The sequence below is a fragment of the Aeromicrobium sp. YIM 150415 genome (assembly GCF_016918125.1).
Classification (GTDB): domain Bacteria; phylum Actinomycetota; class Actinomycetes; order Propionibacteriales; family Nocardioidaceae; genus Aeromicrobium; species Aeromicrobium piscarium.
This window is the reverse complement of record NZ_JAERWM010000036.1, coordinates 1-44,532: the sequence shown is the minus strand read 5'-3', so window position 1 is coordinate 44,532 and position 44,532 is coordinate 1. Positions and strand designations below refer to the sequence as shown.

Here is a 44,532-nt window from a genome sequence, read left to right as displayed (position 1 = left end):
AACGCCCAGGACAGCCTGAACGCACGTCCCCGACCTACCCTTGACCTCGACACCCCAGCCACCCGGCTGAACAGGCTCCTCACCCAGGCAGCCTGACCACCCGTTGCTTCGACCACTAGAACCAGCCGGCCTCGGGTGCGTGCTAGCTCACCGCTCGCGGGGATGCGGCGGCCCTGGGGCGTCAGCCGATCGGGTCGAGGACCTCGTGATCGGACACCGTCGCTGCCAGGCGAGCACGATGGTGAGCGTCGTCGCCGATCAGATGCTCGATGGCCGTGAGCCGGCTGGTGTAGTGACCGACGCTGTACTCGGCGGTCACGCCGATGCCGCCGTGCAGCTGGATCGCCTCCTGGCCGACGTGGCGACCGGCCCGGCCGATCTGGAGCGCCGCCTGCGCGGCGGCTGCCTCGACATCGACCTCGGCGCCCTCGGCCGCGGCGTCGAGGACCATCGTCGCCCACGCGGCGGTGCTGCGCGCCAGCTCGAGCGCCGTGTACATGTCGGCCGCGCGGAAGGTGAGCGCCTGGAAGGTGTTGAGCGTGACGCCGAACTGCTTGCGGGTCTTGAGGTAGCCCACCGTGGTCTGCAGCGCCGTCTCCATCGCGCCCACGGCCTCGTGGGCGTAGGCGATCCGAGCGGCATCGAGCGCCCGGCCCAGCAACATGGACTGGTCGGTGCTCACATCGCCGAGCGGCGTCGCCGGCGTGCCGTCGAAGGTCACCCGGGCGGCGCGCAGTCCGTCATGGGTCGTGTAACCGGCGCGGTCGAGCCCGGTGGCGTCGCCGTCGACCACGAACAGGCCGGTACCTGCCTCGGTCGCCGCGCTCACCACCAGGACATCCGCGCGGGCGCCCCACGGGACCGGCTCCTTGACGCCCGAGAGCATCCAGGTGTCACCGGAGCGTGCCGCGGTCACGGCCGCCGGGGACGCGTTCCAGCGACGTCCGGCCTCGAACCAGGCGAGGATCGGCAGACTGGTGCCCTCGGCGAGCGGCGTGAGCAGGTCGGCGGCCTGGGCCTCGTCGGCTGCCGCGGCGATGAGACCGCCCGCGAGCACGACCGACTCGACGAAGGGCTCGGGCGCGAGCACGCGACCGAGTTCTTCGGCCACGAGAGAGACCTCGACGGGCCCGGCGCCCATGCCGCCGAGCTTCTCGTCGAAGGGCAGCCCGAGGATGCCCATCTCGGCCAGCTTGCGCCAGGTGCCCTCGCCGTAGCCCGGATCGGCCTTGACGACCTCCCGACGGGTCTCGGAGGAGTCGTAGGCCTTGGCGATGAGCCCGCGGACGGCGCTCTGCAGGGCCTCTTGTTCGGAATCGATGCTGAAGTCCATGTCAGCTCACAGTCCTAGGATCGTGCCGGCGATGATGGTGCGTTGCACCTCATTGGACCCCCCGTAGATGGAGGTCTTGCGGTAGTTCAGATAGGTCGGGGTCGCGAGCCGCGCCCACTCGGGCACGGTGCTGTCGTCGCCCGCACCCGAGGAGATCGACGCCGGACCGGCGACATCGACCGCGAGCTCCGTCACGGCCTGCTGCAGGACCGAGCCCTGCAGCTTGAGGATCGAGGAGGCCGGATCGGGCTTGCCATCGGCGGAGTTGCCGGCCACGCGCAGCGCCGTCAGCTCCAAGGCGAGCAGCTCGTTCTCCAGGTCGGCGATGCGCCCGGCGAATGCGGGATCCTCGAGCAGCCCGAGGCCGATCGCGTGCTCCTTGACCGTCGCGAGGTTGCGCTTGGTGGCGCCCACCGAGGCGATGCCGGTGCGCTCGTTGCCGAGCAGGAACTTGGCGTACGTCCAGCCCTTGTTCTCCTCGCCGACCAGGTTCTCGGCCGGCACGCGGACGTTCTCGAAGAAGACCTCGTTGACCTCGTGCCCGCCGTCGAGCAGCTCGATCGGCCGGACGGTGAGGCCTGGGGTGGTCATGTCGATGAGCAGGAAGCTGATGCCCTGCTGCTTCTTGGGGGCCTCGGGGTTGGTGCGCACCAGGGTGAAGATCCAGTCGCCGTACTGGCCGAGGGTGGTCCACGTCTTCTGGCCGTTGACGACGTACTCGTCACCGTCGCGGACCGCGACGGTGCGCAGTGAGGCGAGGTCGGAGCCGGCGTCGGGTTCGGAGAAGCCCTGCGACCACCAGATGTCGAGGCTGGCCGTGGCGGGAAGGAAGCGCTCCTTCTGCTCCTGCGAGCCGAAGGCGGCGATGACCGGACCCACCATGTTGGTGTTGAAGGTCAGCGGAGCCGGGACGCAGGCGAGAGCCATCTCCTCGTGCCAGAGGTGACGCTGGAGCTGAGTCCAGTCCTTGCCGCCCCATTCGGCGGGCCAGTGGGGCACGGCGAGTCCGGCATCGTTGAGGATGCGCTGGCTCTCGACCATCTGCTCCTTGGACAACTCCCGGCGGGCGCGAACGGTCTCGCGGATTTCCTCGGGGATCTGAGTCGTGAAGAACTCTCGGAGCTCCCCGGCGAACTTCTCGTCCTCGGGCGACAACTGCAATCTCATGACGGTGCTCCCTCGCGGCTGGGCGCTGACTACCTACTGAACGGTAGCCGATGGTTCTGGCACGCGGAAGCTGGGTCGTTCGCGAGGATCAGCGCGGTCGCCGACGCGGTCGCGGACCACCGCCGGGCACGATCTGCTTCGGTCGCCGCCCCTTGTCGCGGAACGGCCCGACCAGGCGCGGCCCGGCCAGCCGACGCTCCAGCCGCCGGGTCTCGCGGGCCAGCGGCTGCGCCAGGTACTCGCCGAAGATCACACCCGCGGCCAGCGCCACGGCGATCGCCGTCGCGGTGATCCCCTGGAAGATGCCCGAGAGGTTGTTCTCCGCCAGCTGCGAGAGCGCACGGTAGATCGTCAGACCGGGCAGCAGCGGCACGATCGCCGAGACCACCACGACCAGGGCGGGGACGCGGCACCAGCGAGCGACGGGATAGCTGACGATGCCGATGAGGATCGCCGCGACCGCCGCGATGAAGGCGCGGTCGACATCGGCGTTGACGCCGGCCACGAAGATCGACGCGCCGACCCCGGCGATCAGGCCGATCGGCAGCAGCGTGCGCCATGGCGCGTGGGTCGAATGGGCGAAGGTCATCGCCGCGATGGCGCCGCCGAAGGTCACCGCCAGCAGCTGAGACAGCGGGGGCAGCGATGTCTGATTGGAGATGTCGACGCCCAGCCAGCCGCCGGCCATGATCCCGCCGCTCACCCCGACGATGATGCCTGCCGTCGACAGCATCACCTCGAAGATGCGCGCACCTGCCGTGAGGTAGTACCCGGTCAGAGCGTCCTGGATGGCGCCGATGAAGCCGAGCCCCGCGAGCAGCACGACGATATTGGCCGAGATCACGAGCGAGGGGTTGACGGGCACGTGCAGTGCGGCAGTACCGACCGCGAGCAGGGACGCGCAGAGACCTCCCGCGATCTGCACGTAGAAGTCCGGGAGCCGGAAGCGCGCCAGCCGCCAGCGCATCAGCTCGATGAGCCAGGCCGCGACGGTCGCGATCAGGGCCACGATCCAGTCGCCGCCGATCATGAACGCGACTCCGGCGCTCAGCAGGCCGCCGCTCGCGAGCACCGACCAACGGGGGCGGGTGTGCCCGCGGGTGGAGATGGTGGCGATCTCACGACGCGCCTCGTCCAGGTCGACCTCGTCGGCGAGCAGGCGCCGGACGAGGTGGTCGACATCGGTGAGGTCCTCGAAGTCGGTCTCCCGGTGGTTGACGTTGCGACGCAGCGCGAGGGGAACATCGTCGATGTTCTCCTGATGCATCACCGTGAGCATCACATAGGTGACATCCACGTAGGTACCGCGGAGCCCGAAATGGTGGCAGATCGACGACATCGTGGCCTGGACATCGGCCGTTCCCGCGCCATTGGCCAGGAGGGTCTCGCCGACGCGGAGCGCGAGGTCCATGATGCGCAGAGTCCGCCTCGGTGTGTCCACGGCTCCCATTGTGGCGGCGTCGGCTACGTTCGACAGGCGGGGTCGGGCCGGCGAGCCGGGTTCGGGCCGCATGCCGGGAAGAACCACCGGTTCACTTCGAAAGGACGCCCGCGTGCTCGACTGGATCATGCTGGTGCCGGCCGTCATCGTGGCGGCGGCCCTGCTGGTGCTCCCCGGAGCGACCCTCGCGGCCGCCCTGGGCGTGCGTGGCTTCGGCATCCTCGCGGCGGGCGTGCCGATCAGCGTGACCGTCGTCGCCGGATCCGCCATCGTGGCGCCGTGGGTGGGCCTGCGGTGGGGCCTGCTGCCGGTCGTGCTGACGTGGGCCGTCCTGCTCCTGATCGCAGGGGCGCTCTATCGCCTCGTGCGCCGTCTGCGCGCCTTCGAACGTCCACCCGCGTGGCGAGGGCGTCCGGTCTCACCGTGGCCGAGCCTGGTCGCCTGGGTCCTCGGATCGCTCTACATGACCTATCTGGTGGCGCGCATCCCCGGCACGCCCTCGGCCTTCTCGATCCGTTTCGACAACGCCTTCCACCTCGGCGCGACGCGCTACGCCATGGAGACCGGCAATGCCTCGGCCTTCCACGTCTCCGGCTTCGCGAGCCTCGACGGCGTCGCCAGCCTGTACCCGGCCGCGTGGCACGGCTTCTTGTCGTTGGTCGCCCAGACCACCGGGGTGAGCCTGCCCGAGGCCTCGAACGCGATGATGATCGCGGTCGCCACGGTCGGCTGGGTGAGCGGCTGCATCTTCCTCGGGCTCGTCGTCAGCCGGCACCGGATCCTGGCAGCCGTCGGAGGCGCGGCGCTCGCCTGCTGCTTCCATACCTTCCCGTTCCTGCTGCTCAACTACGGCACGCTGTACCCGAACTTCCTCGGGGTCTCGCTGCTGCCGGCGATGCTGGGGCTCACCGCCGTCCTCCTTCGCGTGCGCGGGGTCCAGCCCGAGGTCACACGTGGCACCGCTTTCCTCGTGCTGGGCGCCTCGTTGCCCGGGCTCCTGCTGGCGCACCCCAACACCGCCCTCGTGTGGGCGCTCCTGACCGTCGTCCTCGCGTCCGTCTCGGTCTTCGAGTGGGCGGTCCGGTCCTCGCAGCGGGGTCGTGCGCTGGTGACCGCCACGGTCGTGACCCTCGTGTTGGTCGCTGTCACCGCGACGGCGTGGTCCGTGATGCGGCCGCCGCGCGACGAGTCGCCGTGGTCGCCCTATCGCGAACTGCCGGGCGCGGCGTGGGAGCTGGCCACCAATTCGCAGGTGTTCAGCCCGATCCCCGTCTCGGTGTCGGTGGCGATCATCGTGGGGCTCGTGCTGCTCGTGCTCAAGCGGCGGTTCGCCTTCGTCGCGGTCTGGGTCGTCATCGGGGCGCTGTTCGTGATCACCGTGGGAGCACCCGCCGGCGACCTCCGCTGGTTCGTCTCCGGTGTCTTCTTCCAGGACAACCTGCGCGTGGTGGCTGTCACCGCCGTGAGCGCGATGGTTCCGGCGATCCTCGGCTTCGTCGCGCTGGCGCGCTGGTGGATGGCCGCGATCACCTGGCTGGCCCGCCGGGTGGGGATGTCCTCGGCCCGCGGGCGTGCGAGGCTGGCGCGGGTGACGCTCGCGATCGTCGTGCTCCTCGGTGTCCTGGTCGCCTACCAGCGGGCCGTCAACCCGGCGCTGCACTGGGCCCGAAACGCCTACACGATCACCTCCGACTCGTATCTGGTGAATGCCGACGAGTGGGCGATGATCCAGCGCATCCCGGATCTGGTGCCCGACGATGCCCTGCTGATCGGCGAACCGCGCTCGGGCACCCCGTTCGTCTACGCGCTCACCGGGGTCAGGGTCGCCCCGGCGTATATGTACGTGATCGCCAATGACGACGAGGAGACCATCCGCACCCAGCTCAACCGCGCTGATTCCAGTCCGCGGGTGCGCGAGCAGGTGTGCGATGCGGTCGAGGATCTCGGTGGCGAGGTCTATGTCCTGAGCTTCCACCACCCCGACGAGTACCCGAGGATGTACCGCGGACTCAACGGCCTCGCCCCGCCGACGGTGCAGGAGGTCGCCCGCGAGGGCGATGTCACCCTCGAGCGGGTCACGATCTGTGAGCAGTGAGCGTGAGAGCGGTACGGTGTCAACCCTTCCGGGGCAGCGGAGGTACGTCGTCAACCTCATCGAGGGGCGATGAGGTTGACGGTCTACCGCCGCCGGCGCGGAAGAGGTCGACGACCCACCGCCACCCGGCCGGGACGGTCATGCGGCTGCCGGGTGCCCCGGTCCATTAGGCTCGTGCTGAGATGACAGACCTGGCATTCCCGCGCACGCTGGTGATCGTCCCCGCCTGGAACGAGCAGGACAATATCGGTGGCACGGTGCGCGAGATCCTCACGGCGACGCCCGACTTCGACGTCGTCGTCGTCGACGACGGATCCACCGACCACACGGCGCGCGAGGCGCGCGAGGCCGGGGCGGTCGTGCTCCAGCTGCCCTTCAATCTCGGCGTCGGCGGTGCCATGCGCACGGGCTTTCGCTACGCCGAACGCCACGACTACGACCGCGCGATCCAGGTCGACGCGGACGGGCAGCACGATCCGGCCGATATCGTGCGGGTGCTCGAGGGGTTGAACGAGGCCGATATCTCGATCGGGGCGCGGTTCGCCGATCGCGGCGGCTACACGGTCCGGGGCCCTCGACGCTGGGCGATGATCCTGCTCGCCTGGGTCCTGTCCCGGCTCGCGCGCACCCGGCTCACCGACGTCACCTCCGGCTTCCGGGCGGCCAACCGGCGCGCGATCCGGCAATACGTCACCTACTACCCGGCCGAGTACCTCGGCGACACGATCGACTCGCTCGTCGCGGCCCTCGGGGCCGGACTGACGGTGACCCAGGTGCCCGTGGAGATGCGGCAGCGGCGTCACGGCAATCCCAGCCAGCATCCGATCGGGGCGATGATCTATCTGCTGCGCTCGGTCTTCGCGCTGGTGTTCGCGATGCTGCGACAGCCGGTGGGCGCTCGCGAGGAGACCCTCTGATGCTCATCGCCATCACCGCACTCACGGTGCTGTTCATCGTCGCGGTCGTCACGATGCTGCTCCGGCGGCAGCTGCAGGAGAAGTACGCGGTCCTCTGGATCGTCATCGGTGTCGCCATGCTGATCCTGGAGCTCGTGCCGGGTCTGCTCGGCTGGCTCTCCTCGATCGCCGGCGTGCAAGTGCCGTCGAACCTGCTCTTCGCGATGGGCATCGCGATGCTGCTCGGCGTCTGTCTCCACCTCTCGTGGGAGCTCTCGCGGGCCGAGGACGAGATCCGCCGGGTCGCCGAGGAGGTCACTCTGCTGCGGGCCGAGTTCGAGCGCCGCACCGAGGTCGTCGCACCGACCGATGACGCGGAGGCGGAGCCCGATGACGAGTGAGGCGACCTGGTCGGTGGTCTCGGTCTTCGGCCCGGACCGCTCCCTGCTGACCCATCTCGACGCGATCGCGGCGCAGACCGTCCGCGTGGTCGTGGTCGACGACGGCACGCCCGCGCCCGATGCCGAGGTCTTCGCCGCGCTCGAGGAACGAGACGACGTCGACCTCCTCCGTCAGCCGCGCAATGCGGGGATCGCGGCGGCGCTGAACCGCGGCATCCAGGCCGCCTTCGACGGCGGCGCCGATCGGGTCGTGACCTTCGATCAGGACTCGTTGCCGTCGGCGGACTTCGTCGCCGGGCTGTCGGACGAGTTCGACCGGGCGACCGCACGTGGGGTGATCGACCCTGCCTTCGTCGTGCCGGAGTTCTGGGCGACGATCCGTCAGGTGAGCCGGACGGCCGAGGACGGCACGCTCATCGCCATTCGCACCATCCAGTCCGGCATGCTGCTTCCACGCTCCACCTGGGAGCGCATCGGCGCGATGCGCGAGGAGTTCTTCATCGACCTCGTCGACGAGGAGCTGGAGCTGCGGGCGCTGAGCGCCGGACTGGCGCCCATCGCCGCCCCCGGGGTGGCCTTGCACCACCATCTCGGCGCCGCGTATCGCCGGCCGTTGCTGTCGGGAGGCTTCCGCGGGTCGCCGCTGCCGCCGATCATCACGCTGAGCACGCCCTTCCGGTACTACTACCGGGTCCGGAACCGGCGCGTCGTCAACCGCATGTACGGGCGGCGGTTTCCTGCCCGGCTCGCGGCTGAGACCTTTATGGAGATCCTGCACCTCGTCGAGGTGCTGCGTTACGCGCGTCCCCGCGGTCCGGTGTGGGCCGCGGCCCGACGCGGCTGGCGCGACGGTCGCAAGGGGTCGGCGATGGGACGTGTCCCCGCTGAGCTCGAACCCGGTCTGCGAGACGTGCGCTGGGCCCTCGAACCGGTGGACCGCGGCTGACCCCCATGGGCGGTGACTGAGCGTCCTTCCTCCGTCGGGGGCGGTGAGTCAGCGTCCATCCGTCCGAGCGACATGGACGCTGAGCAACCGCCCCGATCGGGGAACGGACGCTGACTCACCGACCCGTGGCGGGAGAGGTCATGCCCTGCGCGATGGCGTGCGGTCGGCGAGCAGCCGCCGCGCCGGGACGACGATCGCGACCATGATGACCAGCTCGGCGGCGACCATACCTCCCGCGATGACCTCCATGGCGCTCATCGCCGCCCCGGCGAGCATCACCGAGAGCCCGACGAGCGAGGACGCGCACGTCACGACGAAGACATAGCGGTACCGTCCGTGCGGGATCATGACGTTGCGGATGAACGGTGTCGTGAACGAGATGGCGAAGAAGGCGGCGCCGAACAGGGCCGACGCCGTCCAGGTCGCCGCATTGTCCGCGCCCATGACGATCGAGCTCGCCCACGGTCCCAGCGCGGCCAGCCCGATGCCTCCGGCCACCCCGAGCGCGCCGTGCGCCACGATGGCCAGTCGGTGCCGGGCTCGTGGATCATCCGCATCGGGCTCCAGGACCCAGCCCTGGAAGGCATTGCCGAAGGCGACGACGGCGATCAGCCCGAAGCGGTACATCGTGTTCGCGGACGCGAAGCTGTCGGCCGCGGAGGTCGCCAGACTGCCGGTCGCGATCGGTGTGGGCGTCGAGCCGTAGCTGTTGGAGACCGTGTCGATGGCCGCCGTCGGCACCTGCCGACGCAGCGCTATGCGGATCTCGGCGGCATCGAGGTGCCCCAGGTCGTGGTCGCGCATGGTCACCCGGGCGTGCCAGCCGAAGGCGACGACACAGCTGAGGGCCAGCACCACCGCGTACCAGGCGATCTCACCGGTCAGGAAGATGAGCGCCGCACCGACGGCGGCGGCGCCGAGCCGGGGCAGCACGTCGTAGACCGTCAGCAGGCCTGGCTGACCGGCGCCGATGCAGAACCATGCCGGAGTGAAACCGGCCGCCGCGGTCGCCACGGCGATGGCGGCCGCGGCGAGGCGATAGTCGGGGGTCGCCACCCACCAGGCCACGAGCGCCGATACCGGGAGGACGACCGCCGCCGCGACGGCCCGCGTCACCAGGCTCTCGAGGAGGATGCGCGCGCGATCCGTCGGGTCGGGATGCTGGGCGATCCGGACCGGTCCGACGATGCCCCAGCCGAAGGTCAGGACGATCATGCCGATCAGGCCGACGCTCTGCCCGGCGGCGAAGCTCGCCCATCCGCCGGCGCCCGTCGCACGGGTGATGACGGGGATGATCAGGAGCGGCGCGAGGGCCGCGAGAACGGGACCACCGGTGAAAGCCGCTAGCCTCGTGGTGATCGACCGTCCCATGATCGAGGAGTCTACGGTGGGGCATCGCAGCGAGAGGGGAACCATGGGTGAGCGGGCGGCGGAGCGGATTCGCGTGAGCGTGTGCCTGGCCACCTACAACGGTGCGGCCTACCTCGATGAGCAGCTGGACTCGATCCTCGCGCAGTTGGGCGATGCCGACGAGGTCGTCGTGGTCGACGACGGAAGCACGGACGGCACGCTGGAACTGCTCGCACAGCGCGATGACCCCCGCATCGAGGTCCGGCGGACCGAACGCAATCTCGGCTATGTCGGCGCCTTCGGACAGGCGATGGGCTCCGCGCGCGGTGAGTACCTCGTGTTGAGCGACCAGGACGATGTGTGGCCCCCCGGGCGTGTCGAGGCGCTCGTGGCGGGGCTGGCCGATGCCGAGGTCGCGGTGGGCAATGTCGTGGACCTCGATGGGCGACAGCCGCTGCCGTCGCCTGTGCGCCGGCGTCCCTGGCTGTTGCGGTCGCGCACGTCCCGTCAGCACGGGCGGAATCTGCTGCGCATCTGGGTCGGCGTGATCCCCTACTTCGGTTCGGCGATGGCGCTGCGACGCGAGGCACTGGACCGGGTGCTGCCGTTGCCTTCCTATCTGTCGGAGTCCCATGATCTGTGGATCGCGACGGTCGCCAATGTCGACGGCTCGATCCGCCATCTCGACGATGTCGTGGTGTGGCGCCGCCTCCACGAGACGAACGCCTCGACCTCCCGGCCGCGCTCGATCGTCCCGGTGCTGCGGGCCCGGCTCATGCTCCTCCGCCTCGCACTCGAGGCCCGTCGCCGGCGGTAGGCCATCAACCTCACCTCGTCCGTGGGGGTAGGCCATCAACCTCACCTCGTCCGTGGCGGTAGGCCATCAACCTCACCTCGTCCGTGGGGGTAGGCCATCAACCTCACCAGGTCGGCATGGGGTTGATGCTCTACCGCCACCGGAGTGATCACTGCCGTTCGGAGCATCACACCGGGCGCTGGGGACAGGCAGCGGAGGTAGGCCCTAAACCCCATCGGGGAGCGATAACGTTGAGGGCGCACCGCTCTCGGAGCGGAAGGGTTGCTGACTTACCGCCACCGGGGTCGGGGCGATCGTCGGTCAGGGGCCCGCCAGGTGGGTGATCGCCGAGGCGATGCCGGCACGGTCGCGCCTGAGCAGCGCTCCCGGCAGCACCGTCGCCGCGTGCAGTCGCGAAAAGATCCGGATCCTGGCCGCCCGCGCGGTGCGTCTCCAGCCGTGCTCGACGGCCAGGCGATGAGCGAGGCGGTAGTAGCGTCGCTCATCGCGGAACCGCGATCCGCCGGTGAGCGCGGCCATCGAGGCGCTGCCCTCATGGCGTCGGTAGACGAAGGCCTGCTCGGGGACGTAGACGAGGGACCCCCCGGCGAAGGCGATGTCCATCAGCAGGGCGAGGTCCTGGATCACCGGGAACCCGTCGCGGAACTCATGCCGTCGCAGGGTCTCGGTGCGGAAGGTCAGCGAAGGCCAGTAGAGCCAGTTGCCGCGGATCAGGCTCGTCGCGAGATCCTGGCCGGCGAGCACCGTCTCCCCGCGTGGCGCAAGCAGCTGCCGCTTGACCCGGTCGACCAGGGGCAACGAGGGAGCACCGTGCTCATCGATCACGCGGACCCCGGGCTGCACCGCGTCGACCCCCGGATGTCGCTCGATCGCCCCCTTGACGATGCGCACGAAGCCGGGGTCGAGGAGGTCGTCGCTGCCGGGGATGCAGACATAGTCGGCGCTCGCCCGCTGTGCCGCCTGCGCGAAGTTGGCCGTGATCCCGATGTTCTCCTCGTGGCGGACGTAGGTGATCCGCGGATCGTCGCGGTAGCGCTCGTAGGCCGTGAGGTCCGGGTAATGGTCGTCGAGGATCGTCAGCGTCCAGTCGTCGTCATCCTGCGCCAGCACCGAGTCCACGGTGAGCGCGAGCAGGTCCGGGTCGCCCCAGTAGGGCACGACGATGTCGACGGCAGCCACAGTCCGCACCCTAGCCCCTCCACGGGCACCGTCCTCGCGATGGCGCACGGGCGGGACCGACGCCGATGCGTTGTGGTGGCTATGGCGACCGCGATGCATCGGTGTCGGTTCGCCGAAGCGCCACCACGGCGAGGCGTGGAGACCTATCCTGGCGACGGCGAAAGGAGCGGACATGAGCGTCGACTGGACCACCGACCTGCTCGGGGAGCCGTACGAACGGCACGTCATCGAACTCGGCGACGACCCCGACGGCGAGGGCACGATCACCGCCACCCTGGTGCGGCGGGCTTTCACGGGTTCGCCGCGTGCCGCGGTGATCTACGTGCACGGCTTCACCGACTACTTCTTCCAGACCGCGATGGCCGAGTTCTACGCCGATCGCGGCGTCGCTTTTTACTCGCTCGACCTGCGCAAGTGCGGCCGCTCCCTGCGCGACGGGCACACCGCGCACTATGTCTCCGATCTCGCCTACTACGACGCCGAGCTCGACGAGTCGCTGCGGATCGTCCGCGAGGAGACGGGTCTCCCGGTCTATCTCGCCGCGCATTCGACCGGTGGGCTCATCGTCCCGCTGTGGCTGCATCGGATGCGCCGCGGCACCGGCAGCGGCGACACCGGTATCGCCGGGATCATGCTCAACAGCCCGTGGTTCGATCTGCAGGGTGCGCCGTGGATGCGCGGCGTGGGCACCCAGGCGATCCGGCTCGCCGCGCGAGTGCGCCCCGGTCTCGTCCTCAAGCTGCCCGAAGCGGAGGCCTACGGGTCGAGCCTGCACACCTCGCGCGGCGGCGAGTGGGACTACGAGTTGGCCTGGAAGCCCCTCGGCGGGTTCCCGGTGACCGTCGGCTGGCTCAGCGCGGTCCGGCGCGGCCAGGCTCGACTGCACCGTGGCCTCGATATCGGGGTGCCGTCCCTCGTCCTGCGCTCGGATCGCTCGCGCATCGTGAGCCGGTACAGCGAGGAGGTCGAGACCGCGGACGCCGTTCTCGACGTGCGCCAGATCGCCCGCTGGGCCGGTTGCCTTGGCGATGAGGTCACCTCGGTGCCGATTCCCGGAGCCCGTCACGATGTCTTCCTCTCTCGCAAGGAGGCCCGTGACCACGCCTACGAGGTCCTCGGCGACTGGCTCGACCGCCACCTGCCCTGAACCGACCTCGGTCCGCGCCGGGCGTGTTCCCGGCGACGGTTAGGCTCGTGGCGTGGACGCACCCCTGGCTCTGTACCGCCGCTACCGGCCCGAGACGTTCGCCGAGGTCATCGGCCAAGATCACGTCACCGACCCCCTGCGGCACGCCCTCGCGGCCAATCGGGTCAACCACGCCTATCTGTTCTCCGGGCCGCGCGGGTGCGGCAAGACCACCAGCGCGCGCATCCTGGCGAGGGCGCTCAACTGCGAGCAGGCACCGATCGCCGACCCGTGCGGGGAGTGCCAGAGCTGCCGTGACCTCGCGCGCGGGGGGCCGGGCAGCGTCGACGTCATCGAGATCGACGCCGCGAGCCACGGCGGCGTCGACGATGCTCGCGACCTGCGCGAGCGCGCGTTCTTCGCGCCCGTCAACAGCCGGTACAAGGTGTACATCATCGACGAGGCCCACATGGTCTCGCCGCAGGGCTTCAACGCGTTGCTCAAGCTGGTCGAGGAGCCGCCGCCCCATCTGAAGTTCATCTTCGCCACCACCGAGCCGGACAAGGTCATCGGGACGATCCGGTCGCGGACCCATCACTACCCGTTCCGCTTGGTCCCGCCCAAGCAGCTCGGCGAGTATCTGATGCAGCTGTGCGCCGCCGAGGGCGTGACCCTCGATCCGCGGGCCCTTCCGCTGGTGGTGCGCGCGGGCGCGGGCTCCGTGCGCGACACCCTGAGCGTGCTCGACCAGCTGCTCGGCGGCGCGGGCCCCGAGGGGGTCACCTATGAGCTGGCCGTCCAGTTGCTCGGCTACACCCCGGACTCGCTGCTCGACGAAGCCGTCTCAGCCTTCGCCGCCCGCGACGGCGGCACGGTGTTCTCGGTGGTCGACAAGGTCATCGAGTCCGGCCAGGATCCCCGTCGCTTCGCGGAGGATCTGTTGCAGCGGCTGCGCGATCTGGTGATCCTGGCGGCCGTCCCCACCGCGATCGAGTCCGGGCTGCTCGATGTCCCCGGCGATCGCGGCGAGCGACTCGCGCAGCAGGCCTCGGGCTTCGGGCCGTCCGAGCTGACGCGTGCCGCCGATATCGTCAGCACGGCACTCGTGGACTTCCGGGGCGCGACCGCCCCGCGGCTGATGTTGGAGCTGATGTGCGCCCGGATCCTCGTGCCGGGCGCCGACAACTCGGTCGAGGGATTCCAGGCACGACTCGAGCGGATCGAGCGACGCCTGTCCGGCGGCGGCACCGCCCCGGCACCCGATCACGCTCCCGCCCCGGCTCGTCCGGCCCCGGCTCCCGCCCCCGCGCAGTCCTCCTCCGCCGGTGGCGGTAGTCCATCAACCCCATCCGTCCCCGATAACGTTGCTGAGGCACCGCCGGCGTCTCCAGCCGCCTCGCCAGCGGAGGCCCCGGTCGAGGGCGGTGCGTGGTCAACGTCATCGGCTCCCAGTGAGGTTGCTGACGTACCGCCAGCCTCATGGGCTGGGTCGGTCGGCGAGGCTCCGGCAAGTGGCGGTAGCCCGTCAACCCCATCCGTCCCCGATAACGTTGCTGACGTACCGCCAGCGTCCCCGGCCCCCTCACCAGCCGAGTCGCCGGTAAGTGGCGGTAGTCCTTCAACCCCATCGGATCCCGATAACGTTGCTGAGGTACCGCCGACCGCGCCAGCCGCCACCGAGCCGGAACCGACGCCGGAGCCCGGCCCGACGCCGACCCCAGGCCCGACGCCGGAGCCCGGCCCGACGCCGGAACCCGAGTCGGCTCCCGGCGCCCTCTCGATCGCCGATGTCCGGCGGTTGTGGCCGCAGATCCTCGATCGCATCCAGAACCTGCGCCGGTTCACGTGGGTCATGCTCAGCCAGAACGCCCAGGTCACCGGCGTCGACGGCTCGACCCTGACGATCGCCCTCGTCAATGCCGGAGCCCGCGACTCCTTCATGAACAGCGGCTCGGACCGCATCGTCGCTCAGGCGCTCGTCGACGTCCTCGGGGTCGACTGGCGGATCGAGGCCATCGTCGATCCCTCCGCGCAGCCCGGTCCGGGAGGCGGCGGTTCGGCGCCGAGCGCGCCGGCGGCGCAGCAGCAGACACCCCCGTCGCCCGCCACCTCGGCAGTGCCGGAATCGGTCCGCGAGGCGCTGCGCAGTGGACCGGCGCCGCGGAAGGCGGCCGAGGACCCCGATGCCGGTGTCGATCCTGATGATCCGATCCTCGACGGCAGCTCCGCCGATGCCGAGGCGCTGCTCGCCGAGCATCTCGGCGCGCAGGTCATCGACGACACGCCACCCTCGTGAGCACGGTCGTCGAGCGTGAGCGCCTCTCGCTCGACGACTCGCCCACACAGCTGCTCCGCCGACTGCGCGGGCGGCCCCGGATCGTGGCGCTCATCGGCTCGGGATGGTCGGCCGGCGAGGCGGTGATCTCCGCCGATCCGGTCCGCGAACTGCACGACTGGGACGCCATCGACCTCGCCCCCTCGCTCGATCCTCACTTCGGTGGCGGATGGATCGGCTCGTGGGGCTACCGATTGGCCGGAGACCTCGAAGACCTTCCCGGGTCGCCGCCACGGCCGGTGCCTCAACCAGCCCTGCGCGTGGGTTTCTACGATGTGGTCGCCCGGCGTGTCGAGGGACAGTGGTGGCTCGAATGGCTCGCCGGAACACCCCGACACCGGATCGATGCCCTGCGCGAGTCGCTGGCGTCCCCGTCGGAGGTGCGCGCGTCGAGCTTGGAGCCGCTGCGCCTCTCACCCGGTGTGGAGATGCACGCGGATGCCGTGCGCCGGACCATCGAGCACATCGAGGCCGGCGACATCTTCCAGGCGAATGTGTGCGGCCGGTTCGAGACCCGCCTGCACGGCGATGCGCTCGACGCCTTCTGCCACGGGGTCGAGCAGCTGAGCCCTGCCTACGCGGCCTTCGTCGCGGACGACCAGGGCGCGATCGCCAGCTGGTCGCCGGAACTGTTCCTGCGACGTGAGGGGGAACGCGTGCAGACGTCCCCCATCAAGGGCACCGCTCCACTCGACGCCGATCCCGCGCGACTGACCGGGTCGTCGAAGGATCGCGCGGAGAATGTCATGATCGTCGACCTCATGCGCAACGATCTGGGACGCGTGGCCCGGCCCGGCAGCGTAGAGGTGCCGGCGCTGACCCGCCTCGAGCGCCACGCTGTCTGGCACCTGGTCTCGGACGTCACGGCTCAGGTGTCCGCTCCGGACTCCGCCCTGCTGCGGGCGACTTTCCCGCCGGGGTCGGTGACGGGCGCTCCCAAGATCCGTGCCATGCAGCTCCTCGCCGCCGAACTCGAGACCACCGGCCGCGAGGCGTACACGGGAGCGATGGGCTATGTGAGTCCTGGCCGGGGCATGGAGCTCAATGTCACGATCCGGACGTTGGAGGTGGCGGCCGACGGCCGGGCCTGGATCGGTGCCGGCGGCGGCATCGTCGCGGCGAGCGATCCGATGGCCGAGGTCGCGGAGTGTTTCGACAAGGTCGCGCCGATCGCCGCGGCCTTCGGCGCCGCCCTGGTGGACCGCCCGGGCCACCACGGCACCTCGCCTGCCCTCGTCGAGCCTCCGTCGACGGCCGATTCCTCGCGTGGAGTGTTCACCACCGTCCTGGTGGAGGACGGCCGGCCCGCGCGGTTGGCCGAGCATGTCGCCCGCCTGGCCGCGAGCGGTCGTGAGCTCTACGGCATCGACGCCGGGACCGAGATACGTCGCGCCGCCCTCGCCGCCTCATCGGTGGCGACGGGCAGGCAGAGGCTTCGCGTCGAGCTCCATCCGGACGGGCGTGTGGACACCATGATCGCTCCGCTGGATCCAGCGCCGGAGTCGTGGGCCCTCGATGTGCATCGCCTGCCGGGAGGCCTCGGCGCCCACAAGTGGGTCGACCGCGGCGCTCTTCCCGATCATGCCGCTCTGCTCGTCGACGCCAACGACGAGGTGCTGGAGACCGACCGCGCCTCATTCTTCGCGGTATTCGACGACGGCGTACACACGCCACCGCTGGACGGCCGCATCCTGCCGGGCACAGCTCGCGAGGCCGTGATCGAGGCCGCGCACCGGCATGGTCTGCCGGTCCGGGAGCGCTCGATGCGGCTCGCCGAGCTCGGCCAGGCATCCGAGGCTTTCGCGGTCAATGCGCTGCGCGGCATCGTCCCGGTCTCGTCGCTCGGTGGCGTCGCTCGGTGGCCGGTGCCGGGTCCGGTGACGCGGCGCTTGCGCGGGCCGGAACCGGAACCTCCGCCCGTCGCGCGGGTCGAGGATGTCCGGCTGCTGGTCGTCGACAACGAGGACTCGTTCGTGTTCAACCTGGTGCAGTACGCCCGTGAGCTGGGGGCCGAGGCATCGGTGGTGCGCTCGACCGTACCGCTACCGGATCTCGCGGACTTCACGCACCTGCTCGTCTCTCCAGGACCGGGCGCGCCGGTGGACGCGGGCACCAGCAGGGCCGCGGTCGAGTCCGCGGTGGCGGCGGGTGTCCCGGTGCTCGGGGTCTGCCTCGGCCATCAGGTGATCGGCGAGTTCCTCGGCGGGACCGTGCGACGCGCCGACCCCGTCCACGGGCATCCCGCGCTCGTCCACCACGAGGGAGCCGGGGTTCTCGCCGGGTTGCCGACACCCTTCGCTGCCGCGCGCTATCACTCCCTCGTCGTCGACGATCTGCCTGAAGAGGTGGAGATCACCGCGCGCACGGCGAGCGGGATCGTCATGGGTCTACGCCACGCCGGGCTCGGAGTCGAGGGGGTGCAGTTCCATCCCGAGTCCATCCTGACGAGCCACGGCCACGCGATGCTCGCGTCTTGGATTAATTCCTGATAATCTATCGCAGATATCACGATTAGGTGGGATCGAGGAGTCGAACATGTCGCGCACGCCATTCACGCCCTATGACGGTTTCCAGGGGCAGGTGCGCGAGGCGATGGCCGATTCCGTCCCCGCGTGGCCGGAGTCCACGCCGCCATCGCCTTCGCGACCCAACGTCGTGGTCATGCTGGCGGACGATCTCGGTTTCTCCGATATCGGCTGTTACGGCAGTGAGATCCCCACGCCCCACCTGGATGCCTTCGCGGATGAGGGCATCCGGTACTCCAACTTCCGTGTGACCCCTCTGTGCTCGCCGACGCGAGCCGCACTCCTCACCGGGTTGAACGCGCACCAGGCCGGCGTGGCCTTCCCGACCCACGTCGATCCGGGATTCCCCGGTTATGCCTCGGAACTGCTCGATGACCACCCGACGATGGCTGAGGTCTTCGCAGACAACGGTTACTCGACATTGATGGTCGGAAAATGGCACCTGTGCCGCGAGGAGGATCTCGGCGAAACGGGGGATCGCTCCTCGTGGCCGCTGCAGCGGGGCTTCGACCAGTACTACGGGTTCTTGGAGGCGTTGACCAACTTCCACCAGCCGCATCGGATGATCGAGGGCAACTCGGTGGTCGATGTCGACGAGTACCCGGACGACTACTACTTGACCGATGACCTGACCGATCGTGCCGAGCGCATGATCAAAGAGGTTCGCGGCGCCGATCCGGACAAGCCCTTCTTCCTGTACTTCGCCCACGGTGCGGTGCACGCTCCCCATCAGGCGAAACGCGAGGACATCGAGCGTCACCGTGGTCGCTATGACGAGGGCTGGGACGTGTTGCGTCAGCGTCGGCTGGACCGGCAGATCGAGCAGGGCATCGTCCCCCCGGGCACAACGCTGCCACCGCGCAACGGCGAGGCCGGACACGCGGTCCCGGCGTGGGATTCGCTCAGCCAGCGCGAGAAGCAGGTCTTTGCTCGGTACATGGAGGTCTACGCCGCCATGGTCGACAATATGGACCAGAGCGTCGGCCGCCTGCGCCGGCTGCTGAAGGACCTGGGCGAGCTCGAGAACACCATCTTCATCTTCGCCAGTGACAACGGCGCCGCGCGTCTGACCGACAAGCCCGGGGCGGCTCTAGGGCCCGGTGCGACGACGACCGACACCGGCACGCCGAGCTACTTCGGCTACGTGCAGTCCGCGGAAGACATCAGCTCGGTGGACGATCCCCGCTTGGAGGACCTCGACACGCTGGGCAGCGCCACCTCCTGGCCCCACTATCCGAGGGGGTGGGCCATGCTCGGCAACACCCCCTTCCGGCTCTACAAGTTCAGTACCCTGCGCGGAGGCCAGCAGTCCCCGCTCATCGTCTCCTGGCCGCAACGGTTCGCGTCCCGGGGTTCGGTCGTCCGCGGCCAGTACACCCACGTCACCGATGTGCTGCCGACACTGGTGGACCTGATCGACCTGAAGGTTCCGGACCGTGGACATGAATGGGCCGGGGTCAGCTTCGGTGAGACCGTCGACGACGGTGAGGTACCCAGTCGCCATCGAGAGCAGTACACCGAGTGCGTCGGCAATCGGTCCTTCTATCGGGACGGCTGGGAAGCGTCGACCGTCCGCAAGCCGATGGTTCCCTTCGACCAGGATCCCTGGGAGCTGTTCGGCCCCGATGACGTCACGCAGAGTCGCGATCTCTCACCGGAGCACCCGGACAAGCTACGCGAACTCATCGGGGGCTTCGACGAAGCCGCCTGGGACAACCAGGTGTATCCCCTCGACGAGGGATCAGGTGTCAAGTTCCTCCTGCGCCGGCCCAGCGAGCCTCCACGCCCGGTGCGGATCCTTCCGGGCACGCCCACGCTGGAGCGGCATCACTCCAGTTCGCTGATCGCCGCCGCGCAGTGGGCGGTACGGATCGAGTGGCGCCCTGACCCTCTGGCCGAGGGCGTCCTCGTCTCCCACGGTGAGCAGAGCGGCGGGTACCTTCTCGCGATCGAGGAGGGCCGGGTCCGGCTGTACATCAACGACTACGGACGCGAGGACGTCATCACCGGGCGGGAGGTGCCGTCGACGAGTCCTCTGCTCCTGGAGGTCGAGACCACGCCGCAGCGGCGCTGGACCATGTCGGTCGTCGCGGGTGGAGAGCATCTGCTCGATGCCGATGATCTGCCGGCCTTCAAGGGGTTTCTGCCCTTCGACGGCATCGACGTGGGCATCTGCCGGCGCTCGCCGGTCTCATGGGATTTGTACCGGCGACGAGGCACCTTCCCCTTCACCGGCGAGCTCGTCAGCGTGACCTATGAGCCGGGCGAGCTGACCGAGGCCGATCGGCTCGAGAGGATCGAGGCCGCCCGCCGGCAGTGGAGCGAGACGCAGTGAGTCGGCTCGACGGTGCCCCGGCCCCTCTCACGCGGCGGAGCCGGGCGGCGCTCAGCGATCGTGTGTCGTTCTCGTGAACCGTTTCAGGATGCCCAGCCGTCGTCGAGGTCGGTGAAGACCTCGGGGGTGATCGTCTTGGCCAGTAGCAGCGGCGACTCCCCGGAGGTGTCGATCACGTCGTCGTAGCGACCCCAGCCCAGTGCTGAGCGTCCTGGTTCGCGGCTCGTGTAGAGGAAGTAGGCGCTGAGACCGATCTGTGTGGCGGTCTCCGTGGGGTGCGTCGCGACATTCGTCACGAAGTGGCGGCGATCCGCATCGGCGACTCTGCTGGCATAGAAGGCGGCGATCTCCGCCCGGCCCGTGAGGGTTCCGCTCGGAATCGTCAACGTGCCATCAGGAGCGAACAGCGCCGCGATCCGTTCGGCATCTCCTGCGTCTACGGTCACGGCATAGGTCGCAGCCATGGATCGCGCGAGGTCGTGGCGCTCGAGCCGGTCGATCCGGGTGAGCAGGTCATCGGTCATCGTCGTGCCTTCCGTTCCCAGGGTGTGCTCCGTAGCAGCTCATCGACGCTGATACCGGCCATCAGTGCGGCTCGGCAGCGATTCACCGCCGCGGGCATGTTCCAGCCGACCACCCCGGTGACTTCGTGCCCACGCGTCGCGAGACGCAGCCAGCGTCCCGTCTCAGGGTCCTCGACTGCCGAGAGGAGGCTAGAACCGGCGTCGATGTGACCGAGGATCTGGAGTTTGACATCGTATTGGTCGCTCCAGACATAGGGCAGTTCCGTCAGCTCAGGACGGGTCTCGCCGCGGCGGCGGGCGAGGATGCCCCGAGCCGCCACGGCTGCGGTATCGCCGGCATTGGTCCAGTGCTCGAGGCGTCGATGGCCGCCAGGCACGTATTCGATGCGCGCGACATCGCCGATGGCGTGGATGCGCTCATCGATCGTGCGGCAGCTCGCGTCGGTGTCCACGCCATCACCGCCTTCCAGCCCGCTGCCGTCGAGCCAGTCCGTCACCGGGACGGCCCCGATCGCCACCACCAGCACGTCGACGATCTCTTCGGTCCCGTCGGAGAGGTTTAACGTGATGGTTCCGTCAGCGTGTTTGACAGCAGACTCGGTGGTGACGTCGAAGCGAAAGTGCACGCCGTGACCGCGATGGAGATCGGTGACGGCTCGGCCGAGGTCGTGGCTTCCCAGGCGTGCGAGGGCGTGGGGGGCGGCATCGATGACCAGGACCTCGCGACTCAGTGCCTGGGCCGTCGCCGCGATCTCGAGGCCCAACACGCCCCCGCCGATGACGCCCACGCGTGCGCAGCGGTGCACGGCCTCGCGCAGCGCCAGCGCGTCGTCCCATGTGCGCAGGTAGTGGGGATCGACTGCGTCGAGTGCCGGCAGGCGCCGAGGGGTGGAGCCGGTGGCGATGACGAGGTCGTCATAGGGGACCACCTCGCCTGTCTCGAGCTCGATGGATCGCCCGGGCCGATCGAGACGTCGAGCCCGCCGACCGGCCACGATCCGCACGCCGAGGGCCTCGAGTTCCTCCGTGGACGTCAAATCGGGACGGGGAGCGCTCTCGTCGAGCAGAACGCTCTTCGACAGGGGCGGCCGGTCGTAGGCGATCGCCTGCTCGGCGCTCACGATCGTGATGGGGTCTTCGTCGCCCGCACGACGAAGACGTTCGGCGAGGCGGAGGGACGAGACGCCGCCGCCGACGATCACCGTTTGCGTGCTCACGGATCCTCCTGATGGGTGGTTGTGCTGTGCATCACCTTAGATGCTACGTTTCATTATCAGCAATAGGGGATTGCCGACGGTGTAGCTGGGGTCGACGGGATCCTGGAGCCCCGGATTTCGAGAAAGCCAACACCGAAACTTGACGTTGATTGAATCTAGGCGAATGATATGCATATCTTGTGACCGGGGTCACGAGGTGTAGGTCACGGCACGGGATGCCGACAACAAACGGAGACGACATGATCGCTACGCGTACCACCAAGAGATCCAAGCGCCTGTTCGCGACGCTGGCTGCCGCCGGCATCGTCACGCTCAGCGCCTGCGCTGAGCAAGGAGAAGGCGGCGGATCCGCTGGCGGCGAGGGGGTTGACCCCGGCACCTCCAAGGAGGACTACATCGCCGCCTTCGAATCCGTCGATCCGATCACGATCCGCACGCAGTCGCCCGCGCCGAAGGGATCGGTCACCGGCAAGAACGTCGAGGACTATCTAGCGGCCGTCGAGGAGTGGTCGGGTGGCAAGATCACCTTCGACATCGCCTACTCCAATGCGATCGCCGCGCCGGGCGATACCGATGACGCCCTGAACGACGGACGACTGGACCTCGCCCAGGTGCTTCCGATCTACGAACCCTCCGAGTATCCGGCCACGGCCTCGCTCATCGAGGCCGGCTTCATCTCCGCACAGACGCCGGTCGTCGGCGCCCTGCAGTCGAATGCCTGGCCCAACGAGGTCGCCTTCTCGACCCCCGAGATCATGCAGGAGTGGGAGGACCACGGGATGGTCCCCCTCGTGCCGATCTATAACTCGGGCTCGAATGGCCTCTTCTGCCGTGAGGAGCGCAACGACCTGCAGGCCATCAACGGCGCCACGGTGGGTTCGGGCGGCAGCGCGCAGAGCCGCCAGGTCGAGGCTCTCGGCGGATCGCCGGCCTCGATTCCCTACACCGAGCTCTACGAGAGCCTCGAGCGCGGTGTGGTGAGCTGCACCGTCTCGAGCCCCACCGTCACGGTGCTCGGCGGGTTCTTGGAGCAGGCCCCGCACGTCGTCATCGACGATGAGGCCGGTTTCGCGCTCGCGCCCGGTGGCATGGCCTTCAGCCAGATGACGTGGGATGAACTGCCACTCGTCGCCCAGCAGCTGTTCTGGGACAAGCTCGATATCTTCATCGGTCAGAACATCCAGGGGAAGATCTGGCCCAACAATGTCGAGGCCGCCCAGGCGGTGGCCTCCGCCGGTGGCGAGTTCACCGACTTCTCCGAGGATGCCCGGGCCGCCGTGCAGGGTGTCAACGACGAGATGCTCGAGGAGCTGCGTTCCTCATCGGCCTTCTCCGATGGCGATGCTTTCGTCGACAGCCTCGATGAGGCGTCGAACCGCTGGCTCGACATCGTCACGGAGGAGCTCGGCTACGCCGACGAGGCCGACTACAACGATTTCGATGACTGGTACAGCGAAGACGCCATCGACATCACCCCGTTCACCGACAAGCTGATCGACGAGGTCTTCGCCGAGCACCGCCCCTCGTGATGATGTTCCCCTCACGAAACACACGTCGCTGTGAAAGGAGATGTGATGTCGGCTTCATCGCCCACCCGGCGCCGGCTGCGGCCTGAGCTGTTCCTCGAGGTGCCGGTGGTCATCGTCACCTTCGTGATGATGTTGCACATCACCGCCAATGCGCTGCTGCGGGCGTTCGCCAATCGACCGTTGGCGAACACCCTGGAGATCACGCAGTACTGGTACCTGCCGATCGTCGCCTTCCTCGGTTTCATCGCGGCACAGCATCGCGGTCAACATGTCGCGGCAGACCTGGTCTACCAGTTGCTGCCGCCCGTGACGAAGCGTTTCGTGCTGGGGATCTCGTTCCTGGTGGTAGCGGTGGTCAGTGTCGGATTCGCCTGGTTCGGTCTGCAGGAGGCGCTGCATTCCTTCGATATCCGAAGGACGGCCGGAGTCAGCGACCTCCCCGCCTGGCCGCCCTACTTCCTCGTTCCCCTGGCTTTCGGCTCGTTGTCCATCCAGTTCACCTACGCCGGACTGAGGGCGCTCCGCTACGGCGAGGGCGTCGATGATCCGGCGGAAGCCGACGTGGCCGAACCCACTCTCTCCGTCGATGGAGGCCGATGATGACGGTCGATTCCAGTCCTCGTGCTGATCAAGGGGGAGTGCCGACAGCGCCCCTCCCGGAAGCCGCTCAAAGCCAGCGCAAGTCGTGGGTGACCTTCTGGATCACCATGACACTGCTGGTCGGCAGCACCGTGGGCCTGTTCCTGCCGTTGGTGCCCGAGGCGCTCGGCGGACTGGCCTGCGTGATGATGTTGTGCCTGATCTTCCTGCGTGTGCCGGTGGCGATGGCCATGCTCATCCCCGCTCTGTTCGGGATGTACGCACTGCGCGGACTCCCGCTCGTGCAGAGCACGATGACCACGATGCCCTACGACCGTGTCGCCAACTGGTCGCTGAGCGTGGTCCCGATGTTCATCCTCATGGGTCTGCTGCTCTGGCGTGCGGGACTCACGGAGAGCATCTACACCGCCGGCCGCAACTGGGTCGGCTGGATGCCCGGAGGCCTGGCGGTCGGGACGAACCTCGCGGGAGCCGGGCTGGCCTCGGTCAGCGGCTCGACCATCGGCACTACCTTCGCCCTGGCCCGCATCGGCATCCCCGAGATGCTGAAGGCGGGATACGACAAGCGCTTGGCCGTGGGGTCGGTGATCGCGGCGGGCCTTCCGGGTCAGTTGATCCCGCCCAGCCTGCTGCTCGTCATCTACGCCGGTATTGCTGAAGTACCCGTTGGTCCTCAGCTGCTGGCGGGTGTCGGCCCGGGCATCCTCGTAGCGGCCCTCTTCTCGATCATGATCATCATCTTCGCGACCCGCTGGGCCCGGACCGATCAGCTCAGCGCCGAAGCCAAGGCGGCTGTCACCTGGCCGCAGCGTTTCGACAGCCTCGTGCGGATCTGGCCCGTGCCGGTGCTCATCGGCGTGATCATCTTCGGCATGTTCAGCGGTGTCTTCACCGCGACGGAGGCGGGAGCCGTGGCGGCCCTCCTCTCGCTGGTGGTGACGGTGGTCTGGCGCTTTCGCGGTCAGCCGCTGCGGGCTGTGGCGGATGCCGCCGTCGGCACGGTGAGCAGTGTCGGTGCGATCTTCTTCATGTTGATCGGCGTGGAGGTCCTCGCCCGGATGTTCACCTTGACCGGTCTCAGCGATGGTTTCGCCGAGGTCGTGCAGGGCATGAACCTCAACCGGGTGACCTTCCTGATGTTGATGATGGTCGTCTACATCATCCTGGGCACCTTCATGGAGCCGCTGCCGATGATGATGCTCACCATCCCGATCCTCATCCCGACACTGCATGCCCTCGACATCTCGCTGCTCTGGTATGGCGTCTTCGCGGTGTTCATGGCTGAGCTGTCGATCATCACCCCGCCCGTCGGCATCTTGTCCTTCATCATTCACTCCATCACGAAGGACCCCGAAGTGAATCAGGGGCAGCGGATCACCTTGAACGATGTCTTCATCGCCGCCATGTGGTTCATGCCCATGGCTGTGATCGTGACGATGGTGTTGATCTTCTTCCCAGAGATCAGCACATGGCTACCCGAATTCGCCGCCTCGGGCAACCGATGAACCGAAGGACTCTCCATGACTGACACGACACACCGCGGGTGCCCGGTCACCCACACCGACTACACCGGGACCACGCCCATCTACGAGCACTACGCGCTGCTCAATGACGATCGTGAGCGTGAACGCTTCCTGTTCAACGACTCGACCGAGCGCGGCTTCTACATGCTGCAGCGCTATGAGGACGTGCAAGCCGGATTCCAGCAGCACCAGAACTGGACCACGGCTGTGCGCAGCGCTCTGCGCCCGGGCCTCGGCGAGCCGCTCCTGCCGCAGGACCTCAACGGCGAGGAACATCTCAAGCTTCGCAAGATCCTCAACCAGTTCTTCGCGCCCGCGGCCGTGCGCCGACTGGAGCCTCTGGCGACCCAGCGGTGTATCGAGCTGATCGAGGAGCTCAAGCCGAAGGGCTCGTGTGATTTCGTCGCCGAGTTCGCGATCCGGTACCCGACCGATCTGTTCCTTGCGTTGCTGGGACTGCCGGTCTCCGATGGTGAGCAGTTCCTCGAGTGGTCCGAGGACATGTTCTCGGCGATGCTCGCCGGCGAGCCCGAGCGGGCGGCCGCTGCCAAGAAGAACATCATCGAGTACTTCGAGGCGGCGCTGGAGGACCGTACGGCCAACCCCGGTGATCCGGAGACCGACATGGTGACGCGGCTCCTCGAGGCGAGGATCGACGACGAGCCCCTGACGCGCGACCAGATCCATACGATCCTGCTCACGCTGATGCTCGCCGGCCTCGACACCACCCGGTCGGCATTGGGGTACATCTACACGCACCTGGCCACGCATGACGAGCACCGCCAGGAGATCGTCGAGGACCCCGATCTGATCGGCAAGGCCGTCGAGGAGTTCCTGCGTCTCTACCCGCTCGTGTTCCAGGCCGGCCGGGAGGTGCAGTCCGACCAGGAGTTCGAGGGTCTGGAGCTCAAGAAGGGCGATGTCATGTGGATGGGCATCGGCCAGGCGAACCGCGATCCGCGTAAGTTCGACGACCCCGACGAGTTCATCATCGATCGTCCTGGCGCCAACCAGCATCTCGCCTTCGGCGGCGGGCCGCACCGCTGCCTGGGCATGCACCTGGCACGCCTCGAGCTCAAGGTCGTGCTGGAGCAGTGGCATGAGCGCATCCCGGAGTACCGGATCGCCGAGGGTGCCGAACTGACGGAACGAGGCGGCCAGCTGACCTTGTCGACGCTGCCGCTGGAATGGGAGGTCTGAGGTGTTCATCGAGATCGACGGGGCCAAGTGCATGGGGCACGGACGCTGCTATGCCGTGGCGCCGGACCTGCTGAGCGACGACGACGAGGGTTTCGTGGCCGAACGGGGCACGAGCTGGGAGGTCCCGGCCGATCTGCTCGACCAGGCCCAGGAGGCTGCCGACGCGTGCCCCGAGGGAGCGATCGTCGTCACCGCGACGGCTCCAGCCGATGCTTGACGGGCTGCGGGTCCTCGACCTGACCGACGAGCGCGGCCTGCTCTGTGGACGGTTGCTCGCCGACCTCGGCGCAGATGTCGTGCAGGTCGAGCCTCTATCGGGCTCGTCCGCGCGATCGGCCGAACCGGTCGATACCAGCACAGGGGTCTCCTTCACCTGGCACACCTTCGCGGCCGGTAAGCGGAGCATCACCCTCGACCGGCATCGACCCGAGGACCGCGACCAGCTGCACGACCTCGTGAGACGTGCGGACGTCGTCGTCACGTCGTGGGATCACGACGACCTCGAGGGCTGGTCGATGACCCCGCAGGACGTGCGGGCCCTCGCTCCGACGGGGATCATGGCGGCGATCACGGCCTTCGGATGGGACGGCCCTCGTGCGAGGCTCGCGGCCAGCGACCTGACCGTGTGGGCCGCGGGTGGCCCGCTGTCCCCACATCGCGATGGCGATCGCGCACCGTTGCGCATCAGCGTCCCCCAGGCCTATCTGCACGCCGCGGCCGATGCCGCCACCGGGATCCTGCTCGCCCTCATCGAGCGCGATCGCAGCGGCGAGGGACAGTTCGTCGATGCCTCGGCGCAGGTATCGGTCGGGCAGGCCACCCTCGCGCGGATCCTCGCGCACGCCGTCGGCGACGACAATCCCGAGTGGCAGCAACAGCCCACGGCACGGGCCGATCAGTCCGGCAGCGGGGCGGCGACACCCAACAGCCTGAAGAAGTGGCACTGCCGCGACGGGATGATCGAGCTGCACCTCTCGATGGGCCCCGCGGCCGGTGCTTTCACCAACCGGCTCTTCGGCTGGCTGTCCGATGAAGCGGCCGTCGACGAGCGCATCGCCTCCTGGGACTGGCGCGAGGTGCCCCGGCTGGTGGCCGAGGGCGAGCTCGAGATTGCCGATCTCGAGGACGCCCGTGCCGCGGTACGCGCCTTCCTGGTCACCAAGACCAAGGCCGAGGTGGTCGAACAGGCCTTGCAGCGCCGGCTACTGTCCATGGCGATCTTCGATGTCTCCGATGTCGCCGCCAGCCCCCAGCTGGCCGAGCGGGGATTCTTCGACTCGCTCGACATCGAGGGCACGACGGTGCAGGTGCCCGCGGTCTTCGCTCAGGTGACGGGCGCCCCCAGCCCGCGGTTGCGCAGCCGCGCGCCCAAGCTGGGAGAGCATCACGACGACGTGCTGGCGGAGTGGCTCGCCGCGCCACTTCCCGCGCTGCATCGATCCACGCGGAGTCGGACGCTGCCGCTCGACGACCTCAAGGTCCTGGACCTGTCGTGGGTGGTCGCCGGACCGCTGATCGGCCGCAGCCTCGCCGACTTCGGCGCCACGGTCGTGCGGGTCGAGTCGAGCACCCGCGTCGAGACCGCGCGGATGATGCAGCCGTTCCACGACGGCTCACTCGATCGTGAAGGATCGGCCCTCTTCGGCAACTGCAATGCCGGCAAGCTCGGCGTGACCCTCGATCTCACCTCCCCCGAGGGCCAGGACATCGTCCGCGACCTGGTGCGCTGGGCCGATGTGGTGATCGAGTCGTTCTCGCCCGGGCAGCTGACCCGCTGGGGCCTCGACTACGCATCGCTGCGTGAGATCGATCCGGGCATTGTCATGCTGAGCAGCTCCATCGCAGGGCAGCGAGGCCCGTGGGCGAAGCTCGCTGGATTCGGCAACGTCGGTTCGTCGCTGAGCGGCTTCCAGTACCTGGTCGGATGGTCCGACCGGCTGCCCATGGGACCCTTCGGCCCGTACACGGACTATCTCGGCCCGCGCACCGCGCTGGTGGCGCTGCTCAGTGCCCTGCGACATCGCGGCGAGACCGGCGAGGGGTGTTATATCGATGTGTCGCAGGTGGAGGCCGGTGCCTACTTCCTCTCGCCGCAGCTCGCTCATCACGGTTTCGACGGGACGATCGCCGAACGTCGCGGTAATGCCGATTCCGCCTATGCGCCGCACGGCGCCTACCCGGTGGCGCCCGATGAGCACGGCGACCACTTCATCGCGATCAGCGTGATGGACGATGCGGCCTGGACCCGGTTCGCTGAGCTCGCGGGCATCGAGGAGCCCGCCGGCCGGGACTACTCGACGAGCGCCGGCCGCCGGCAGGCCGCGGATCTCCTCGATGAGGCGATCGCGGCCTGGACGAGCGGACAGGACGGCGACGAGCTCGTCGACCGGCTCCAGGAGATCGGCGTGGCCGCCTATCTCGCACTGAGGCCGGAGGACTATCCGGGTGATCCGCAGCTGCGGCACCGACATCACCTGGTCGAGCTCGCCCATCCACTGCACGGGATGACGACCGTCGAGGGCGCGCGGGTCCTGTTGACCGATACGCCGGGAGGACCGCGTACCTGCGCGCCGACCCTAGGTCAGCACAATCGGCGGGTACTCGGGGACCTCCTGGCCTATGACAGTGAGCGGATCGACGAGCTGGAGACGAAGGGAGTCCTGCGATGAGCACGACGGACACTGACCGCGACTGGACGGCCGAGTGGCAGCCGGTCATCGACGCGATCGGCCGCGACTTCGCCGACGGCGAGGTGACCTGGGGCGGTGATCCGGTCGAGCCGGGGGCGATCCGGCGCTATCTCGAGCCGCTGGAGTTCGATTGCGCGCTGCATACCGACCCCGGGGCCGCACGTGCCGCGGGTTTCGAGGACGTCACGATGCCCTATACGGGAGTGATCGCCTGGACGATCCCGACCGCCTGGCGGCCTGGCGAGGTGCTCTTCGACAGCGATGATCGCGATGCGCAGCCGGTGCACACGGCGATCAACAACGCCGACATGCCGCTCGGCCCGCGCACGACCGGCTTCTTCGGCACCGATATCGAGGTCGACTTCCATCGTGAGGTGGTCGCCGGCGAGCGGATCGGGCGCCGGGGACGGCGTCTGCTGTCGTGCACGCCGAAGCAGACCGGTGTCGGCCGCGGCGCCTTCATGACCTGGGAGAGCGAGATCATCAGCGACCGCGGCGATGTCGTGGGCTTGATCCGTATCGGCACCTATGCGTACGTGCCGCACGAGAAGGGAGACGAGGGTGAGTGACACCCGGACCACCGGCCGGCCGTTCGACGAGATCGTCGTCGGTGAGCAGCTGCCGACGGTGCGCCTGCCGCTCACGGTCTATCGGCTCGTCATGGCGGCCGGCAGCAACCGCGACTTCAACTCGATCCACCACAACAGTGAGTACGCCCGCTCGACCGGGGCCAAGGAGATGTACGCCAACACGTCGTTCCTGATGAGCTCGTGGGAGCGGCTCGTCAGGGACTGGGCCGGGCCGCGCGCCCGGATCCGGGCGATCCGCGGGTTCCGGATGAAGTCCTTCAACTACGTCGGCGACACGATGTCCGTGCTCGGCGAGGTCGTCGATCTCCGCCGCGAGGGCAGTGAGGGCGTCGTCGATGTCGAGGTGCGCTGCGAGACTTCCGCGGGTGTGACCGTGGGCCCCGGCGTGGTCGAACTCGGCTTTCCCCTCGACGAACAGGAGCAAGGATGAGCGAACGGACGATGGGCACGGCGATCGCCGGCCTGGGCATGACCGAGATGGGCAAGGTCTACGGCAAGACGGCCACGCAGTTCGCGGTGGAGGCCATCGGGGCCGCCGCGGCCGATGCCGGCCTCTCGCTGTCCGATATCGACGGTCTGCTGGTGAACCCGGGTGTCAAGAACGACACCGATCTGCGTCTGCAGTCCACACTGCAGATGCGCGACACCCGTCTGCTCGCGACGATCCAGGGCTTCGGCTCATCCGCCGGACAGATGGTGCAGTACGCCTCGATGGCGATCGAGGCCGGCATGGCCGATGTCGTCGCCTGTGTCTACGCGGACGCCCCGCTGAAGGAGGGTAAGCGCTCCTCGGATGCCTATCCGGGACAGGCGCGCGCGATGGTCGGGACGGCTTCGCTGCCCTTCGCCGCGGGACTGAAGGCGGCACCGGAGCGATATGCCGTCGCGGCGCGGCGGCATATGGAGACCTATGGCACGACGAGCGAGCAGCTCGGCGCGGTCGCGGTGGCGGCTCGGCAGTGGGCCGCGATGAACCCGATGGCGCAGATGCGCGACCCGATGACCCTCGAGGATCACCATGCCTCGCGGATGATCGCCGACCCGTTGCGGCTGCTCGACTGCTGTCTGGTGAGCAACGGCGCCGTGGCGATCATCGTGACGAGCGCCGACCGCGCGGCGAGCTTGCAGCAGCCCCCGGTCCATGTCTGGGGCTGGGGCCAGGCGCATCCGGGGTACGTGCAGCATCGTGACAGCCAGTTCGGTCTCGTCACCGGTGCCGCGAAGTCCGGCCCCGATGCCCTGAAGATGGCCGGGGTCGGCGTCGACGAGGTGGATCTTCGCCAGCTCTACGACTGCTTCACGTTCACGACCCTCGTGACCTTGGAGGACTACGGTTTCTGCGCCAAGGGCGAGGGGGGTGACTTCGTCGCGAGCGGTGCGCTGGCGCCCGGCGGCTCGCACCCGACGAATACCGGCGGGGGTGAGCTCTCGTCGTTCTACATGTGGGGCATGACGCCGCTGTCCGAGGCGGTCATCCAGGCTCGTGGTCAGGGCGGAGAACGCCAGGTCGACCGCAACGACGTCGTCATGGTGTCGGGCAACGGCGGGGTGCTCGACTTCCACTCCACGCTCATCCTCAGCCCGCATCAGAAAGGTCGGTGACCCCATGGCACTCGCTGCTGTCGTCCGCGACGATCACTCCGCGCCCTTCTTCGAGGCGTCCGCCGAGGGGCGTCTGCTGCTGCGCTACTCGCCGAGTCAGGACACGTGGTCCGACCCGGCCGCACTCGTCTGCTCGACGACCCAGGCTGCCGATCTCGAGTGGCGTGAGGCGGCCGGCACCGGTCGGCTGATCACCTGGACGGTCAAGCCGGGGCGTCGGCGCGACGATGTCGTCACCCCCGACACGGTCATCGGCATCGTGGAACTCGACGAGGGGCCGTGGCTGACCTTGCAGTTCCCGGAGGCTGCTGCCGCCGATCTCTCGGTCGGCCGCGCGGTACGGGTCGGCTTCGTCCAGCCCGAGGGCAGTGAGCACCTTCCGGTGGGCCATCTGGCCTAGCGCCGGCTCCGCCGCGCCCGGACGCTGTCAGAAGGTGATGACCGTGCGGGCGCCGGTGGGGGCGTCGAGGTCCGCGAGCGCCCGGTTGACATCGTCCAGACCGATCGTCCCGCTCAGCAGCGGATCGAGGTCGAGCCGGCCACTCAGGTAGAGATCGCAGTAGAACGGGATGTCGAGTCGGAAACGCGTGGATCCCATCTTGGTGCCCTGCAGCCGCTTCTCGAGCAGCAGCTGGGCGGCCGGGATCTGCACCGTGAGGTCCGGGTGCGCCACCCCGACCACGGTCGCGGTGCCCATGGTGTCGAGCATCGCGAAGGCCTGCTCGATCGTCGGGCCGATGCCGACCACCTCGATCGCGTGATCGACACCCCCGTTGGTCAGCTCACGCACGGCCTCGACGGCGTCGGTCTGTGAGGCGTCGACCGTGTCCGTCGCGCCGAGTCGGCGCGCGAGCTCCAGCTTGGCCGGGATCCGATCGATCGCGATGATGCGGCTTGCGCCCACCAGGCGCGCCCCCATGACGGCGTTCAGCCCGACTCCGCCGCATCCGATGACGGCGACGGTGTCACCGGGCCGCACCTGCGCGGCATGGCGGACGGCACCTAGGCCGGTGATGCCGGCGCACCCCAGGAGGGCGGCCTTGTCCAGGGGCATCTCCCTGGGAAGCTTCACGAGGGTTCGCTCGTGGACCAGGAGCTGTTCGGCGAATCCGCCGAGCCCGACGAATGGTTCGACGCCGACCGCGCCGAGACTCAGACGCGGCGGCCGATCCTCGGGCCGGGACCGTCCCTTGTTCTCGCAATGCTGGAGTGCCCCGCGCTGGCACCAGCGGCAGGTGCCGCAGAAGGAGGAGGCGCAGGTCGCCACGTGGTCGCCGGGGCGGACATAGGTCACGTTCCGGCCTACGGCCTCCACGACTCCGGAGACCTCGTGGCCCAGAATGAGGGGGAGGGGCAGCGGGTTGGCGCCGTTCTGCATCGTCCGATCGGTGTGACACACCCCGGAGGCGACGGTCCGCACCAGGACCTCGTCGGGATCGGGGGCCTCGACGGCGACCTCCTCGAAGGTGAGGTCCTCTCCGAATGTATGAAGCACCGCCGCGCGCATGAGCCGCCCTTTCGTTGACACTGTGATGCAGGCTACCCTAGATTGCTGATCATCAACACCATAGTTTTCGAGGAGCAGTGTGAGCGCCATCGACGTCGAACGCCGCGGCGACGCGGTCTGGATCACGATCAACCGCCCGGAACGGCTCAACGCCTACGACCTCGAGATGGCGAAGGCGATGATCGCCGCCGTCGAGTCCGCGGCCGATGCCGATGCCGTGGTCCTCACCGGGGCTGAGGGCGCCTTCTGCGCCGGCGGAGCCCTGAACGATCTGGGTTCGCCTGATCCGGAGGCCCTGCGCGAGCTGTTCACCACCTCGTTGCGCCTCGTGGACGCGCTGCGTGCCTGTCCGCGTCCGGTGATCGCGGCGGTGGACGGCCCGGCGGCCGGCGGCGGCAACGAGCTCGTCGTGGCGTGCGACTTCGCGATCGCGACGCAGCGCTCGACCTTCGGCCAGACCGGACCCAAGGTCGGCTCGGCTCCGGTGCTCGGGGCCACCAATCTGATGGCCATCCAGATCGGGGAGAAGCGCGCCCGCGAGATGGCGATGCTGTGCCGCCGATACTCGGCCGAGCAGGCGCTCGAGATGGGCCTCGTCAACGAAGTCGTCGCTGACGACGGTCTCGAAGCCGCTGTCGAGCGGTGGCTCGAGGAGATCCACCGGCTGAGTCCCCGCTATCTGGAGATCGTCAAGATCAGCGCCAACCAGTGGTGGAACCAGTCCAAGGACAACATGTCGTCCGGGCTCGGCATGCTCATCCAGGCGATCGGCAGCGAGGACATGATCGAAGGCGCCAATGCCTTCTTGGAGAAGAGGCGTCCCGACTTCCGCGGGACGCCGGGCGCAGCAGAAGGGGACGCGCGATGAGCTTTCGCTACTACCGGGAACTGAAGCCGACCTTCGGCGATCGCGCCGACTGGGCGCTGCCGACCGTGCTGCGCCATCACGCCGCGGAGCGGCCCGATTCCGTCTGGCTGGACGCACCGGAGGAGGACCGTCGGTGGACCTTCGCCGAGACCCTCGTCTCGGCCGAGCGGGTCGGACGAAGCCTCTTGTCGGCCGGCGCGACCGTCGGCGACCGGGTCGTCATCGTCGCTGCCAACTCGTCGCAGTTCGTGCGCTCCTGGGTCGGCACGGCCGTCGCCGGTCTCGTCGAGGTTCCCATCAACACGGCCTACGAGCACGACTTCCTGGCCCATCAGGTCCGGACGGTCGAGGCGACCCAGGCCATCGTCGACGATGTCTTCGCCGCGCGCTTCGTCGATGTGGCCGAGGCGGCCTCGACGATCCGCAAGTTCTGGGTCATCGACACCGGCCAGCGCGATGCGGCCATCGAGACGCTGCGGGCCGCCGGCTGGGAGGCCGCGCCGTGGGAGGAGCTCGACGAGCGCTCCGCCGTGGGCGCGGAGGTCGAGCTGCCCGAGGTCGCACCCCAGGATCTCGCCTCGGTCCTCTTCACCTCCGGTACGACCGGACCGAGCAAGGGCGTGGCCATGCCACATGCCCAGATGTACTTCTTCGCCGACGAGTGCGTCTCGCTCGTCCGTCTGACCGATGCCGACGCGTGGATGTCGGTCACCCCGCTGTTCCACGGCAACGCGCAGTTCATGGCCGCGTACCCGACTCTCGTGGCGGGAGCCCGCTTCGTCACCCGCAGCCGCTTCTCGGCGAGCCGGTGGGTCGACCAGCTGCGCGAGAGCACGGTGACGGTCACCAACTTCATCGGCGTCATGATGGACTTCATCGCCAAGCAGGACGAGCGCCCCGATGATGCCGACAACCCGCTGCGCTGTGTCTTCGCCGCTCCCACCGCCGCGACCCTCGTCGAGCCGCTCAGGCGCCGTTTCGGCATCGAGGCCTTCGTCGAGGTGTTCGGGCTGACGGAGACCTCCGCGCCGATCATCTCTCCTTACGGCGAGGACCGTCCCGCCGGTGCCGCGGGTCTGGCGGCCGACGAGTGGTTCGACGTCGCCCTCGTCGACCCCGAGACCGACGAGGAGGTCGGTGTCGACGAGATCGGCGAGCTCGTGATCCGGCCTAAGGTGCCCTTCATCTGCTCGATGGGGTACTTCAATATGCCCGAGAAGACCGTCGAGGCCTGGCGCAACCTGTGGTTTCACACCGGCGATGCCCTCAAGCGCGATGCCGACGGCTGGTTCTACTTCGTGGATCGCTTCAAGGACGCCCTGCGTCGCCGCGGAGAGAACATCTCCTCCTATGAGATCGAGACCTCCGTGCTGAGTCACCCTGCGGTCGTGGAGACGGCGGTCATCGCGGTCCCCGCCTCGGCAGAGGCCGGGGAGGACGAAGTGATGGCCTATGTGATCCTCCGCGACGAGGTGACGCCGCAGGAGCTCTGGGAGCATTTCGCCAACCGCATCCCGTCGTTCGCGATCCCGCGGTACATCCGCTTCGTCGACGAGCTGCCGAAGACGCCCTCGCAGCGGGTGCAGAAGGCGAAGCTGCGTGAGATCGGTGTCACCGATGACACGCACGACCGCGAGGCGGCCCTGACTCGATGACCATGCCCATCTGCTGCTGAGGAGTTCCGATGCACCCCTATCGATCCGTCCTGTTCGTGCCCGCCCACAAGCCGGACTGGGCCCACAAGGCCGTCGCCAGCGGAGCGGACTGTGTCGTCATCGATCTCGAGGACTCGGTGCCGGCCGGTCTGAAGGAGAAGAGCCGCGAGACCGCCCGCCAGACGCTGCGTGAGGTGCGCTCGCGCAATGAGCGGGTCGGTCTGTTCGTCCGCCCGAATGCTCTCGACACCGGTCTGACCGGGGGCGATCTTGAAACGGTGGTGGGTCCCGAGCTCGACGGGATCTTCGCTCCGAAGATCCGCGACGGCCGAGATGTCGTCCGGTGGGAGACCCTGCTCGACTGGTTCGAGCTGCGCGGTGGCGCCGATGGCCTGGAGATGATCGTCCCTGTCGAGATGGTCGATGCGATCGTCAACTGCTACGAGATCGCGGCGGCATCTCCGCGCGTCAGCGCCATGATCGGGCCGACCTCCGAGCATGCCGATATCGCACGCGCCGTGGGCTTCCGGCAGTCGCCCGAGGGCAGCGAGACGCTGTACCTGCGCAGCCGCATCCTGCTCGCGTGCCGCCAGTACGGGCTCCATGCGCTCACGGCTCTGTGGGAGGACCTCGCCGACCTGGACGGTCTGCGGGCGTTCGCCGACTACGGGCTCCAGCTCGGCTTCCGGGGCCAGATCGTCATTCACCCGTCCCATGTGCCGGTGGTCCACGAGGTCTACACGCCGACGGACGATGAGGTCGCCTACCACGAGGGCCTCGTCGCGGCGGTCGAATCCGCCACCGCTGAGGGCCACGGAGCGGTGCGGTACCGCGGGCAGCACGTCGACCTGGCGCATGCTGACAAGGCGCGCGACTGGCTCGCGCACGCCCGCCTCGTACGGGGTGAGTGAACGGCGACGGCCCGCCCTCATCGAGGACGGGCCGTCGTCGTCTCGTCAACTCGGCCGGTGGTCGAGCAGAACCTCGTCGAAGATCGCATCGATATAGGGCTGGAGATCGGTCTCGCCCGGTGACCACTCCGCCGGGAAGTCGTCATAGGCGATCTCCTCGCCGTACAGCTCGACGAGCGTGTCGTCCCAGCTCTCGATGCTCGCATTCAGGTCATCGATCCACGCATCGCCGTCGGCCACCGCATCAGTGTCACGGAGGGATTCCATGCGTGCCTCGTTGATCTCGGCGATGGCGTCGCGGACCTCGGCCGGGTATTCGGTGATCCCTCCGCCGGCGTCCTGCATGGCGCCGACGGCCTCGGAAATGGTCTGCCACACCGACTCCAGGTTGGACTCGATGAAGGCGTCGATGCGATCGAACAGGAGCTGTTGGACCACGAGCGGATAGGACTCCCACGCTGCGGTGCTGAAGGCCCAGGTCCCCGGCCCCGATCCGAAGCCGGCACCGGAGTCGATGATGGCGTGCGGCGTCAGATCGGTGAAGCCGCCGAGGACGCTGACCAGCAGGCTGTTCATGCTGCAGTCAGCGACGCCGCGCTGCAGCGCCTCGTAGATCTCCGGGTAGGCCATCGAGACGCCGCTCGCACCCAGCTGGCCGAGCGTATCGGCCTGGGTCGCCGTGCCGGTGATCACCTGCAAGCCCGCAAAGTCGTCCAGCGAGTCGACGGGGCCACCGCAGTTCAGCGCGATCAGACCGCTGTTGAAGGCCGGGACCAGCACCGTGGCGCCGGCCTCCTCGAACTCCTCGAAGATCTCGTCCGTGGCGTATCCGACGTCCATCCACCAGGCATTCGATTCCAGGAGGCCGAGGAACGCTCCCTGGCCGCCCGCGAAGGTGGCCTCGGCGAGGTGCGCGCTCGCCGGGAACTCCTCGCGCTCGTAGGCGGGTACCACCGAGCCGAGGTCGAGTCGCCCGTCGTTGAGTGCGTTGTCGATCTCCTGGGGCGGCGCGATGGCGTTCGAGTACGCGATGTCGAAGCTGATCTTCCCGTCCGACCACTCCTCCACCGCCTGCATGTAGCCCTCGAACTTGGCTCCGGTCAGCGACCCCTTGGGGGAGGGCGACTGGGCCGTGATGGTGATGGGGTCGACATCGGCGAGTGCTTCCGCGTACTCCTCCTTCGTGGCGCCGAAGTCGATGCCTTCGCCCCCGCCGCCTCCGCCGTTCCCGGTGTTCTCGGCACAGGCCGTCAGCAGGCCCGCGGCAACGGCGGCACCGATGCCCAGGCTGGCGGTCTTCAGGCGTGATCTCGATGCTGGCACGGTGGCCTCCGCTCGCTATGTGATCAATATCACGCTTATCATGATCATAGTTGAGGGGAAGCGTCAAGATCTATGCGAATTGATTGTCGAGGGTTAGTCGTTCCACACCACCGCGGCGTCGAGGGCCTCGATCTGAGCGCCCCGTGCTCGTAACGGGTTGATCTCCACGGCCGCCAGCTCGTCACCGAGCGATGTCGCCAGAGCGGCGACGCGGCCCAGTACATCGACGAGGGCGGCGACATCCACCGGCTCGGCGCCTCGGACGCCATCGAGCAGGGGCCAGGCCTGCAGGCGGCGCAAGGCCGTCTCGAACTGCGCCGGGGAGGCGGGCAGGGCGATACGCTGCACATCGCCGAAGACCTCGGCCCAGATGCCGCCGAGTCCCACGGCCAGGACATGCCCCCACTCGTCCTCGCGGACCACGCCGACCAGCAGGTCGACCCCCGGCTCGCGCATCGGCGTGACCAGCACCCCCTCGACGGCCGCCTCCGGCTCAGCCTTCCGGACCCGCTCCAGCAGCGCGGTCGCGGCGGCCTCGACCTCCGTCGCGGCGACGTCCAGGGCGACACCCCCGACGTCGCTCTTGTGCACGATGTCATCGGAGACGACCTTGAGTGCGACGGGACCGTCCCAGGCAGCGGCAGCCTCCGCCGCCGACGACGGCGACGCCGCGACGGTCGCCGGAACCACCGGGACCCCGACCGACTCCAGCAGCGCGCGGCTGGCCGCCTCCGACCACGTCCCCTCGCGCGGCGCGGTGATCGCCTCGGTCTGGACGCGCACGTCGTCCGCCCCCGGGGACGTGTCCCGTGCGGTCCACTCGGTGATCGCGGCGATCGCCGGAAGGATGCGGCTGACGCCACCGAAGACCGCCGGAGCGCTCGCGGCGGCCCGGATCTCGCGGACCCGCTCATTGACGTACCGGACGGTGGTGTTGGCGAGGATCGCGGGGCACTCCGCCGCGGACGCCTCGGTGCTGAGCTGCTCGAGGGCCTCGCGTCCCCACGCCAGGTTCTCCGCCTGGTGGTCCATCTCCTGGGCGACGAGCACGATGCCGACGCCCGGGTCGCGGGCGACCACGGCGAGGGCACGCGCCATCAGGGTCGCGTCCGTGACGGCGGCACCGGTGACGTCGAGGGGATTCTGTGCCGCGGCGAGCTCGGGAAGCACCTGCTTCAGCTCCGTCACCGTCTCCCCGGTGAGCTCCGCGAGCTCCAGGCCGATGTCCTCGGCGGCGTCCGCGACGATGTCGCATGTGCCGCCCGAGATCGTCAGCAGGGCCATCGCGCCGTCGATGGGCCCGGTGTGGGCGAAGGTGTCGGCGACGACCAGCAGCTCCTCGAGCGAGGAGACGCGCACGACGCCGGCAGAGCGCAGGAAGGCGTCGATGACGGCATCGTTGCCGACCAGCGAACCGGTGTGCGCCAGGGCGGCCCGGGCGGCCGCCTCGCTGCGTCCGGCCTTGAGGCAGACCACGAGCTTGCCGGCCTCCCGGGCGCGGCGGCAGGCCGCGAGGAAGGCGTGCGGCTCGGGGAATGCCTCGGTGAAGACGGTGATGACCCGTGTCGGCTCGTGGTCGACCAGGAAGTCGACCACGTCGGCGATGCGCACGTCCATCTCATTGCCCGTGCTGACCGCCAGGCTCACGCCGATATCGAAGGAGCGAGCCATGTTGAGCAGCTGAACGGTGACATTGCCGCTCTGCGAGACCACGCCGATCGACCCTGACCTCAGCGGCTCACCGGGCGGGAAGGGCTTGAGCGCCACCTTCGCGTCGGTGTTGACGTAGCCGAGGGCGTTCGGGCCGAGCACGGTGATGCCGTGCTCGGCGGCCAGGGACTGGAGCTCCTGCTGGGCTCGCCTGCCCTCGTCCCCGAGCTCGGCGAAGCCCGAGCTCAGGACGATCGCGGAGGTGATGCCGGCCCGCGCGACATCGCGCATCGCGTCGAGCACCGCCTTGGCCGGCACCATCACGAAGGCGAGATCGGGGGCCTCGGGGATGTCGGCGGCGCTGCGGAAGAGGGGTCGCCCGTGGGCCTCTCCGCCCTTGGGATTGACGTAGTGCACGTCGCCCTCGTAGCCGATCACGCGGAGGCCGTCGACGATGCGATGCGACCAGTTCGATCGGTCGCTCGCGCCGATCAGCGCGATCGACCGGGGCTCGAAGAGACGTGTCAGTGTGGACTCGGTGGCCATGGGGTTCCTCTCTGAGGGTCAGTGGTGGGCGAGGACGAGCATCGACCCGTCCGACATGTCGCCGTAACCGGTGACGACGCCGAGGTGCGCATCGCTCAGCTGGGCATCGCCCGCTTCGCCGCGCAACTGGCGCACCGCCTCGACGACGTGGTTCATCCCCGCGATGTGGGCCTGCGACAGCAGGCCGCCGTGGGTGTTGATCGGGAATGAGCCACCGGGCCCGATGCCGCGTTCACGCACGAAGTCGGGTGCCTCGCCGCGTGCGCACAGGCCGAGTTCCTCGATCTGGCGTAGGACCACGAAGGTGAAGCAGTCGTAGAGCTGGGCGAAGTCGAGATCCTGCGGGGTCACACCGGCCTCGGCGAAGAGCCGCGGGGCGAGCTTGGTCAGGCCCATCTGCATGATGTCCGGACGGGTGACCAGGTCGTCGGGCACATCCGCGTGACCCTCGCCCGCGGCGAGGATCGTGACACCCACCGCGTCCTCCCGGGCGCCGTTGCGCTCGACGATCACGGCGGCCGCGCCGTCGGACTCCTGGCAGATGTCGAACAGGTGGAAGGGGTCGACGAGCACGGGGGAGGCGTCGTACGCCTCGGTCGTCAGCTGGCGTCCGCGGAAGTAGGCCTGGGCATTGCGGTGGGCGTGCTCACGGGTCGCGAGCGCGACCGCGCGCATACCCGCTGGATCGGCCCCGGTCTGGCTGAGCCAGTAGTTGGCGTGCAGGCTGTACCACTGCATCGGGACCGACAGACCGTACGGTCGCTCCAGGCAGTCGCGGATCCCTTGACCGGGCCAGGGGATTGACATGGCGGCGCCCCCGGCGTCGCTCATGCGGCGGTTGCCGCTGAACTGCGTGCCGCCGGCCGCGACCACGACACGCTCGGCGACTCCTGCCCGCACCGCGGCGGCAGCGATCGCGACACATCCGACCGGCCCCGCTCCACCCATCGCGTTATGTGCGTGGAAGCGCAGGTCGCGGATGCCGAGGGCGTGGACGAACTGCTCGGACTCGGCCTTGCCCTGCGGGGTCACGGCCCCGTCAACGCTGCTCGGATCGATGCCCGCGTCGGCGCACGCACGCAGACCGGCCTGCAGCAGGAGCGCGGTCGCCGTCAGGTCGGTGCCGCGCGTGTACGCGGTCTCGCCCACCCCCGTGATCGCGGCGAGGGGCGTGCTCATCGCTCAACCTGCCCAGGTCGCCAGACGAGTGCCGGTGCGTCGCCCAGCGGCTCGACGGACCCCTGGACGGGGAGTCCGGCGCGCAGAGTGTCGACCTCGGGGCCCGCGTACCAGCCGGTGAGGCGGAGGCCGGCCGTCGTGTCGACGACGGCCACGCCGTACGGCACACGGTCGGCGAACCAGGGGTGGAAGGCGCGCCGGACGATCGTCCACGTCGTGACCTCACCGCGGAGTTCGCCGAGCACGACCTGCTCGAACTCGGTGCCGGCGCACTGTCCGCACACGGTCCGCGGCGGCCATTGAACGGCATCGCAGGGGCGGCATCGCGGGACGACGAAGTCGCCGCGGAGCAGGCCTTCGACATGGCCCGCGAACTCGGCCGGGGTCTCCTGGGGGAACGGCCGGCCGGTTCTGGTGCTCATGATCGCTGGGGTGCTCCTTCGCCGCGATGAGGGGCTGAGCGGGCGCGCGGGGGTGGTCGCTCACCCAAATTGCTGATCATCAAATTAACCTAGAAGAGCGCCTCGCGCCATACCCTCGCGTGATCCCGCTCACGGTCAGGGCTGTGGCGAGCAGAAGATCTATGGCACAATCATGCATATCAATCGCAGCAACCTGTGGGAGACACCATGCCGTTGACCTTCGGCCTCGCCATCATGAACGACTTCCCGACCGACGTCGTGCCCGCAGACCGCATCGCCGCGATGCGCGAGCAGGTGCGGGCGGCCTCCCAGAGCGGAATCTCCTCGGCCTGGGTGCTGCAGCACTATCTGGGTGGTATGCCCACGCTCCAGCCGGTCCCCACGCTCGCGGCTCTGGCCGCCGATGCCGGTGAGATGCAGCTGGGCACCAATATGTTCATCCTCCCGCTGCGCCATCCGGTCGCGGTGGCCGAGGAGTTCTCGACCCTCGACCACATCACCGGCGGACGGGCGGTCGCGGGCTTCGGTATGGGCTACCGCGAGAACGAGTTCGAGTCCTTCGGCATCGGCCTGGACGAGCGGGTCGGGCGCTTCGAGGAGAGCATCGCGATGATCCGCGATCTGTGGAGTGGTGAATCGGTGACCCGCGATGGCGAGTACTACCGCATCAAGGACCAGCACATCAGCCTGCGTCCCGTGCAGGAGGGCGGGCCCGAGATCTGGATCGGAGCCGGACCGCACAAGAAGGGCGCGCAGCGCGCCGCACGCCTCGGCGACGCCTGGATCGTTCCGCCCCATGTGGACCCCGAGCGGCTCAAGGTCGTGCTCGGGCACTATCGCGCGGAGAAGGAGCGGCTCGGCCTTCCGGTCAAGAACCTCGTCGTGCGCCGCGAACTGGTGCTGGACCACGACCCGGAGCGGGCGCGGGCGATCGGCCTGCAGGCCCGCGGCGATGTCACGGCCCAGTACGCGCAGTACAACGCCCCGCAGCAGGGTGCCGGCTACCGCCACCTGCAGTCCGAGCAGACCGCGACCGAGGTGGCCGACGCCTCCTACCTGTTCACCGATCCGGCCGGTGCCATCGCGGCGCTCAAGGACCTCGAGGCACAGGGATTGACCTACATCATCTTGCGGATGCAGTGGTACGGCCTGCCGCAGGAGCAGGTGCTGGCGACCCTCGAACTGTTCAAGAACGAGGTCCTGCCGGCCTTCCGCTGATCCGACCCACGACCCCTGAGGAGCACCCATGACCGATGCTGTCATCGCCCCCGATCTCGCCGACCGCAGCCGGCTGTTCATCGACGGCCAGTGGCGCGACACCGAGGGCGGCAAGATCATCGACGTCCTCAATCCCGTCGACCAGTCCGTCGTCGGGCAGTCGGCGGTCGGCACGTCCGCCGATATCGACCGGGCGGTGGGCGCTGCCAAGGCGTCCTTCGAGGATCGTCGCTGGCGTGACCTCCCCGGCTCCGAGCGGGCCGCGGTCATGCGCCGCGCCGCCGACATCCTGGAGTCGCGACTCGATGAGATCGCCGTGCTGCTGACCTCCGAACTGGGCTGTCCGCTGTGGTTCAGCCAGCAGGCGCACGTGCCCAATCCGATCCGGCACACCCGCTACTACGCCGATCTGGCCGAGTCCTATGAACTCGACGATGTCCGCACCGATGCGAGCGGCCTGCGCAGCATCGTGACGCAGGAGCCGGTCGGCGTGGCCGCGGCGATCACTCCCTGGAACGGTCCGCTCAGCACCCCGAGCATCAAGATCGCCCCGGCGATCGCCGCGGGCTGCTCGGTCGTGCTCAAGCCGCCGACGCAGACGCCGCTGTCGGCCTTCGCCTTCGCCGATGCCTTCGCGGAGGCGGGTCTGCCCGAGGGCGTCCTGAACATCGTGCCGGCCGACCGCGAGGCGGCCCAGTCGCTCATCGAGCATCCGCAGGTCGACAAGCTCGCCTTCACCGGGTCCACGGCCGTCGGGCAGATGCTCATGCGGGCCGCGGCCAACCGGGTGGCGCGGGTGACCCTCGAGCTCGGCGGCAAGTCCGCTGCGGTCGTGCTCCCCGATGCGGATGCCGAGGTCGTGGCGAAGGCCGTCCTGCCGATGGCGCTGGTCGTCAACGGCCAACTTTGCATCGCGCAGTCGCGCATCCTGGTGCCCCGGAACCGCGAGGCCGAGTTCACGGAGGCCTTCGCGGAGGCGCTGCGCGAATGGACCGTCGGTCACCCGATGGACCCGGCGACCAAGATCGGCCCCCTCGTCTCCAAGAACCAGCTGGACACCGTGCAGGGGTACATCTCGCTGGCCCGCGACGAGGGCGCCCGGATCGTCGCCGGCGCCGAGACGCTCGTCCTGCCGCCGGAGCTGGAGAACGGCTGGTTCGTGCCGCCGACCCTGCTCGCGGGTGTCGACAACTCGATGCGCGCGGTGCGGGAGGAGATCTTCGGCCCTGTGCTGGCGCTGGTGCCCTATGACGAGGTCGAGGAGGCGATCGACATCGCCAACGACTCGCCCTACGGGCTCTCGGGCTCGGTGTGGGGTGCCGATGTCGACGACGCCATCAGGGTCGCGCGGCGCATCCGCACCGGCATGGTCAGCATCAACGGCTCCCCGCAGGCCTACGGCTCGCCCTTCGGCGGGTACAAGATGTCCGGCATCGGCCGCGAGATGGGGCCCGAGGGCTTCCGCTCCTATCTGGAGACCAAGTCCATCGCGATCGGCCCCGCCTGATCCACGGGCACGCGTCCTCGGGCGGTGAGTTATCCCCGACTCGCGGGCGGCGGTCTCAATCGGTCGAAGCAACATCTTTGATGAGGAGTTGTTGTGAGGCATTCGGTGCAGACGCGTCGGCGGTTCTATGAGTTGGTGTGTTTAGAGGGTTATGGTCTGTCGTCTGCGGCGTTTGCGGTTGGGGCGGGGATGGGGTCTTCGACGAGGTGGTGGCGGCAGGCTTTCGGTATGGATATCGAGGTCAGCAAGGGTGTTCATGGGGGACCACGGATCGGTGTTGCGCGTGATGTCGATGTCAGTGATGGGCGGGTCCGGTCGCGGCGGG

36 protein-coding genes are annotated in these 44,532 nt (G+C 68.7%); 24 read left to right on the top strand and 12 right to left on the bottom strand.

Going from position 1 to position 44,532, the window contains the following annotated elements:
- Positions 1-181: 181 nt before the first annotated feature.
- From JL108_RS19335 to JL108_RS19325, 3 genes are all read right to left on the bottom strand, one after another.
- A complete protein-coding gene (locus tag JL108_RS19335; protein ID WP_205199730.1) occupies positions 182-1,333 on the bottom strand; it encodes an acyl-CoA dehydrogenase family protein in 1,152 nt (383 codons plus the stop codon).
- Between the two features lie 6 nt (positions 1,334-1,339).
- Positions 1,340-2,500: an acyl-CoA dehydrogenase family protein gene (locus tag JL108_RS19330; protein WP_205199729.1), complete on the bottom strand. Its 1,161-nt coding sequence runs from the start codon at positions 2,498-2,500 to the stop codon at positions 1,340-1,342.
- Positions 2,501-2,588: 88 nt separating this feature from the next.
- Positions 2,589-3,941, bottom strand: coding sequence for a threonine/serine exporter family protein (locus tag JL108_RS19325; protein ID WP_307837333.1), 1,353 nt, complete (start codon positions 3,939-3,941; stop codon positions 2,589-2,591).
- Positions 3,942-4,053: 112 nt separating this feature from the next.
- Between JL108_RS19325 and JL108_RS19320 the strand changes: the two genes are divergently transcribed.
- The 4 genes from JL108_RS19320 (at position 4,054) to JL108_RS19305 (ending at position 8,279) form a co-directional block, all read left to right on the top strand.
- Positions 4,054-6,036 carry a DUF6541 family protein gene (locus JL108_RS19320; protein WP_205199727.1) on the top strand — a complete coding sequence of 661 codons (1,983 nt, stop codon included), beginning with the start codon at positions 4,054-4,056 and terminating at the stop codon, positions 6,034-6,036.
- Between the two features lie 182 nt (positions 6,037-6,218).
- Entirely contained in the window at positions 6,219-6,953 is a 735-nt protein-coding gene (locus JL108_RS19315; protein WP_143912789.1) for a glycosyltransferase family 2 protein, read from the top strand.
- Entirely contained in the window at positions 6,953-7,333 is a 381-nt protein-coding gene (locus JL108_RS19310) for a DUF2304 domain-containing protein (RefSeq protein ID WP_205199726.1), read from the top strand. Before JL108_RS19315 ends, JL108_RS19310 begins: the two co-directional genes overlap by 1 nt.
- Positions 7,323-8,279: a glycosyltransferase gene (locus JL108_RS19305; protein ID WP_205199725.1), complete on the top strand. Its 957-nt coding sequence runs from the start codon at positions 7,323-7,325 to the stop codon at positions 8,277-8,279. The genes JL108_RS19310 and JL108_RS19305 overlap by 11 nt, the downstream gene beginning before the upstream one ends.
- Before the next feature lie 138 nt (positions 8,280-8,417).
- Here the strand turns inward: JL108_RS19305 and JL108_RS19300 are convergent, their stop codons facing one another.
- Positions 8,418-9,650 (bottom strand): polysaccharide biosynthesis protein, encoded by a 1,233-nt coding sequence (locus tag JL108_RS19300; RefSeq protein ID WP_143912786.1) that lies wholly within the window; start codon positions 9,648-9,650, stop codon positions 8,418-8,420.
- A 43-nt stretch (positions 9,651-9,693) separates the two neighbouring features.
- Here JL108_RS19300 and JL108_RS19295 point away from each other — a divergent pair, with 43 nt between their 5' ends.
- The gene (locus JL108_RS19295; protein ID WP_205199724.1) at positions 9,694-10,446 is read left to right on the top strand and encodes a glycosyltransferase; all 753 of its coding nucleotides are present in this window, start codon (positions 9,694-9,696) and stop codon (positions 10,444-10,446) included.
- 300 nt (positions 10,447-10,746) lie between these two features.
- Here JL108_RS19295 and JL108_RS19290 read toward each other — a convergent pair whose 3' ends face one another.
- Complete coding sequence (locus tag JL108_RS19290; RefSeq protein WP_307837332.1) at positions 10,747-11,625, bottom strand: glycosyltransferase; 879 nt, start codon at positions 11,623-11,625, stop codon at positions 10,747-10,749.
- 172 nt (positions 11,626-11,797) lie between these two features.
- Between JL108_RS19290 and JL108_RS19285 the strand changes: the two genes are divergently transcribed.
- From JL108_RS19285 to JL108_RS19270, 4 genes are read left to right on the top strand one after another with little or no spacing between them, the layout of a single operon-like run.
- Positions 11,798-12,772 (top strand): alpha/beta hydrolase, encoded by a 975-nt coding sequence (locus JL108_RS19285; RefSeq protein ID WP_205199723.1) that lies wholly within the window; start codon positions 11,798-11,800, stop codon positions 12,770-12,772.
- A gap of 52 nt (positions 12,773-12,824) precedes the next feature.
- Positions 12,825-15,047 (top strand): DNA polymerase III subunit gamma and tau, encoded by a 2,223-nt coding sequence (locus JL108_RS19280; protein WP_205199722.1) that lies wholly within the window; start codon positions 12,825-12,827, stop codon positions 15,045-15,047.
- Positions 15,044-17,575, top strand: a complete 2,532-nt coding sequence (locus JL108_RS19275) for a chorismate-binding protein (protein ID WP_205199721.1) — start codon at positions 15,044-15,046, stop codon at positions 17,573-17,575. Before JL108_RS19280 ends, JL108_RS19275 begins: the two co-directional genes overlap by 4 nt.
- A 46-nt stretch (positions 17,576-17,621) precedes the next feature.
- Positions 17,622-19,946 (top strand): arylsulfatase, encoded by a 2,325-nt coding sequence (locus JL108_RS19270; RefSeq protein ID WP_205199720.1) that lies wholly within the window; start codon positions 17,622-17,624, stop codon positions 19,944-19,946.
- An 83-nt stretch (positions 19,947-20,029) separates the two neighbouring features.
- On the opposite strand, the gene JL108_RS19265 is transcribed toward JL108_RS19270, so the two are convergent.
- Positions 20,030-20,470, bottom strand: coding sequence for a nuclear transport factor 2 family protein (locus tag JL108_RS19265; protein ID WP_205199719.1), 441 nt, complete (start codon positions 20,468-20,470; stop codon positions 20,030-20,032).
- Entirely contained in the window at positions 20,467-21,687 is a 1,221-nt protein-coding gene (locus tag JL108_RS20080) for an NAD(P)/FAD-dependent oxidoreductase (RefSeq protein WP_205199718.1), read from the bottom strand. Before JL108_RS20080 ends, JL108_RS19265 begins: the two co-directional genes overlap by 4 nt.
- A 239-nt stretch (positions 21,688-21,926) precedes the next feature.
- Between JL108_RS20080 and dctP (JL108_RS19255) the strand changes: the two genes are divergently transcribed.
- From dctP (JL108_RS19255) to JL108_RS19210, 10 genes are read left to right on the top strand one after another with little or no spacing between them, the layout of a single operon-like run.
- Complete coding sequence (gene dctP / locus JL108_RS19255) at positions 21,927-23,216, top strand: TRAP transporter substrate-binding protein DctP (protein WP_205199717.1); 1,290 nt, start codon at positions 21,927-21,929, stop codon at positions 23,214-23,216.
- A gap of 45 nt (positions 23,217-23,261) precedes the next feature.
- Entirely contained in the window at positions 23,262-23,816 is a 555-nt protein-coding gene (locus tag JL108_RS19250; protein ID WP_205199716.1) for a TRAP transporter small permease, read from the top strand.
- Complete coding sequence (locus JL108_RS19245; protein ID WP_205199715.1) at positions 23,813-25,321, top strand: TRAP transporter large permease; 1,509 nt, start codon at positions 23,813-23,815, stop codon at positions 25,319-25,321. The genes JL108_RS19250 and JL108_RS19245 overlap by 4 nt, the downstream gene beginning before the upstream one ends.
- Before the next feature lie 15 nt (positions 25,322-25,336).
- Entirely contained in the window at positions 25,337-26,539 is a 1,203-nt protein-coding gene (locus JL108_RS19240) for a cytochrome P450 (RefSeq protein ID WP_205199714.1), read from the top strand.
- 1 nt (position 26,540) lies between these two features.
- The gene (locus tag JL108_RS19235; protein ID WP_205199713.1) at positions 26,541-26,756 is read left to right on the top strand and encodes a ferredoxin; all 216 of its coding nucleotides are present in this window, start codon (positions 26,541-26,543) and stop codon (positions 26,754-26,756) included.
- Positions 26,749-29,208, top strand: a complete 2,460-nt coding sequence (locus tag JL108_RS19230) for a CoA transferase (RefSeq protein WP_205199712.1) — start codon at positions 26,749-26,751, stop codon at positions 29,206-29,208. Before JL108_RS19235 ends, JL108_RS19230 begins: the two co-directional genes overlap by 8 nt.
- On the top strand, positions 29,205-29,798 hold the full coding sequence (locus JL108_RS19225) for a MaoC family dehydratase N-terminal domain-containing protein (RefSeq protein WP_205199711.1): 594 nt from the start codon (positions 29,205-29,207) through the stop codon (positions 29,796-29,798). The genes JL108_RS19230 and JL108_RS19225 overlap by 4 nt, the downstream gene beginning before the upstream one ends.
- Positions 29,791-30,249 (top strand): MaoC/PaaZ C-terminal domain-containing protein, encoded by a 459-nt coding sequence (locus tag JL108_RS19220; RefSeq protein ID WP_205199710.1) that lies wholly within the window; start codon positions 29,791-29,793, stop codon positions 30,247-30,249. Before JL108_RS19225 ends, JL108_RS19220 begins: the two co-directional genes overlap by 8 nt.
- Positions 30,246-31,421 (top strand): thiolase family protein, encoded by a 1,176-nt coding sequence (locus tag JL108_RS19215; protein ID WP_205199709.1) that lies wholly within the window; start codon positions 30,246-30,248, stop codon positions 31,419-31,421. The genes JL108_RS19220 and JL108_RS19215 overlap by 4 nt, the downstream gene beginning before the upstream one ends.
- A gap of 4 nt (positions 31,422-31,425) precedes the next feature.
- Positions 31,426-31,821 carry a Zn-ribbon domain-containing OB-fold protein gene (locus JL108_RS19210; RefSeq protein ID WP_205199708.1) on the top strand — a complete coding sequence of 132 codons (396 nt, stop codon included), beginning with the start codon at positions 31,426-31,428 and terminating at the stop codon, positions 31,819-31,821.
- A gap of 27 nt (positions 31,822-31,848) precedes the next feature.
- Here the strand turns inward: JL108_RS19210 and JL108_RS19205 are convergent, their stop codons facing one another.
- On the bottom strand, positions 31,849-32,916 hold the full coding sequence (locus JL108_RS19205) for a Zn-dependent alcohol dehydrogenase (RefSeq protein WP_205199707.1): 1,068 nt from the start codon (positions 32,914-32,916) through the stop codon (positions 31,849-31,851).
- 91 nt (positions 32,917-33,007) lie between these two features.
- Here JL108_RS19205 and JL108_RS19200 point away from each other — a divergent pair, with 91 nt between their 5' ends.
- The 3 genes from JL108_RS19200 to JL108_RS19190 are packed head-to-tail and all read left to right on the top strand — an operon-like array spanning position 33,008 to position 36,362.
- Positions 33,008-33,796 carry an enoyl-CoA hydratase/isomerase family protein gene (locus tag JL108_RS19200; protein WP_205199706.1) on the top strand — a complete coding sequence of 263 codons (789 nt, stop codon included), beginning with the start codon at positions 33,008-33,010 and terminating at the stop codon, positions 33,794-33,796.
- Complete coding sequence (locus tag JL108_RS19195; RefSeq protein ID WP_205199705.1) at positions 33,793-35,451, top strand: AMP-binding protein; 1,659 nt, start codon at positions 33,793-33,795, stop codon at positions 35,449-35,451. The genes JL108_RS19200 and JL108_RS19195 overlap by 4 nt, the downstream gene beginning before the upstream one ends.
- A gap of 29 nt (positions 35,452-35,480) precedes the next feature.
- A complete protein-coding gene (locus JL108_RS19190) occupies positions 35,481-36,362 on the top strand; it encodes a CoA ester lyase (protein ID WP_205199704.1) in 882 nt (293 codons plus the stop codon).
- Between the two features lie 45 nt (positions 36,363-36,407).
- Here the strand turns inward: JL108_RS19190 and dctP (JL108_RS19185) are convergent, their stop codons facing one another.
- From dctP (JL108_RS19185) to JL108_RS19170, 4 genes are all read right to left on the bottom strand, one after another.
- The gene (gene dctP / locus JL108_RS19185; RefSeq protein ID WP_205199703.1) at positions 36,408-37,685 is read right to left on the bottom strand and encodes a TRAP transporter substrate-binding protein DctP; all 1,278 of its coding nucleotides are present in this window, start codon (positions 37,683-37,685) and stop codon (positions 36,408-36,410) included.
- A 93-nt stretch (positions 37,686-37,778) separates the two neighbouring features.
- Positions 37,779-39,881: an acetate--CoA ligase family protein gene (locus tag JL108_RS19180; RefSeq protein WP_205199702.1), complete on the bottom strand. Its 2,103-nt coding sequence runs from the start codon at positions 39,879-39,881 to the stop codon at positions 37,779-37,781.
- A gap of 18 nt (positions 39,882-39,899) precedes the next feature.
- A complete protein-coding gene (locus tag JL108_RS19175) occupies positions 39,900-41,060 on the bottom strand; it encodes a hypothetical protein (RefSeq protein ID WP_205199701.1) in 1,161 nt (386 codons plus the stop codon).
- A complete protein-coding gene (locus JL108_RS19170) occupies positions 41,057-41,482 on the bottom strand; it encodes a Zn-ribbon domain-containing OB-fold protein (protein WP_205199700.1) in 426 nt (141 codons plus the stop codon). Before JL108_RS19170 ends, JL108_RS19175 begins: the two co-directional genes overlap by 4 nt.
- 207 nt (positions 41,483-41,689) lie before the next feature.
- On the opposite strand from JL108_RS19170, the gene JL108_RS19165 reads away from it, so the two are divergent.
- Both JL108_RS19165 and JL108_RS19160 read left to right on the top strand, forming a co-directional pair.
- Positions 41,690-42,700, top strand: coding sequence for an LLM class flavin-dependent oxidoreductase (locus JL108_RS19165; protein ID WP_205199699.1), 1,011 nt, complete (start codon positions 41,690-41,692; stop codon positions 42,698-42,700).
- Between the two features lie 28 nt (positions 42,701-42,728).
- The gene (locus JL108_RS19160) at positions 42,729-44,207 is read left to right on the top strand and encodes an aldehyde dehydrogenase (protein WP_205199698.1); all 1,479 of its coding nucleotides are present in this window, start codon (positions 42,729-42,731) and stop codon (positions 44,205-44,207) included.
- Positions 44,208-44,532 lie beyond the last annotated feature (325 nt).

Bases quoted from the DNA above. Each gene is read 5' to 3' on its own strand.
- JL108_RS19245 (WP_205199715.1), top strand. From the start codon at position 23,813: ATGATGACGGTCGATTCCAGTCCTCGTGCTGATCAAGGGGGAGTGCCG.
- JL108_RS19270 (WP_205199720.1), top strand. From the start codon at position 17,622: ATGTCGCGCACGCCATTCACGCCCTATGACGGTTTCCAGGGGCAGGTG.
- JL108_RS19315 (WP_143912789.1), top strand. From the start codon at position 6,219: ATGACAGACCTGGCATTCCCGCGCACGCTGGTGATCGTCCCCGCCTGG.
- JL108_RS19310 (WP_205199726.1), top strand. From the start codon at position 6,953: ATGCTCATCGCCATCACCGCACTCACGGTGCTGTTCATCGTCGCGGTC.
- JL108_RS19190 (WP_205199704.1), top strand. From the start codon at position 35,481: ATGCACCCCTATCGATCCGTCCTGTTCGTGCCCGCCCACAAGCCGGAC.
- JL108_RS19210 (WP_205199708.1), top strand. From the start codon at position 31,426: ATGGCACTCGCTGCTGTCGTCCGCGACGATCACTCCGCGCCCTTCTTC.
- JL108_RS19250 (WP_205199716.1), top strand. From the start codon at position 23,262: ATGTCGGCTTCATCGCCCACCCGGCGCCGGCTGCGGCCTGAGCTGTTC.
- JL108_RS19330 (WP_205199729.1), bottom strand. From the start codon at position 2,500: ATGAGATTGCAGTTGTCGCCCGAGGACGAGAAGTTCGCCGGGGAGCTC.
- JL108_RS19265 (WP_205199719.1), bottom strand. From the start codon at position 20,470: ATGACCGATGACCTGCTCACCCGGATCGACCGGCTCGAGCGCCACGAC.
- JL108_RS19240 (WP_205199714.1), top strand. From the start codon at position 25,337: ATGACTGACACGACACACCGCGGGTGCCCGGTCACCCACACCGACTAC.
- JL108_RS19160 (WP_205199698.1), top strand. From the start codon at position 42,729: ATGACCGATGCTGTCATCGCCCCCGATCTCGCCGACCGCAGCCGGCTG.
- JL108_RS19170 (WP_205199700.1), bottom strand. From the start codon at position 41,482: ATGAGCACCAGAACCGGCCGGCCGTTCCCCCAGGAGACCCCGGCCGAG.
- JL108_RS19295 (WP_205199724.1), top strand. From the start codon at position 9,694: ATGGGTGAGCGGGCGGCGGAGCGGATTCGCGTGAGCGTGTGCCTGGCC.
- JL108_RS19165 (WP_205199699.1), top strand. From the start codon at position 41,690: ATGCCGTTGACCTTCGGCCTCGCCATCATGAACGACTTCCCGACCGAC.
- JL108_RS19230 (WP_205199712.1), top strand. From the start codon at position 26,749: ATGCTTGACGGGCTGCGGGTCCTCGACCTGACCGACGAGCGCGGCCTG.
- dctP (WP_205199717.1), top strand. From the start codon at position 21,927: ATGATCGCTACGCGTACCACCAAGAGATCCAAGCGCCTGTTCGCGACG.
- JL108_RS19305 (WP_205199725.1), top strand. From the start codon at position 7,323: ATGACGAGTGAGGCGACCTGGTCGGTGGTCTCGGTCTTCGGCCCGGAC.
- JL108_RS19335 (WP_205199730.1), bottom strand. From the start codon at position 1,333: ATGGACTTCAGCATCGATTCCGAACAAGAGGCCCTGCAGAGCGCCGTC.
- JL108_RS19195 (WP_205199705.1), top strand. From the start codon at position 33,793: ATGAGCTTTCGCTACTACCGGGAACTGAAGCCGACCTTCGGCGATCGC.
- JL108_RS19300 (WP_143912786.1), bottom strand. From the start codon at position 9,650: ATGGGACGGTCGATCACCACGAGGCTAGCGGCTTTCACCGGTGGTCCC.
- JL108_RS19180 (WP_205199702.1), bottom strand. From the start codon at position 39,881: ATGGCCACCGAGTCCACACTGACACGTCTCTTCGAGCCCCGGTCGATC.
- JL108_RS19225 (WP_205199711.1), top strand. From the start codon at position 29,205: ATGAGCACGACGGACACTGACCGCGACTGGACGGCCGAGTGGCAGCCG.
- JL108_RS19175 (WP_205199701.1), bottom strand. From the start codon at position 41,060: ATGAGCACGCCCCTCGCCGCGATCACGGGGGTGGGCGAGACCGCGTAC.
- JL108_RS19215 (WP_205199709.1), top strand. From the start codon at position 30,246: ATGAGCGAACGGACGATGGGCACGGCGATCGCCGGCCTGGGCATGACC.
- JL108_RS19285 (WP_205199723.1), top strand. From the start codon at position 11,798: ATGAGCGTCGACTGGACCACCGACCTGCTCGGGGAGCCGTACGAACGG.